The organism is Cohnella faecalis (assembly GCF_003570905.1).
Lineage (GTDB): Bacteria > Bacillota > Bacilli > Paenibacillales > Paenibacillaceae > Cohnella > Cohnella faecalis.
Genome location: NZ_QXJM01000039.1, coordinates 1 through 57,671, shown reverse-complemented (window position 1 = coordinate 57,671; position 57,671 = coordinate 1). Strand labels below are relative to the sequence as shown.

Sequence of the window (57,671 nt, the reverse complement as noted above, 5' to 3'; positions counted from 1 at the left end):
TACTCTGCCTGCAAATTCATGCCCCATACTGACAGGCGGCTTTAATACAGGATGGTTCCCTCCATAGATATGAAGATCGGAGCCGCATATTCCGCATACCTCGTTCTCCACCAATACTTCATTTGCTTTAATTGCAGGTCTCGCCGCCTCTTGTACTTCCATAAGTTTCTCGCCGATTAGCACTGCTCTCTTCATAGGGCACCCCTTCTAGGATTCAGTCTGATCATTCTTTATACTTTCATCAGTGGATTTAAGGTAGGGTCTCCACCCAATATACCGCCATCGACAGCAATAATTTGCCCGGTAACAAAGCTCGCTTCATGAGAGAGTAGAAATGCAATCATATTCGCAACGTCCTCTGCTGTGCCTAGACGTCCCAACGGTGTGCGGTTGATAAGTCTATCTCTGTAATTCAGATTTTCAGGCAGCGACAAATCTACGAACGGTGTTGCGATATACCCGGGACTTACTTGGTTCACGCGGATTCCATAATCTGCAAACTCAACGGCGTGGGTTCTCGTAATTTGTGAAACTCCGCCTTTGGCAGCGCCATAGATAGAAACATTGTGTACCCCATAATGAGAGAGCATAGAACCAATATTAACGATTCGACCGCCGTTATGTCGTTTCATCACTTTCGCAGCAGCCGTAGAGGCGAAGAAGGTTCCTGCCAGGTTCGTATCGATAATCCGCTTCCAATCTGCGAACGTGTAATCCACTGCCGCTTTGCGGAAATTGATCCCCGCGGAATTCACAAGCATATCCATACGACCGAACTCTTGACCAATCTTCTCTATGACCCGCTCGAGTTCCTCAACTTCGGCTACGTCCGCTCTAAAAAAATGTAATTTCCCTTCATATTCGGGCAATTGTTTAATGAATTCATTGGCACGATCCGCACTGCGTCCAAGCACCACGCATGTTGCTCCATTCGCCAATAACTTCTTCGCAGCCGCTCCGCCTATTCCCGAATAACCGCCCGTAATTACAGCTATCTCATTGTTAAAATTCATAAGCCGATACCTCATCTCTATGCTGTCATGTTCTTCTGTTTCCATTATGATTTCACGGAACCGGCAGTTAATCCGGAAATCAGCATCCTGCCCAGGAAGGTAAAGACGATAATCGATGGGATAATGGCCGCAGAAGCTGCCGCTGTTAACGGTCCCCATTCTTGACCGAAGAATCCTAAATACTGATAGATAGCCAGTTGAACCGGTCTTAGATTGGGGCTGTTGATCATGATGGATGAAAGTATAAATTCGTTCCATGCACCCAAAAATATGAATAATGCGGCGGCGGCCAAAGCGGGTCTGCACAGCACTGACATCATTCCGAATATAATGTAAGATCTGGATGCCCCATCAATGGTCGCCGCCTCGTCTACCTCGACAGGAATGGTCTCAACACCCGATTTAATAATCCAAATCGCCATGGGGAGATTATAAGCCGTATATAAAATCGGCAAAGTGTACCACTCGTTCAAAAAGCCCAATTCACTCATATACAAATAATTAGGAATAATTAGGGCCGAGCTTCCAATAGACAAGGGTATACAAAATACAACCAGGTAAAACATCGGCTTCTTGAGCCTGAAGGAAAATCTGTCAAATCCATATGCAGCTAAAAGTCCGAGAAATAATCCAAAAATGATGGAGGCCACGCAGTAAAAAATACTATTTAGAAAGGTTTGAAAATACCCTCCGTTAAAGATTCGGATATAGTGCTCAAACGAGGCCTCGAAATTAAATAGTTTAGGCGGATATGAGAATATATCGGAAGGAGACATAATAGAGGTCTTCAGTCCCCATAAAATCGGAACGATATTGACAATAACGATTAGTCCAAAGGCTATGAAAAGCATTAGCGATTTTAATGAGCCTGAGAAGGTAAAATTCAGTCCTTTAGATCTCATATTTCACCATCCTGATGTAGAGAGATATCAATAATATGTTGACCATAAGCACTACAAAGGATAAGGCGCTTGCTACCCCGAAGTTATAGTACACAAACCCCTGGTCATACAATTCCATTGTAATCACATTCGTCGCATCGCCCGGTCCGCCGCCGGTGAGCACCATAGGAACATCCACATTGTTGAAATTACTAAGCATTAGAATAATGGATGTAACCATAATCGGTGTTTTTAACAGCGGGAGCTTAATAAGCCAGAAGGTATGCCATCTGCTCGCGCCGTCTACTTCTCCGGCCTCTTCCAGCTCCTTCGGAATACTCTTCAGCCCTGCAAGAATCAATACCATTGCAAAGCCGACTGTTCGCCAAGCAATTACAAAAATGAGCGCTATAGGTGCGGCTTTGGGGTTCCCTAATACATCGACACTCTGAAAACCAAGCGAATTCAACACATAATTTAATAATCCCAAATTATTGAAGATCCATTTCCACAAGAGGGCTCCAACAACCATCGAGATTACCCAAGGAATGAGCACAATGATTTGGATAATATAAGCGGTGAAGCCCTTCTTGGAATTAATCCATAATGCGAGTAAAGTGCCCGTTACAATAGATATGAATAATCCCACAAAGGTCACAATAAATGTGATCAGCATTGAAGACATGATATCGTCGCTCGTAAATACTTTTATATAATTTTTGAGCCCCACAAAATCGCCCATCTGCAAATATCTCATATCGTATAAGCTGATGTAGATCGTATAAAATAAGGGAATGATTAAAATCACGGATAAAAAAAGGATGCTTGGCGATACCAGAATAGCCCCTAATTTATTTACCTTCACGATTGCCCCTCCAATGTTGCAAGAATAGCTATCCCCTTTACCACTGCGGGTTATTTTCCCTAACCCACAGTGGTGAATAAGGATCTATGATGTTAAATCGTAAGGATCGGTTAAGATCCCGCTCTTTCATTAAACTCTTTCTCTGCTGCTTGCAATGCCGCCTTTACATCCTTGCCTTTCACCAATATATCCTGCGCAATCTTGTTGAGGTCGGCTCTCCAACCGCTAACCGGGAATTCCCACGGTTGCGCGTATCCATACTTGGCGAATCCTTCCGCCATGACCGACAAATAAGTTTTATCAGGCTTGCTCAAGAAATCGGCGTTTTTTTGCACGGTTGACTTACGAACAGGAACTTGACCGCCTACCGTCATCCAAATTTCGTCGGACTCCGCATTGATCATATGCTCAACGAACTTTCCTGCCGCTTCTTTATTTTTGCTGCCCGACCATACACCTACATTCCAGCCGTTAATAACACTCGGAGAGAACGTTGAGCCATCTTCGCTCGGGAAGTAGGTCATTTGAATTTTGCTTCCATCAAATGTAGATTCCTTCTGCAGAGTCGGAATCCTCACTCCTGCGCCAATCATCATGGCATATCTTCCGGCTTTGAATTCGTTATATACATCTTCTACAGAGGACGATATCGCGGAATCCGGAGTAACCTTATACTTCGTAACCATGTCCAATTGACGATTCATTGCCGTAACACCCGCATCCGTACTCCAGTTGGCCTTTCCGCCTTCTGTAAACATATCTCCTTGCGATTGAATTAGAGACGGCGGGAATACTTGCGGATCTGGCGATTCCGGACTAAACGCTTGGCCGAAACCATATCTCTGAATGCCTGTAGCCGCATCTTTCTCTGTTAGCTTCACAGCTGCATCGATGAGCTCATCCCATGTCTTGAATGGAACCTTAATGCCCTTCTCCGCTAGTAGATCCTCTCTGTACAGGATGCCTATATAGTTTCTTGATAAGGTAACCTGATAATGTTTCCCATCCTTATTGCCGAAAGCCCAATAAGCATCGTCAATATCTTTAATATCCTCTGGCGTCCAGCTATTCAAGAAAAGGCTTTCAAAATCAACCAGAGCATTTTGTTTTAAAGCGGTTCCAAAGTCATCCATCGATGTCCAGATAACGTCCGGCGCATTGCCCGTTTGATTCGCGGCAAGGAACTTCGTTCCTAACGTATCCCATACTTGCGGTTCAACCGCTACTTTGACATTCGGATTATCCCGTTCAAAATTAGTTATGATCTGCTTTAAGGCTACTTCTCTGGCGCTTGTTCCGTTCGGATCTAAGAATGTCCACATTTTGATCGTTGTTTTCTCGGAAGGTTGTTTGCCGGATGTCCCCGAAGCTTCATTATTCGTATTCTCTTTCGACTGACAAGCCGCTAGTGAAACGCATAAACAACATACCAAGACTAACAACAGAACCTTTAGCCATTTACGATTATTCATTCGAGCATTTCCCCCTAAGAATAGTGTCGTTAATCCTTGTCGAAAATTTACTAAATGCTGTGTTTCCGCTCCCTCCAGTAGCCGCTGCGAGTAATTGCCCATTTAAAATATCACACTGAAAATAGGCATGCCATGAACTAATCACCTTGATATGCATTATTATATTGTGATAACATCAACACCATAAAAACAGTAATGTATGCGCTTACGAATAATAATCCATTCTGAAGGTGATTCTATGAACGATGCTTTAGGTGACTTACACAACATGGTTCCTCACTTCACTCAAGTCATCCATAGAGTCGTAAATGGTTCATGGGTAAATCATAGAAAGGTATGGGATACCCACTCCTTCATCCTTGTGTACGATGGAGAAGCCGTTATCGGATGTAATGAAGAGCAGCGCGTGGGCAAAGGGGATTTGATCTACTTTAAGCCCGGCGATGTCAGATGGGGATATACGTTCGAGGATAATCCAATGAAGTGCTACGGTATGGATTTCAAGTATTCCTGCCTACTATTCGATAACGATGATTGGATCAAGAAAGACATTCCGCTGCCCATTCAATCGTTCCTTCACTTAAATGATTCCCATCTATTCTCCAGGGTGCTTCATTTGTTTCAGAATTTAACCAAGGAATGGATCTCGCCCACTACCTTCAATAAAGTATCCAGAGAAAGAGCTTATTTCATGGAGATCCTTAACCTTCTCTTCCTGTGGAACTCATCTAAACAGTCCCTCAATTACGATAAAATACGGAAAGTAGAAAAGGTATCACAGTATATACTCGATAATTATTCGCGTAAGGTGAAGCTTCAGGATTTGGCAGACTATATTCAGCTGAGCCAATCTTACCTGCAGGTGATTTTCAAAGATATAACCGGAAGCTCCCCGATCGAATATTTAATCAATGTTCGCATTAACAAGTCCAAGGAGCTTATGAAGGAAGGCTATCAGAATATCGGGGAAATCTCCGAGCTTGTCGGGTTCAACGATGCATTCTACTTCAGCAGATGCTTCAAAAGGATTGAAGGCATTACCCCTACTGAATACCGAAGTACGATTTCATCGCAGCGCCAATTTGTCTAACATATCCGGCTCGGGGCTATGCCCTGGCTTGGACATACAAACAAGGCTGTCCCATCCCGGGGCAGCCTTGTTTGGCTTATTGCTGCATATGGATTAACTTAACGAACCCGGATCTCGACGATCTCGGCATAAGCCGTCCCATTCGTTTGTTCCACTACCAACCTTAGCTGTTCGGTTCGCACATCGTTCTCCAGGGTGTGCTTTCTTTTTCGTTGCCTGTTGCCTTTTACTTCAAACAGAATGCGCCAGTTCCCCTTCTCGAATACCTCTAGACGATAATCTCTGACCAATTCCGGAATGACATCAAATTCAGTTCGATGATGATGGAGATTAATAAGATCTTCATTCACATCATCGTTAAAGGTAATGTGAATTTCATTAAACTCCACTTCCTTGTCCCATTTCAATGCAACCCACGCATCATCCTTGGAAGGCTCTGAAAGCCACATATGCGCTCCGCCGTAAGGACGCTGGTAGCCATCCATAATTTTTGCAGGCTCATAGGCCTTTGTCTCAGTTGCTAGACGGAAGCAGAACGGTTTGCGCACTACACGTTTCATGTTCCATTTCACAACTAACTGATCATGGTTTAGCGATTCCATACCACGAGCGACGTTCAGCGCTTTTTCTCTAACGAATGAGAGCACTCCGCTCATTGGCTGGTGAGAGAGATATACGGATACACTCGGGTTTTCCTTAATGACCACAAAGGCATTTTGCGTACTTTCCGGACTCCAAGGGAGATTGAATTCTATCCATTGTTTGTTGCCCTTCTTAATGGTTTGGACATCTCGCACTTGAAGCTGATAAGGGATGTAATTTTCTTGTCTTCCGGTATCCCAGACCTCGACCTCCACTGATGTGTCGTCAGCAGCGTCTAATAGAATTTGTATTTTCTCGATGTTAGGATCTACGGGCATCAAGAAGGCAACATCCGTTGCAAGCTCGAATGCTTCATCCGCCGACTCCACGGCAAGGCGGCTTAAATAGCTTGAGGCAGTAACCTCCGCCTGAAGCGCAAGATCTGCGGGATCTTCGTTCTTAATCCCTATAACGGATGCATCTTCCCATAAGAGGGTTTGTTGCAGTTGTTTCAGATGCTTCTCATAAATCTCCCGCGGGTAGCCTTGTTCTCCACACAAAGCGCAGCAGCGGTACCGGCCGCTTGACCTACAGAGGCGCACGTCCCCATCACACGCGACGATCCAAAGGCAATATGCGTCGCGCTAATGTTTCTACCTGCAAATAATAGGTTGTTTACATTGAATGAGTAAAGGGAACGATATGGAATTTGATAGATTCCGTCCGAATGATAATGCCGAGACGTGTAATCGGCGGCATACATCCCTTCAGGCGGATGCAGGTCAATCGACCAGCCCCCGTAGGTTACATTATCTTCAAATTGCGTTTGGCGTTCCAGGTCGTTCTGGTTTAAGACATAATCCCCTTTGAATCTGCGGTATTCCCGTTTCCCCGGCATGCTGCCCACCCATTCCAAGGTCATGGTTTCCGCTTCAAATTTGCCGGAGTTTTTAATATAATCCCATATTCCATATATGACAGACCATAATTCATCACGTATCCGCTCATTATCATGAAGGGTATCTATATCCTCTGCTCCCCCCCACTCGATCCACCAATAATGACATCCGGAATCTCCGCTGTTCAATACCCTTTTGATAGGAATTGGCGTTTGAGTAATGTCTTTCGTAAAACTTGGCGGAACAAACTTCACAGGCCGCCCGGCGTCTTTGGTATAGAACAACAGCGTGCTTCCTAACGTAATATTGTCTGATACATCAGGCGCCCACGCTTCGTTAAATTCGTGTTTGGCTTCGCGTCCGATTTGATACTTCGCCCCAGCTAGAAAACCGATCAAACCGTCGCCAGTACAATCTAGAAAAACGGGGCTTTCAAAGCGAATTTTACGTTCAGAGCCCATCATCCAGCCTGTCACCGATTTAATATGACGGTTTAACTCATCGCCTTCAGCTTCAACCTCATGGACGTCCGTATTCAAGAACAATTGGATATTAGGCTCGTGACGTACCTTCTCCAGAACAATGAGATCCCAATAATACGGATTGCCCTCGGGGTTCGTATATTGATTTTCCACAAACATTTCACCTAGAACGCCAGTCTCTCTAGCATAACGATTGACGCCATGACCTGTTGCTCCAACGACCCAAACCCGCATCTCGCTGCTTGAATTGCCGCCCAGAACGGGACGATTCTGAATAAGGGCTACTTTCTTCCCCAAGCGGGCGGCGGCAACGGCCGCACTTACTCCGGAAAGTCCGCCGCCAACAACAGTAACATCTGACTGAACGTTTTCGAATCTCATTGTTTTCACTCCGTTATCTTCGCTAAATTTGAATTTGTGTTTTGAGAAGATCTCTATCTTTCGGCTTTTCAAAAAAGTCGAGGGTCTCCTCCAATGAAAGGGTCTGCGAAACCAGATGATCGACTTGGATACGTCCTTCGTTGATCCATCTCATCGCGGGAATGGTTGTATAATGAACAGCCATAGAGCCTAGAATTGTCCAATCATTATTGAAAAGCTTAAAAGGATTCAACGATACCGTGACATCGCTATCGGCTACGCCGAACTGCAAGTATTTTGCGGCAGGCCCCATGTACGAGAAGGCTCTTTGTATTACTGAAGGGATGCCGGTTGCCTCCACAACAATATCGAAGGTCTGCCCGCACAGACGAGCATCGAGCTCATCGCTCAATACAGTCAGGGTTGCTCCGTACTGCTCGGCAATTCGAAGCTTGGAGGGAGAGATATCGACCACAACCAGTTCCGATGCCCCCGATCTTGAGATTGCCTGTACTAGTTGTTGTCCCATTGCACCTGCGCCGAAAAGAATAACTCTGTTGCCTGCCTGAACCTGCAGTCGATTCATCGCGTAAACGACACACGCCATCGGCTCAATGAAGGCCCCTTGCTGAAATGTCATCGGATCGGGCATTCGAATAAGCGTATTAGCCGGAACTCGGACATATTCCGCCATACTTCCATTCCTGGTAACACCCGTTGCCGCAAAATTCAAGCATTGATTCGACCTGTGAGTTTGACAATATTCGCAATGACCGCAAAATATATTGGGATCCGCACTCACTCTGTCACCGACCGAATATCCCGTTACATTCGCGCCAATCTCATGAATGACGCCGGAAAATTCATGCCCTGGAATAAGGGGATAGGATGACATATAAGTCCCTTCATAAATATGAATATCCGTTCCGCATATCCCCGTTCGTTCCACTTTGATCGTCACTTCATTCATTCCCGGTATCGGATATTCCACTTCCTGAATGCTGGCTTGAAACGGTTTTTCGATCACAAGCGCCTTCACTTTTCTCCACCTCTCAATCGCTAGTCCGAGATATAAAGCTTTCTATTTCCTCTAAGTCAGGAAGGCTGCTCATGCCCCCCATTTTCGTCGTAACGATGGCTCCAACAGCATTGGCGAAGTCGCAGAAATGGGCTACATCATTAGCGCTTAATTGATTAATTTCCACGCCCTTATCCAGCCATTTGAGTAACACAGCCCCTAAGAACGCATCTCCCGCACCTGTCGTATCGATGGACTGGACAGAATACCCTCTGCTTATTCCCGTTTCCGTGCGTATTCTATAGAAACAACCTCGTTCACCCAAGGTAACGAAAATTAAGGGTACTCCGTATGTCTCATAAATGAAGCGTGTTCCTTCTTCGTAATCCTGAATCCCCGTAATGAATTCCAGCTCTTCCTCGGATACCTTCACTATACTTGCAAGCTGTAATCCAACAATCATCATATCTCTGGCCTTAACAGGGCTTGACCACAAAGGGAGTCGTAAGTTGGGATCAAAAGAAAGGGGGATGCCTTTCTTGCGAGCATGTTCAGCCGCCATGAGCGTTGCCATGCGTGAAGGATTATCAGTCATCGAAAGCGATCCAAAATGAAATACTCTTGATCGTTCGATCCTGCTCAGATCGATATCTTGAATAGTTAGAAGGGTATCCGCACCAGGCCTTCGATAAAAACTGAAAGACCGCTCTCCTTGTTCGCTAAGGTGAATAAAGGCTAATGTCGTATTCCCGTTAGGATCGAATATGAGTCCTGTAGTATCAACACCATAACCCTTCAGCACACCGTCCAAGTATTTACCGAATGAATCATCGCCTACTTTGCCAATGAAGGAAGCTTTCTTTCCTAGACGAGCCAGACAAGCCGCTACATTGGCGGGAGCTCCGCCAGGATTTTGCTCGAAATAAGGACGTCCAGCAGCAGTCATGCCTAATGGGGTGAAATCTATTAATAATTCGCCAAGTGCAATGATGTCATACACGAAATCAACCCTCCTTTGTTATGCATGCTGTCTTGTGATAAAAAATAACATATCGATTGTTGAACGGACATGGACTAATCTGGCTCAAATGCACTATTTCATTCTGAATTCTATCTTTGTCGCTGATTTTAACCGCTCCGCCGGACCAAAAGAAAAAAGAGGCTAACCAGATTAAGCTGGTCAACCTCTAATTTCTCAGTGCAAAGTTTAATAATCCAATAGACGGCCATTATCATTCCATTGTCCGTACATCTTATTAGTACGGGTATGTTCAATAAACTTTGTCAACCGATTATGATACAACGTTGCATCGTTACGCACGGACTGGATATTGTCGATCCGGACTCTTACGTAATTCTAGTCACCCCTGAATTCTCGTATTCATCATCTCCAATCACAATTATAAGCAACCATTACTGCCACCTGTATGTCAGCGTTCGAAAAAAACAGGTCAATGCCCCTTCTAATACTGAATCTCATCCGATCGAACGATCGAAGCGAAATGTTTCAGTGTGTTATTGTGATGAAGCACTATCTGTTCGGCAGTCCATTCTTCGGAATCGTAAGTACTATGACAATCACTTGCCAATTCTACTTTATAGCCGTGCGAGTATGCACTTTTCACAGTTGTATCCACGCAATATTCGGTTTGAATGCCGCACACGACCAAACCCTCAATCGCATGATTTCTTAATAACGCGTTAAGATTGGTTTCATGAAAGGAGTCTGCATGATACTTGATAACAAGAGAATCATGTGGCTCAGGAGCGATTGGGTCGATAATTTGCCACAACGGTTGATCGACCGATCGCGGCCCTGTCGTCTCCGTGTACATAATATAGAATATCGGGGATGCATTTTTTCTTGCTTTTTCAATCAGCAGCCTTGTATTTGCAATTAGCCTTGCTTCTTGATAGAGAGACTTTCCCCCATAGCTTTTCCATACAAAAGGCATGGCTTGCATATCAATGATCAGCAATGCTTTTTTCACTTTTGACGATTCTCCTTTGTTCAATCTTCTCGTGCTTGAATAATCCATGTTGAGTGCAATTCACATAGAGCGACCCACCGTACATCTTAGGGAATCGCAGTTCCGCATTTTGTTCCGGGTACATCTTGATTAACATGAACCTATCGTATGAAACGTACGCCGCAAAAGAAATGTAATGTTCTCTGCTCATCTCGTGTTCCAAAGTAACGAAATAATCGTCCTCTGTCTCGTGAACAGCTATGTCATGATCTCCGCTGTCCTTTTTTATTTGGAGCGTTTCTAGAATTCTACCGCAACAGGAAATATTGATTGCCCCTGTACTTGTCATAACATTGCCGCAGCTCTTGCATGAATAAAATTTGACGCGCTTCATACTCCCGCTGTCCCGGTCATTCGATTGCAGTTCCCCCGATAAAATCTTTTCAATGTTGACACCTAATATTGTTGATAACTCGTTTAACAGCGAAATATCCGGACATCCTAATCCACGTTCCCATTTTGAAATCGTTTTATCACTAATATTCATGAGAAGGGCCAGATCGTTTTGGGTCATATTCTTTTCTTTACGAAGGCTTTGAATCAAGCCCCCCACCTTTACACTATTCATTCCATTCACCTCGCTACTAGCGTATTGTTTTCGGATGAATTTCACAATAAACGTTCCGTAGAGTACAGATGGATGTTCCAGAAACACAAAGAAGCTTTCCATTGGAATTCTGCTCGGAAAGCTTGCCGATACAAGATCTTTTTACTACTGCGAAGAACACGAAATTGTCCTTATTTGTGGTACGGTTCTCCCGTATGGGGAGCATATCAGTCGGATGCCCTTTTTTTATCATAATGGAAAGTACGCTTGACATTGATCAGATTGCACGATATGCTTTCCCCATGGAAAGTTAGCTTTCCATGAGGAGGATGAACGCATTGAACAACCGTTTAGAAGAAATCCGCAAGCAACGTGGAATTAAGCAAGAAGAATTGGCAGCGGCTCTTGAAGTGTCAAGGCAAACGATCGGTTCGCTGGAAAACGGACGATATAACCCATCGATCCTTTTAGCGTTCAAGATTGCTCGTTTTTTCGGTATGAGTATCGAAGAAATCTTTATTTTTGAGGAGGATGAGAATGTATGAACAAAACGATTTTGTCTTATTTGATTACCGTTGTAGGCGTAGCCATACTAGCAGTCGGTGTGTACTTCATCAAAACAATTGAAGATCCGCAAGGTTTGCTGCGAGCGTTGCCTTATATCTGCGTTGGACTTGGCTCTGGTATGTTCGGTCACGGTATGGGAGAAATAATGGTCCGATACGCGATGAAGCATAATCCCGCCGCAGCAAAGCAGCTAGAGATCGAGAAGAAAGATGAGCGAAATCTGGCAATCGCTAATCGGGCAAAAGCGAAAGCATATGACATGATGGTTTTTGTGCTTGGAGCCTTAATTACGGCATTGGCCTTGATGGATATCGATTTAACAATGGTATTGCTATTGGTTTGTGCCTATCTGTTTATCATTGGATATGGCGTTTATTACCGATTCAAGTACTTTAAAGAGATGTAATAAAATCGCTGTTTATTGGAAAATCGCATTCGACACATATTAAATACATGGCATTGAACTGGAATTCGACGAGACGCTACGACAGTGTCTGGTCGTCGCAGCCCCCTCCACCGGCAAGACAAGGTGGAAGGGGCTTTTTCTTTGTCCAGACACAAGTACCCTTCACCCTTCACGATCGTGATCTAGGGCATCTCCCTTTCTGCCAAGCGAAAGTACCGTCAGAAGCAACAAGCTGCTAGCATCGACACTTCTGACACTTTTCTTTCCGGCCTCAGGGGCCTTCTCCGGTCCACGATGCCCACTTCCCGTGTTTCCTAAGCTCGTAGCCTACATACAGTTATTCAAATCCATGCCCCGCAAGGAATGCCGCAAAAAAACTTGCCGTTACTTATGGTACGGTTCACCGTACCGCAAATAAGGTGAAGCATTTGACATCAAAAGCCCAATAAAGTATCTTGATTATAAAGAATCTTGACAATCAAGATTTATGCGAATTCAGGGAGGACTATCGTTTGCCAAGCAATCGACCCGAGCAACCTACGGAGCAACAGGAAAAGCTTACGATGAGCATGCGCGGATTGGGAACTAGAACGGTACTTTACCAGCAAAGCGTAGCCGCTTCCTTAGGGCTTCATAATAATGACTTTTTATCTATCGACATTCTGCATGAGAAAGGCCCCGTCACCGCCGGCGAGCTGTCGAGACTGACCGGGCTCACGACAGGCAGCGTTACTTCCTTAATCGACCGACTGGAGAAAAACGGCTTCGTGCGCAGGCAACAGGATCCCCATGATCGTCGAAAGGTCATTATCGTTCCCCTATATGAGGATAAAGAAGACGTCAGCGCTACGTACCTCCAGCTCCACTCAGAGATGGTCAAGCTGGCTTCCTCTTATTCGGATGAAGAGCTTGAGCTGATTACGCAGTTTCTAAATAAAGCGGGCAGCGTACTGGAGGAGCAAATTCATCATCTTAATTCAAAAGCTAAACGATAAGGAATGAGTCAAATGGCCGTATTAGCTATCTATGCTACGAAAACAGGGGCAACCGAGCAATGCATTAAAGTTCTGGCAGAAGAAATTTCGAATTGTACGATTTGCGATATTCAAACGGAGAAGCCCGCCATCGAACACTTTGACAGCCTTATTCTGGGTGCTGGAGTTCGAGACGGAAAAATATATAAGCCGATTCGCGATTTCATCAAAAAAAACCATCAACAATTATTGGAAAAGAAAATGGGATACTTTATTTGCAATGAGAAGCCAAAGGAAACAGAAGAAATATTCGAGCGGAATATCCCCGCCGATCTAAGAGAAACCGCTGTCTGCATGGAATCGTTCGGCGGCTATAAGGCTTACGCTGCACCCAAAGAAGGAACCGATCAACTGAAGGGAATTTTTGTGGACAAAATAAAAGCCTTTTCCGAGAAATTCAATTCCTAGCGAATGAACAGAAGAGCTTCTGCGAGCGACTTCTATTCTTTCGCCTGACCTTCCTGCTGTGGCCCCGGCATATCCTTGCTGCCGCAGGATGTCGGATTCCTCAGCAAACACTATAGATTTCCTTGAAATCAGGTGCCGCAGAAGGTTCGGTAAGGAATTGTCGATCGATCAGCCGGAGCGGAATACTCGTCCTGTTCGGGAGAGTGTGCATAGGGATTCGACAGAACCGCAAGAAGGCGCTCCATCACGCTATAGTCTTGATGTGCTACTGCCGCTTCCAATGCGGCTTCAACCCGGTGATTGCGCGGAATTACCGCAGGGTTGCTGCTTCTCATCAATTGAAGCGAGGAGTCCCTCTGTTCCCGCTGCCTGCCTAGTCTCGCCTGCCAGCTCTCGTGCCACAGGGCGAATTCCGGGATGGCATACAGCGCCGTATCGTCCGGCCTGCCGAAAGTTAAAGCGCGGAAGGTGTTCGTATAGTCCGCACGAGCCTTCTTCATCATTCCCAGGAGGTCTTCTATAAGGGTTTCATCCTGCTGCTCCTCGTTAAATATCCCGAGCTTCCCTCTCATTCCCCCAAGCCAATTATGCTTATAAAGCTGTGGGAAACCCTCCAGCTCATCCTGAGCCAGCTTGACCGCCTCTTCCTGATTATCGTGGAGCAGAGGCAATAAAGTCTCAGCAAATCTGACCAGATTCCACGCGGCAATATTCGGCTGATTGCCATAGGCATAACGGCCGTGAATGTCGATCGAGCTGAATACCGTTGCCGGGTCATACGCATCCATGAAGGCGCAAGGCCCATAATCGATGGTTTCTCCGCTAATGGCCATATTGTCGGTGTTCATTACTCCGTGAATGAAGCCCACTAGCTGCCACTTTGCAATCAACGAGGCTTGCCTCTTCATCACTTCCTGAAGCAGACGAAGATAGCGATCCTGGGCATCGTCGTCAACGTCCGGAAAATGTCTGCGCAACGTGTAATCGGCAAGATCCCGGAGGTCTTGGACAGTCCCCCAATTGGCAGCGTACTGAAAGGTGCCTACGCGCAGATGACTGGCCGCCACGCGGGTCAGAACGGCGCCCGGCAGCTCCGTCTCGCGGAAGATGGTCTCGCCTGTCGTCACGACCGCAAGACTGCGGGTAGTTGGAATCCCGAGCGCGTGCATGGCTTCGCTGATGATATATTCGCGGAGCATCGGCCCGAGCGCCGCCCGCCCATCGCCACGGCGGGAATACGGCGTCTCGCCCGGACCTTTGAGCTGGATATCCAGCCTTTGGCCCGAAGGCGTAATCTGTTCGCCGAGCAGCAGCGCCCGACCGTCCCCCAGCATGTTGAAATGGCCGAACTGATGTCCCGCATAAGCTTGGGCAAGCGGAGACGCCCCCTCGGGGATCCGGTTCCCTGCACATACGGCTATGCCCTCTTCGCTTCGCAGCCATTGGGCGTTCAACCCCATCGATGCAGCCAGCGGCCCATTGAGAACGATCAACTCCGGAGCGCTCACGGGAGTCGGGTTAAGACGGGTGTAGAAGATTTCAGGCAAACGAGCGTAACTTGTGTCGAAGCTCCATCCCGCTTCTGCGGGTGTTTTTCCTATTGTCATCGGTATCTGTTCGACCTCCTTATTTGCTGACCGCTTCTTGCGGGTTAGTATACCCATTCCGCACATCCGCTTTTTTTCGGGTAAGTTCCGTACGAATACCCCCTAAAGAAAATTATACCAGAACAATGAAGTCGTCGTTGAATGGCACCCTCTATGGCATATCGCTTTGAACCCCGAACCGGTCGACGACCGGGCCCGCCAGCGCGAGCCCGATCGGAGAGCCAGACTGGAAGCCGCAATGACTCTGTCGGCAACCATCATCGTGAGCTTGCGATTCCATCGATCAATAGTTCCCCTTAATCGACGGCTGCTACAGTCAATCCTTATTCAAAAGTGCAGTTATGATCTAAAAAGCCGGCCTCCGCCTGTCGATATAGGACTAAGTATCTATTTTCGAAAAAGACGCGATGTCAACCCTCATCATGTTCCCGAGAGGAATTAATGCCTATGACCAAGGTGTCCAAAGTCGTCGGACTTCTTTTTTCGCTCTTCCTGCTTTTAGCTGCCCAGCCCGCGTACGCGGAGGAACACTCGTTTGAAATTAGCGAGGTTGACATTGATGCCCGCATCGACGGCGATGGCAACATGCACGTCGCCGAAGTGGACAAGTACCGGTTTGACGGGGCCTTTAACGGAATTATTGTCGACCTCAATACTTCCGGTTCGGACGGGATCGATCATTTTCAAGCTTTCGAGGTTACGGAGGAGCAAAATATTCCGCTTCGTTTCGAAGAAGCATCGGTTGACGATAACAAGGTTCAGTATAAAATCTATGCTCAGTCCGCAGACGAAACGAAGCTGTTCCGATTCACCTATTCCATAAAAAACGTCGTGCAGGTTTATGCGGATACCGCCGAGCTGTACTGGAAGTTTTTCGATCAAACGAACCCAAGCAAGCTAGGGTCGGTCAACATTGATGTCGAGCTGCCGGACGGGGCCGATCCGGAAGAGATCACGGCATTCGGGCATGGACCGTTGCACGGAGCCGTTAAGATCGACAATAACGGCGTTGTTCGGTATCAGGTAAGTCCGCTGCCAGCCGAAAAGATGCTGGAGGTACGGATTTTGTTTCCCGGCTCCTATGTTCCCGGCAGCGCAAAGATAGACGCGGCTTCTAAGCTTGACCAAATTCTCGAAGAAGAACGGAACTGGTCGGCCGATACGGACAGCGCGGACGGTGCGGACGATGCCAGTGTATATGGCGCCCTGGCTCTGCTGATTGCCAACCTGGCTGCCGGAACGATTCTTTATATCAAATTCGGCAAACCGTTAAGGCCTGACTGGAAAGGAAAGTATTATCGAGAGCTTCCGGCCGATGTGACGCCTGCCGTCGTGAGCTATTTGATGAAATACCGCATTAAGCCCAGAGACCTAATGGCCACAATGGCCGATCTAGTGAGAAAAAAGCACGTTGACATGAAAATGATCAAGGGGGGCGGCGGATGGCGCGATAAGACCGATTACACATTCCGGCTAATTAACAAGCGGACGGACGAGCTGCAGCCGCACGAAACGATGCTGATCGACTGGTTTTTCGGAGAGTTGGGGAGCTCGGGGCAGGTTTCGCTTTCCAGTATTCGTCGGCAGGCCAAAACGGGTGCCGCCGCTTTCTTGAAGCGGTGGTCGCAGTGGCAAGCCGAAGTCGTTAAAGCCGTAGACCAGCTGGATTACATCAGCTTTCGGAAATGGATACCCCGATTTGTCATACTCGCCGTTGTCGTTCAATTTTTTGGATTTTGGTTTTTGGCGCCGGAGGATTGGAGATGGCTGATGTTTTGCTCGATCCCCTTGCTCTTCTTCAAGCCAAAAAGAAAGCGGAGAACAAAATTAGGACAGACCGAATTTACGAAATGGAAGGCGTTTAAGCGTTTCTTGCACGATTATAGCCAGATCGCATCGCGCGAACCGATGGCCGTCCACTTGTGGGAGCATTACTTCGTCTACGCCATCCCGCTTGGCGAGGCGAAGAAAATGATCGCTATTACCCGTTTGAATGTGCCTAACGCGGATCATGATCATACGTATTTTGATAACTCCATCTTCTATCATTACGACCATTGGGCCGGCTCGTTCGATCGGACAATGGCGACGGCACACAAATCGGCCAACTCGGGCGATTCTGACGGTTCGTTCTCTTCCGGCGGCGGTGGCGGCGGTGGCGGTGGCGGCCGCGGGGCTTTCTAAGCTAACTATATCGGGAGGTAACCTTATGGGCATCTATATTGGCGCAGCTGTAGCAGCTATCCTACTTCTTTGGATCGTGTTCACTTATAACCGGCTTATTATGCTCAGAAACCGGGTTCGCAACAATTGGTCTCAAGTGGAGATAGTCCTGAAGAATCGATTCGATCTCATCCCCAATTTGGTCGACACCGTATCGGGATATACGACATACGAGAGAGAGACTCTGACCCGAATGACCGAAATGAGAACGAAATACTCGTCCGCACAGTCCATCAACGAGAAAGCGCAAGCTAACGGCGAAGTGTCCGGCCTGCTCAACCGGTTGATGGTAGTGGCGGAAAATTATCCGGACTTAAAGGCGAGCGAGAACTTCCTCTACCTCAAGGAGCAGCTCACCGAGATCGAGGATAAAATCCGCTTTGCGAGACAGTTCTACAACGACACGGTGGAAGCCTTCAACACGGCGATCATGAGCTTCCCCTCCAATCTCCTCGCCGGTATGTTCGGATTTCGCGAGCAAACCTTCTTCCACATCGACGAAGCGGAGAAGGCCATCCCTCGGATTAAATTTTAAGATTGCCCGTACGGCGACGGGATTTGCCCCTTCCATAAAGCAAAACGGCCTTCGTCCCTTGGAATTCGGGACGAAGGCCGTTTAACCTCTAGTTGCGCTGCTGCATGACAGCTTGCCGCTGCTAGGATTTAAGCTGGTCGAGCAAAGCTTTTATCTCCGGATTCAAATTCAGCACGCGAAGAATGATGCTCAATGCTTCCGCTCTAGTCGAGGACTCGTTCGGAGCGAAGGTTCCCCTGAACGGCCTTCAATAATGCCGGCAGATGCCGCCGTCTGTATCTCATCCGCATTCCAAGACCCGGCCACGTCGTTGAAGGATGCCGTTTGGTTCTTTTCGACAGCCTTGAAATCTACGACGCGACTGATGATGGCAATGATTTCAGCACGGGAAATGGCGTGACTCGGTCTGAACGTATCGTCCCCGTAGCCCGCAATAATTCCGTTGGACGCTAAAGCTGCAATTGCATTGCCCGCCCAATGATCCTTCACGTCTTTCAGCACCCGGGAGCCGCCCGCAGGCTCGATATGGAATACTCTAGCTATTATTGAAGCAAACTCGGCACGTGTAATAGAAGCATCCGGGCGGAATGTCCCGTCGTTATATCCGGCTATAAAACCCAATGTGACGAAAAGATCGATATTCGGTTTGCTCCAATGCTCGTTAACATCAGGGAATCCGCCGCTCACCGGACCCGTTTGTGCGTTCTCCACTTTATCCTTCAAATAGGCTTCGATTTTAGCTTGATCTACTGCCGACTTGAAAATAGAAGCCGCTGGCGGCGAAGTAGGCTCCGGCTCGGTTGGCGCAGGTGTGGATGGGGACGGATCATACCCTCCGGAAGGAGTTTTTGCCGCTGCCGTAACCGTCACTGCGTAATCTTGCTTGGTGCCGTCGGCAGCGTACACCGAATACGTTACCGGATTCGTAAAATCTTGCGTCGTAACGCCGCTAACCTGACTCTGAAGACCAACCTTCACATCTTCGCCCGTACTCGTAAAGGCAGGAGCCAATTGGGTCACGATAGTACCGTAAGGTACCGTTATCGATACCGTGTGAGCATTCTGATTCACGACTCCGATGCTTTCCGGACTCGTTATTTTGAAAGAGGTCAACTCCTTCGCCGGATTCAAGGCTCTGTTAACGATCAGAGTATACGGGACAACCGAATTCTCGGAATCCACCGCATGGATAGTCGGTGACAGACTTAAATCCGATACCGTAACACCCGATTGTTGAACAATCCCATTGATTTCAATATGATCTCCCGTCGTAACGAATACAGCCTTGGCTGCGCTTAAATCCGTTCCATACGGAACATCAAGTGTGATTGTATGCTGGACCGAATCGATCGCTCCGGTCGCATGGACGGGAGAGATAAGATCGTAAGAAGTCAGTCGATTGGCCAAGATTACTGTGACCACATAATTTTGCGTCAACCCGTCCTCTGCAAATACCGTGTACGTCTGCGGACTTGTAAAATCGTTAGCCGTTTGCCCGGAATTTTGGACGCCGTTTCCTATTTTCACGGATTGACCATTTGTCGTGAACGTTGCAATTTGATTGAGCCGTGAAACTCCGGCAGGCAACACGACGGAAATCGTATGCGCAGCTTCATCCACGATACCCTCTGCACCCGCAACGCCAAAAGTCAGCATGGCTTTGGTTGAGCTTGCATCTGCATCCGCAGCATGTACAGTCACGGTATAGGCCTGAGAGCCGCCGGCTTCATCATGAACGACATACACAACAGGCGAGCTAAAATCAATAACGGCTTCCCGCTAATTTGCTGATCTCCATTCGCATAGACCCCGGTACCCGTGGACGTAAAAGCCGGCACCAAGGATGCCAAGTTTGTACCGAAGGGAACCGTGAGAGCTATCGTATGGTTTATTTCATCGATTGTCCCGACGGAAGAAAGCGAAGCCAACCCGAAATAAGTGATTTCTTTGGCCGTACTAAGCTCTCTTTGCATACTAACGGTAACCGTATAGTTTCGGGTGCTTCCATCCAACGCTTCAACCGTGTAAGTCAAGGGCTGCGTAAAATCCTGGGCACTGTCGCCGCTTACTTGAACAACATCGTTTACCTTAACTTTGGCCGTTCTTTCATCCGTAGTAAACGCAGGCTTCAACGCAGTCACATCCGTGCCTTGCGGAACGGTGAGAAAGATCGCAAAGGCCTCGTCGTCGATAAAGCCCGTCGCTGCAGGATCGGACAAGTTAAAGGATAGAATGGATTTCAAGCTGCTCGGCCGATCGTTACCGTAACCGTATAGACTTGCGTACTGTTATTCTCGGCCACGACCGTTAATGCTACGGGACTCGAATAATTAGTGCGCGTAACATCACTAGTATGATTAAGAACGGACGCACCTTCGGAAACCGTAAAGGTTTCAAGCATATTATTGACGGCGGAGCGAAAAGGAACGACGACGCTGATCGTATGGAGCTCGTTATCGATGATGCCGGGATTCCCTTCTACGGAAAAAGAAAGAAACTCCTTCGATGAACTTTCGACATTTGCAAAAATAACTTGCGGAAACACGCTTAAAAATAAACATAAAACGAGTGCTGCGGATGCGGCTTTCTTGAATGTTCTAAGCAATGGTGTAAGCCTCCTCATTCATTATGCAGATCATAGTTGTCGTATCTTTCATGACTCTACTAACTATAATTTCTACAAATTTCGACAAAAACCTCTATGTGTGAAGCGATTCGATAGATAACCTATCAAGAGACTCCTCCGTGAAAAGGATACCGGGACACGGCTGCGCGACCTTACTGCCGCCACACCCTGCGGCTATTGTCGTCATCCGCTTGAGCAACCGTATCCGCGCCTTCTCTGCTCACCGCCAGCTCGCATTACGCTAGGCTTTCACCCACATCCGTTTCGAAGCGGCGACGGCGCCGAACAGCAATGCGGCTATAATCGCGACAGCCGCGCCGACGACCAGCCACAAATCCTGGCTTCCGCCCGGACCTTCCAGCAAGATGCGGCTTGCTTCGCCGGTCAATCGGCTGGGGCTCCAGCTCATCGCATCTCCGAACAGCTGCGTAAGCAAGGAAATAACCGCGGCCGCGCCCAACGATAGAAAGGCAATTCCGCTTTGGGATTTCAGAAGACAGCTCAGTAGCAGCGTTACCGTATTGACGAAGAGCAGCCACAAAGCGTATACCAAACAGCTGGACCACACAGCTTGGAACGATACGTCTTCGAACAGTACATTCGTATAATACCAAGCGCCGAGCTGACCCAGCCCGACGGCCGCAAGCGTAAGAACCGTCATTCCGAACCACTTGGCCAAAATATAGCTCGCATGCGATACCGGCTTGACCAGCACCATAATAGCTGAACCGGATTGCCGCTCCCCGGCGACCGTTCCCATGAACGAGAGCGCGAGGACGAGAAGGCCCAACGTTCCGTATTGGGACAGAGACTTCGCCATAATTTCTGCCGATGCAGGGACAGGAATAAGCTTGGCGGCCTCTTCCGCTACCCCTCCGGCCTTCAAAATCTGCGGCATATAATAAGTAGAAATCGGGTTCGATATGCCGAGCAGCACAAAAACGAGCGGAATCCATACCCATTTGTAGTTCCGGGCATTCTCCAGCATTTCCTTGCGAAATAGCAGCAGCCATGCGCTCATGATTTCACCGCCTTCATGAACACGTCTTCGAGCGACGTCCGTCCCACCTCAAAGCTCTCGACCTCGATGCCCAGCTCGGCGATCTCCTGCAATAGCGAACGCCTCGCCACGGAAAGCTCGGTTACTTGCAAGGTGATCCGCTCGTCGAGCGAAGCTTCGAACGCTTGAACGTACGGCCGACTGTGCAAGCCGCGCGCCCATTCGCGAGAGGCGCGGCCGACCCTGAGCGTAATTTGGGGATTTTGACGGTCACGCATAATCTGCTGGAGGTCGCCCTCCACGATGATGCGGCCCCGCTCCATAATGATGACGTCGTCGCTGATTTCCTCCACATCATGCAGAACGTGAGTGGAAAAGAGAATCGTCGTCTCCTTCTTGATCTCGGCCAAGAGATCCAGCACTTCCCGGCGTCCCTGCGGATCGAGCGCGGATACCGGTTCGTCGAGAATGAGCAGCCTCGGGCGGTGAATGACCGCCTGCGCCAATCCGAGCCGCTGCTTCATGCCCCGGAATAACCTCCGATTTTCCGTTTTGCCGCATCCTTCAGACCTACGCGGACTAGCAGCTCCTCCGTTCGGCTAGCGGCCTCTTTGCCGGATATTCGGGCCAGCTGCGCCGTGAACGAGAGGAACTCCCTGCCGCTCATCCAGTTATAGAACGCGGGATATTGCGGCAAGTAGCCGATCGATTCCCGAATATCCGCCCGCTCTCCATCGATGAAACGAATCGAACCGGAGGAGGGCTCCAGCAAGCCCGACAACATCTTCAACGTGGTCGTCTTGCCCGCGCCGTTCGGACCGAGCAGCGCCAAGCACCGGCCCTTCGCAATGCGAAACGAAAGGCCGTCCACGGCGGCGCTCGTCCCGAACCGTTTCGTCAACCCGCTAACCTCGAGCAGACTCACGATTCGCTTCTCCTTCCGATCGTGAAGTAGGCAACCGATCCGAGAATACTGCCCAGAAGGATGATGAATACCCACAGCAGCTTCGGCCCTCTCGTCAACGTCGACTCTCTCCTCCACAAATCCACCAGTCCGATTATCATTAATACGAGCTGAATGACCAGCACCGGCAATACGACCTGAAAATTCACATCCTGCAATGACATCGTCGTTTCCTCCGCATCCGTTGGATTAAATAATAATCATGCCTGCAATGAGCGCCGTTATACCTGTTGCGGCAACGAACAAGCTCGATGCCGCAACCGAGCGAACGGCCAGTCTGACCGCGACTGCGTTCAGCGAGCTATGAAGCGGAATGAGCAGCGCGACCGTCCATGCATAGCGCGCCACGATGAGCGTGCATCCAATATGGAAGGCGGATGCCCAGACCCGCTCCAGCAGCCCCCACACAGGACTCGATTGAATGTTCCCTTGCGCAGCTAGAAGCTGTTTCGCTTGCTCCGCCTTCTCGTCCGTTCGTTTCGACAAGGAAGCGATCGCGACGATGTTGACCATGACGAACGCCACCTCGACGGCCGCCCAGCCCTGACCGATCGAAATCGCCCAGGAAGCCGCGACCGACGTCAACGCAAGCAGGATGACCCGCACGCTTTCTTCCAATACGCCGGAGCTTGCGACGATGATGTTCTTCGCCTTTTCTTGCGGCATGGACTTGACCAATAAGCTCAGCGGACCTCGCAGCATCAGCGCAATGAACCAGCCGAGCGCCCCGAGCCCAAAGGCTTTCCATTCGATGCCATAGCCCGCGATCCAGAAGCCTAACCCGAACAGGACCGGCACTAGAACATAGATCGGTAGGCTGATCATCGACCTTCTCGCAGCCTGAGTAAATTTTTCATCGATTGACTGCACATGTTCAACTGTCGCTTTCATCGCCCGTCTCCCTTTTATCCGCCGATTGTTGTCCCTTGCGAGTCTCCGGAATGACGATCGTCGAGATCGTCCGCAGCCTTCGACCGTCCGCAGGCTTGTTTCCCGCATGCTCCTTCATCTGCTCCCGCATCCCGTTCAGCAACCCCAAGTATTCCTCTTCATTCAAATAAAGCTGATGCTGCCGAAAGGATATGCCGTCTTGCCTCATATGATAGCGATCCTGTCCGACATAAGCGCCGAAATCCCCGATCAACGAGGCAACGAATTTCAGGAAAAGCTCCATATGCTGCTCGGAGGACGTCTCCGTCAAGTCGTCGGGCGTCAGATCGGCGCCATTCATCGCAAGCCCATAGACTTTCTCCACCGTACCGCGATTTTTCCTCTCTTCCACAACTTCCAGTAACCCGGCCTTCAATAACGTGTTCAAATGGCGATACAGCGTCGCTTGCGGGATCGAAGCGTTCCGTTCCGCGAGCTGCTGAGTCGTTTGGCGTTGACCGGAGACGAGCGACTGGATAATCCGCATCCGGATAGGATGCAGGATTAGATCGGCTTTCGATTTGTCCACGTTTCGTCTTCCTTTCTTTATGTCTATCCGTTCACGCGAGCTTTCATTATTATTATCAATAATGATAATAATATGATTCATCTTCGTCAACTTATTTTTTGGACACACGGGCTGTCAAAATATATAAAAAGCCGCCAACATATGATGGCGGCTTCGGCAGAGAGACCTTTTAAGCTCTTTGGCCTTTTCCTGCACCTGCTTTCGAACCGTCTTTTGTTCCGAATAAGCGGTCCGAATTATTTTGCAAACCGCAGCCACTCCTCTACGCGCCGCAGTTCGGATTCCTTCATATGTCTTACATGAGACTCTGCGGGAAACTCACGATTGCGCACCTCTTCGGAGTATGAACGAATCGCCTCCAGCGCTTGTCCGCTAAAGTCCATATAGAGTTTGGCATGACGCAGTTTTTGGGGATTGACTCCCAGCATGTCGTTGACACTTAATACTTGCCCGTCCGTGTATCTGCCTGCCGCGATCCCGATGGTTGGAATCGATAGCCGATTCGTAATTACGTCTGCCAATTCCTCGGGAACAAGCTCAAGAACCAGCATGGAAGCTCCGGCACGTTGCAGCTCCAGCGCTCCCTCAATCAGCGCGGCCGCCTGCTCGAATGTTTTGCCTTGTACGGCAACATCGCGGTGGAGCTGAGGATTATACCCGATATGCCCCCACGCCTCGATGCCATGTCCGCGCAAAAATTCGATAATGGAAGGCTCAATTCCTTCTAGCTTGACCCCGTCCGCTCCTTGCGCCAGCAACGCCCGGGCAGTCTCTAGGGCAATCTGAGGCTCTTCGTAAGTCCGATAAGGCATATCGACGAGCAGATAAGCTTCGTTTACCCCGCGTTTGACCATTTTCAGATGATAAAGCATCTCGTCCAGAGAAACTTCCGTTTCGCTGCCATAGCCTAACACATTGGTGCCGACGCTGTCTCCGACAAAGATGACATCGACTCCCGCCTTCTCCTGCAGCACAGCCGTCCGATAATCGTAGCAAGTCAGCATTACAATCTTCTGTCCGCTTCTCTTCTTGTCGTGCAGGTGTGCCATTGTTTTCTTCATACCGCGCCTCCCAAGTCTCTGTCCTGATCGGGATCAGAGCTTCGTTTAAACCATACTCCTGCTTTTTTTCCGGTAAGGTTCCTCTCGGATACCTTCCTTGGGGAAATTATAGCAGAATTTCGCGATCTCATCTGTATGCCGATGAAGGCCGCTGAGTTATGTCTTCCGGGCTCCGTTCGAGGTCGCCGCTCTACTAATGAGGTCTTTGTACCCCGCAATTTTGTCTTTCAGCATCTTCTCTGTAGTTGCCAAGTTACTGATTTGATTCTGAAGAGAGCTTCTATGATCTTCCAGAAGGTTCAAACGAGCTTGGGCTGTATGCTCCCCTTCCAAATATAACTGTGCATATTTTCTTATTTGCGATATCGGCATTTGGGTTTGTTTCAACCTCATAACAAATTGCAGCCAAGCAAGATGGGTTTCATCATACATTCTTTCTCCATTCGCATTGCGCTTCGGAGCAATGATCTCTTCCTTCTCATAATATCGCAGCGTATGTGTTGTTACTCCCAATGACTTGGCTACTTCACTGATCGTGTACATGCCAACCTCCAAAATTTTGTAGTAGTCCCATGATTATAAAAAAGGATTGACTTAGAGTAAACTCTAACCTCTATAATCAAATCGTAGTTGGTTCATCATCCATTCTCATTGATAGGATCGGGAGGAAATGACATGAAATATACGGTTATTACCGGCGCAAGTTCAGGTATTGGTTATGAAACGGCTCTAGCTTTTGCAGCTCGCGGAAAAAACGTCGTCCTTGCAGCCCGCAGAAATGAGCAACTGGAGGAACTGAAGGCTGAAATTACACGTATCAATCCCGATGTAGATGTCATCATTCGGACGACTGACTTATCCATAGCTGACAATGCTTATAAGCTTTACGAAAGCCTGCAAGAGCTCCAAATCGAAACTTGGATCAACAATGCGGGATTCGGTAATTTTGCTTCCGTTGCTAATCAAGATTTAAACAAGATAGAGCCCCTGCTGCGTTTAAACATTGAGGCGTTAACCATACTGTCCTCCCTTTTCGTTCGTGACTACTCCAATTCCGAAGGAGCCCAATTGATCAACGTTTCATCCGGCGGCGGCTATACGATCGTGGGGAATGCCGTTACGTACTGCGCGTCCAAATTTTATGTAAGTGCCTTTACCGAAGGACTGTCACATGAACTTAGAAATCAAGGTGCGCGTATGCAGGCAAAAGTATTGGCGCCTGCCGCAACTGAAACCGAATTCGCAAAGCGAGCTTTGAATGTCAAAGATTTTGAATATCACGGTACTGTGCCAAAATTCCATACCGCAAAGGAAATGGCGGGATTCATGCTTGATTTGTATGACAGCGATAAGGTTGTGGGATTGTGGATGGATTGACGTACGAGTTTGAGTTGAGAGATGCTATTTTTAATTACGTGGAGAGAACGAGATAGAACAATGGGAAGAGGCTGTCTCACCGGCAGAATACTGCTAATGGGACAGCCTCTTAAGTTTATGGCAGGTACACGCGGTTCGTTGGTACAATCTGCTTCGACTGGCTGCTGCTTGACCACGACAATTGAGCTACCGCATCGAAGATGTTGTCATAGTACTCCATTTTAATATGGTATTTCTGTCCGGCAGTCAATGTAATTGTTCCGCTGTTCTCGGTAAGTCCATGATCCGTCCAGTTGTCGATGACCAGCACGTTATTCACATACAGCCGCACTCCATCATCCGAATTGGTATAGAAGGTGTAGGTTTCCGAATATTGAGGCTTAATATATCCAGTCCAGCGCACGCTGAATGTATCGGGATCAACACCCGGTGCAGGGCTGCCCGTGCCCCAGTTGAAGTTGATGTTGGCATCGGTGCGCAATGCCATCGGACTCGTGAAATCCTTGTTATTGAAATATTCGGCTCGCAGCCCGTTCACTTCAATCGTCGCGCTGGCCTGAGCGGAATTCGCGCTTTCTGTCGAACCGTTAACAGCGCTGACAACATAATAATAGGTCGTATTGTACGATAGGCCGATATCATAATAGCTTGTTGACGTAACATTCGAAGCGATTGTCGTATAAGGACCGCCGCTTGCCGTTGCGCGTTTGACATTATAGCTCGTTGCGCCAAAGGAAGCGTTCCAGTTCAGTGACGCATAGCCCGGACCAGCAGTTGCTGCAAGTCCGGTAGGCGCTGCCAGAGAAGGCACAGCCGGATAGAGCAATCGCTTAGGAATAAATTCTTGATTTTGATGGAGGCTATACCATAGTAAGTCAGCACCTGCGCTATCGACGTTCTCATAGAATTCCATCACAATGTCATATTTCTGCCCGCCTGTGAGCGAGATGGTTCCGCTGTTGGGAGTGAACACCGACCGATTGTTCCAATCGTCAATTATCAATTGACCGTCGACCCACAGACGAACACCGTCATTCGTAATCGTCGTAAATTCATACGTTTCGGAGTAAAGCGGAAGCACTTGACCCGACCATCTTACACTAAAAGTATCCGGGTCTATGCCAGCCGCCGGACTCCCCGTCCCCCAATAGAAAGAAACCTGGCTATCGATTCTGGTCATTGCGAGATCGGTGAGATTCGCATTGTTAAAATATTCAGCATATAGCCCCGTGCCTGAAGGATTTCTGAAAGGCGCTTGAACCATTCCATAGCCAAAGGAGCTGTCGCGCCCCGGATCGCCCAGATCATCGGCCGTTTCAATAAGCTTGTTCCTAATTTGCACATTCGTATAGGTAGGGTTCTGCTCCATATACAAGGCAGCGACTGCGGCTGCATACGGCGATGCCATCGATGTACCGGACCTGCTTGTATAGGCGTTGCCGATATGTGTGCTGTATACGGCTGTGCCCGGCGCAGTCAGCTCCAGATGGGGACCCTTATTGGAATTGCTGTTCCGTCCGTCCGTGCTATTTCCGTTAGCGACCGCGATTACGGAGTCGTAACCGGCCGGATAACGCGTCGGATCATCTCCGCTTGAGTTCGTGCTTTCGTTGCCTGCCGCCGCAAACAGCAGAATGCCATTATCAAAGGCGGTATCGCACGCTTCCTCCAATGCGAGTGAATTGCCCGTTCCGGTCAAGCTCATATTGATAATATCGATATCGTTGTCGATGGCCCAATCAATACCGTCAATGACATACGAATAAAGGCCGGTTCCGTCATCTTCAAGAACTTTGACCGAATACAGGTCGACATCCGGCGCGGCGCCTACCGTTCCGATCGTATTATCAAGCGCTGCAATAATTCCGGCCACATGCGTCCCATGCCCATTAAGATCGCTGGCCGTGCTGCTGGCCGTGTAATTAACTTTGCCCAGAATAGTCAGATCCTCATGATCCGCTACCCCGGTATCGAATACAGCGATCTTTACTCCATCGCCTGTAATGCCGTTCGCCCAGCTATGATCCGCTTGTACGCGTTCGATACCCCAGTCCGCTACTTGAGCCTCCACTTGAACGATGCCATCCTCTTCTATTGAAAGAATGGATTTATCCGCGATTAATTCCTCCAGCTCCTGCGAAGTTACGGTCATCGCTTCCGCGTTGAGATGCTTGAAATTCTTATGTGCTTTATACTTCTTCTTGCTCGCTTTTCGCTCGGCTGCCGCTTCGGGCTTGTACCTCACAATGATCCGTTTTTCTTCCGACGGATTTCTCAACAACTGCTTGTCCACAATCTTCTCCGGCTCTTTAACGCTTGCCGATGCCGGGCTTACTGCTGCGATGGACAGAGACAACATCGATGCGATAACTGTCCATTTCAAATACTTGCTTAACATAATATTCCTCCTTTTCTAAATTGGTAGCTACATTATCATATGTATCTACTAACTGTCAACCTCGACAAAAGGAGCTAATGTTTGGCATTTTTCGATCAACTCTGCGGTCGCTTGCCCTCTAGGCCCGAATCCGATAGCGACACTGTTATGCTCGTTAATATCAGTCGACTGCCTATACCCTGGCCGTGGTATTTCCGATTCAACTATAAGCTAAGGCACCCCATCGGGTGCCTTAGGCAATTAAAAGTATTTCATCAGGTCGATTCAATTAGCCCGACTGTCTTTAGATCTTCGATTTCCAAATACATTGTACTTTTATACTTCTTAACATGTATATCGCTTAAAACAAAATCGCCATCTTTTGCTTTCTTGTATTCGTCCGTCCATTATTTTCTTGAACGACGCACCTGAAATTTCGTCAAGCAACAACGACTTCGGCGTCCTCTGGACGGAGAATGGCGTTTTTGTCGTAGACAGGCTGCCCTTATGGTCGTGTAACAATAGGACAATGGGACGACTTCCCACTCTTTCGGCGAGTTTGTTGTTTTGACGCTCAACAATGGGACGCCTTCCCACTCTTTTGGCGAGTTTGTTGTTTTGACGCTCAACAATGGGACGCCTTCCCACTCTTTTGGCGTATTTGTTGTTTTGACGCTCAACAATGGGACGCCTTCCCACTCTTTCGGCGAGTTTGTTGTTTTGACGCTCAACAATGGGACGACTTCCCACTCTTTCGGCGAGTTTGTTGTTTTGACGCTCAACAATGGGACGCCTTCCCACTCTTTCGGCGAGTTTGTTGTTTTGACGCTCAACAATGGGACGCCTTCCCACTCTTTCGGCGAGTTTGTTGTTTTGACGCTCAACAATGGGACGCCTTCCCACTCTTTCGGCCAATTTGTTGTTTTGACGCTGAAATAGGGTAGTGATTTTATACTTTCTTATATGACAAAAAAGAGGACAGCCCGCTTGCTTGGGCCATCCCCTTCTATGCTTACCCTTTCAACCGCACACGGATCTTGTCCGCTCCCGCTTGCGGAACCAAACGAATGCCCGCATCCGTAACGGTCCATTCCGCCCCGGTGACCTCCTCAGCCTCGCGGATGCCGCGGAGGATTAATTCCCACGGCTTGCCTGCGCCATTCGCGGTAATGTCGATGCATGAACCGCTGCGCGATGCGCGGACTTCCAGCTCTTGCTCGGCCTTCACGCTGTATACGACAGCTTTTGCTTCGCCCCCGTCTTCCAGCTCGAAGGCATGGATCACGACGCCGTCGGCATAGTCGTAGTCCGGACGCAGCTCGTTGCTGCCGACCGCAATGAGGCTGTTCGGTCTCGCCATCAGCGGCAGGCTGAAATAATCGTGCCGCTCGAATACCCAGCGTCCGCCTTCAACGACGCTGCCATTCAGGAAGTTCGTCCAACGCCCTTCCGGCAAGTAATACTTGGCAGCTCCTTGATCGTTGAAGATCGGCGCTACCAACAGCGATTCGCCCAGCATATATTGACGATCCAGCTGTTCGCACGAGGCATCGCCTTCGAACTCCAGCACCATCGCCCGCATCATAGGCAGACCCGTCTGCGTAGTGTCGATCGAAGAGCTGAACATATAAGGCATCAGCGTCGATTTCAATTTCGTGAAATAGCGAAGCACGTCGCTCGCTTCGTCGTCGAACAGCCAAGGTACACGGTACGACTGGCTGCCATGCAGGCGGCTGTGCGAGGACAATAGTCCGAAGGCTGTCCAGCGCTTGTACAGATCCGGCGTAGCCGTGTTCTCGAAGCCGCTAATATCGTGGCTCCAGAAGCCGAAGCCGGATAGGCCGAGCGACAAGCCGCCGCGCAGCGTTTCCGCCATGGAGTTGTAGCTGGCCGTGCAATCGCCGCCCCAGTGAACCGGATATTGCTGGCCGCCTGCGGTGGCCGAACGGGCGAACACCATCGCTTCATGCTTCCCTTTCGTTTCTTCCAGAACTTCAAAGACCGCTTTATTGTATAAGTGCGTGTAGTAGTTGTGCATTTTCACCGGATCGGATCCGTCGAAGTAGACGACATCGGTCGGTATGCGCTCGCCGAAATCGGTTTTGAAGCTGTCGACGCCCATGTCGATCAGAACTTTGAGCTTGTCCTTATACCAACGAACCGCGGCAGGATTCGTGAAATCGACGAGCCCCATGCCGCCCTGCCAACGGTCCCATTGCCATACGTCGCCGTCTCTCGTTTTGACCAGGTAGCCGTTCGCTTTGCCCTCTTCGAACAAGTAGGATTGCTGCGCGATGTAGGAATTGATCCATACGCAGATGCTCAAGCCCTTGCTCTTCAACCGATTCAGCATGCCTTGCGGATCAGGGAAGACATCCCGGTCCCATTCGAAGTCGCACCACTGGAACTCCTTCATCCAGAAGCAGTCGAAATGGAACACGTGCAGAGGAATTTCCCGCTCTATCATGCCGTCGATAAAGCTGTTTACCGTCGCTTCGTCGTAGCTTGTCGTGAACGACGTCGTCAGCCACAGCCCATAGGACCAAGCCGGAGGAAGCGCCGGTTTGCCCGTCAGCTGCGTATAATTGTGCAGAACTTCCTTCAGAGAAGCTCCGCCGATGATGTAATATTTCAACGATTCGCCGGGAACGCTGAATTGCACCTTCGATACTTGCTCCGAAGCAACCTCGTAGGATACGCGCTCCGGATGGTCGACGAATACGCCATATCCGAAGCTAGACAGATAGAAAGGAACGTTCTTGTAAGCTTGCTCGCTGCATGTGCCGCCATCCTCGTTCCAGAGGTCGACGACTTGGCCGTTTTTCACGAACGGGGTAAACCGTTCGCCGAGGCCGTAGATGTATTCGCCGACGCCGAGGTCCAGCTGCTCTCTCATATACGTGCTCTGATCCTGTGTCTTAATATGACCCGGGCTCTTGTAGCCGCTGCCCGTCAGACGCTTGCCGTCATAGTTAAAGTGCGTGCTCCAGCCCTCGTTCTTATGAATTCGCACGCTCAGCTTGCCGCTCGTGAAGCTGGCTTCGTCTTCGCCGTTCTCGACCTGAACCGGCACGTCTTCGCGAATGTTTTTTGCGAATTCCGGCCCCTTTGGCAGCTTGCCGTCGTGGTGAACCAACTCGACGCAGATGACATCCGGCATCGGGGAAGTATAATGAACGGTCAGAATCGCCGTGTTCAGCGTGTCGCCGCGCGTTACGATTTTTTTGCAGGAAGCGAGCACGGTCAGCTTATCCGGAGTCGTCCGGACATTGCGGATTTCAATCGGGTAATTAAAAGTAACCCCTTGCCTCATATGCCAGTAACCATCAGTAAATTTCATCCTAGTTCCACCTATCGTTTGTAGTTATCTATCTATTTATTTGCTGCTGTTTACGATTGCAATTCCGGTATGATCTGAATCGGCTCTTCGCCCTTGAGCGCATGAACCAGATTGCGAGCCGCTGCGAAAGCCATGTTCAATCGGGTAGCCGCCGTCGCCGAACCGAGATGGGGCAGAGTGACGACGTTATCCATCCCGAGCAGCGGATGATTCGCGTCCACGGGCTCCCGCTCGTACACATCGAGTCCCGCACCGTGGATTTGCTTGCTCTGCAGCGCTCGGACAAGCGCCGTTCCATTGACCGTTTCGCCGCGCGATACGTTGATGAATATAGCGCTCTTCTTCATCATGCTGAACTGGGCTTCGTCCATGATGTGCTTCGTCTGCGGCGTCAATGGTGTCATTAACAGGATGAAATCGGACGTCCGCAGCAGCTCCTCAAGAGTGCTGTAAGAGATGCCCAGCCTTGCCTCTACGTCGGGCCGCGGGTTGCGGTTGTAATAGACGACATCCATCAGAAACCCGAGCTTCGCCCGGCGAGCGATCGCTTCTCCGATCCGTCCCATTCCGACGATGCCGAGTCTCGCGTGATGAACGTCCACCCCGAACAGCTCCGCGTCCTGGCCTTTTTGCCATTTTCCCGCCTTCACGAACCGGTCCAGCTCCGCTACTCTTCGAGCCGTGCCGAGAATGAGCGCGAAAGCGAGATCGGCTACCGTTTCGTCGAGTACGTAAGGCGTATGAGTGCCTACGACTTTGCCGGCTTTCAGAGCGGCCAGATCGACATTGTTATAGCCGACGGACAAATTGCTGACGACCCTGAGCTTCGGAGCCGCACGGAGCACTTCCTCACCAACCGGCGTTCCGGTGACCAGCAGCCCTTCCGCATCGCCGACCTCTTGCTTCAGCTGCTCCGGCTTTATCGGTTCTGCGCCCTGCCACATCCGAACGTCGCAATGCTCCTCCAAATACGCTCTCACTTCTTCAGGCAAGTCTCTCGCAATATATACGCGCGGTTTCATCGGACTTCGCTCCCCCGTCGTTTAGTCTTTCATGGAACCGGCCGTAATGCCGCCGACAACGTATTTCTGCATCGAGACGAAGATGATAATAATCGGCAAAGCCGCGAGCGTAGCTACCGCCATCAGGTTGTTCCACTCCGTGCCGTACTGTCCGATGAACCGGTACAGGCCCAGCGTCAGCGGACGCACCGCATCGCCCGAAGTGAGCGTCAGCGCGAAGATGAAGTCGCCCCATCCGAACAGGAAGCAGAATACGGACACCGTCAGCAATCCCGGAGTGACGAGCGGCAGAATGATTTTCGTAAAAGAAGTGAATTTGTTGCAGCCGTCGATCATCGCCGCTTCCTCCAGCCCGCCCGGCAAGCTTAGAAAAAACGGACGCAGCGTAATAACGGCAAACGGCAAAGCGTGAATCAGATTGGCAAAGATCAAGCCGATGAAATTGTCGATCAAGCCGACCTTGGAGAACATGATATACAAAGGCATGGCCATCATAATGCCCGGCAGCATCTGGATCGACAGCAGCAGGATCATGATGATGGATTTCCCTTTGATCTTGAGACGGGAAAGCGCATAAGCCGCGGGCACGGCCAGCACTATCGTCAGCAGCATCGTGCCAACCGAGATGATGACGCTGTTGCCGATGTAGCCGAGCATATCCTGATTGCGAACGAAGTTGTTGATATACGACTCGAACGTCGCCTTAACGGGAAACAAGTGCGGCGGATTATGGTACAGCTCCGTAATCGGCGTAATGGAAGTCTTCACCATCCAATACACCGGGAACAAAAAGACGATCATGAGCAAAGTCGCGAAGCTCGTCGCGCCTGCAGCTTTCCATTTTGAGGTCATCAGTGGACTTCCTCCTTGTTCGACATTCTCAAGTACACGATAGCAACCAGAATCAGGAGCACGAACATAATCATCGATACGGCTGCCCCTTGGCTGAACTCAAACATCGTGAAGGAGAGCTGATACGCGTAGATCGGCAGCACCGTGGAAGACGTGACCGGACCGCCTGCCGTCATAATGTAGATCAGATCGAACACCTTGAACGTATTGATGATCCCGAGCATGAGAAGGACCAGAATCGTCGGTCTCATGAGAGGCAGCGTCACGTGCCTGAATTGAAGCCAACGGTTCGCGCCGTCCAGTCTGGCCGCTTCGTATAGCTGCAGCGGCAGCGATTGAAGTCCGGAGAGCAGAATGATCATGTTGAACGGAATCCCGATCCAGACGTTGGCGAAGATCGTTCCGAGCAAGGCCGTATTGCCCTCGCTGAGCCAGTTCACCGGCTTATCGATAAGGCCTAACGATTGCAGAAAATAGTTAATGACGCCGTAATCGCCGGACATCATCCATTGAAACACCGTCCCGGTAATGACAACGGGAAGCATCCAGGCGAGAAGCATCAAGGAACGGAACAGACTGCGTCCCGGAAATTTCATATTGAAAAAGAGCGCTAGCGCAAAGCCGATTGTAAACTGAAAGAAAATGCTGATAATCGTAAAAATGACGGAGTTCTGGGTGGCAATATAAAAGACTTCATCCTTGAAGGTTTTGACGTAGTTGCTGAATCCGACAAAGTGCTGCTCGCCGTTCAAATTGTACACATTGACATCCTTGAAGCTAAGCACCGCATTGTAAAGGATAGGATATAAGATGAATACAGCCATAAACGCCAGTGCAGGCAATAGAAATAAGTAGCTGTTCCATTCGGAAAACCTCTTGCCGCCCCGATTGGCTTTATAATTGCCTTCTATATTCTGGGCCTTCATTTCTCCACCTCTATCTCCCAAATTAGGAGAGATGCGGCGCGAACCGCATCCCTCTTAGCATTGTCTATTGTTGAAGGTTCGGTTTGATCTTCGCGTCCGCCGCTTTTACGGCATCTTCCGGAGACTTGGCTCCCGTAATGACTTCCTGCAGCATAATTTGAATGGCATCCGAAATTTTCGGATAGTTCGGGCCGTAAGCGCGCGCTTTCGCCACTTTCATGGAGTCGGCGAATACTTTCAGCTGCTTGTCATCCTGCCAGAACGGATCGCTCAGGTAATCCTCGCGGCTCGGCAGACGGCCTGCGGCTTGCAGGAAGCTCTTCAGATTGTCCGGTTCGTTCGCGAATTTGATGATGTCGAAAGCGACATCCTTATGCTTCGACGCTTTCGTAATGGCCCAGTTCTCGCCGCCAAGGATCGTGCCGCCTTGTTTGTTGATCGGCAGCTCGACGACGTCCCAGTTCACTTTGCCTTCTTTTCTCAGCAGAGGAATTTGCCATGTTCCGTTCATCATCATCGCCACTTTGCCGGTTGAGAACTGCACGACCGTGTCCGACTGCTTCTGGTTGATGACTTCCTTGGACATGTAACCGTTCGAAGCCATGTTCTGGAGCAGCTTCGCGGCTTCCACCGTTCCTTCGCTGTTGAAGTTTGTTATATCGGAACCGGCTTGATACATGAGCGGCAGGAATTGGAACGTGCCCTCCTCCGTTTTGACCGCTGTCATCGAGAAACCGTATACATCTTTCGTCGTCAGCTTTTTCGCCGCTTCGAGCAGCTCGGCCCACGTTTTAGGCGGGGTGACGTTAGCGGCTTTCAGCATATCGACGTTGTAGTACAAAGCGAGGTTATTGCTGCCTATCGGCACGCCGTAGTTTTTGCCTTGGTACACCGTCGAAGACCACGGACCATCGAAATACTTGTCCGCTTGTCCCCACGCTTTGACCTCTTCCGTAATGTCCGCCAGAATGCCCGCCGCCGCAAATGCCTGGTGATCTGGATTGTCGAGCCAGACGATATCCGGCATTTGATTACCGGCGGAGCTTAGCAGCAGCTTGTTCTTGATATCGGCGAAGGAAATGAACGTGCGTTCGATTTTGACGTTCGGATGAGCGGTCTCATAGTCCGCGATGATTTTCGACAAAGCGCCTTGCGTCGCTTCGCTGGTCATGGAATCCCACCATTGAATCGTTACCTTATCGCCGCTGGCGGCACCGCCGTTCTTATTCGCATCGGACGCATTGTCGTTCGATGTTCCGCAAGCGGTAAGAATAAGCGACATGGCAGCGGTTGCAATTGCGAGTTTCTTCATTCCTTTGTGCATTTGTTTGGTCCCCCTCAAGATGTCAAAAATAGTATGCACTGCCGCTGCCGATTTCATCAAAATGCAAACCGGCGCGGCATTGTCACCTCAGTAATTGCACCATTTAATGATGTACGTACATCATTTTGATGTGCAGTAACCCCCGGAAGTTCTTGTCGCCATCGAAATCGCGACGTACCGAAGATTACATCAAACATAATAGCGGGCATTTTCCTTCGTCACTAGCTCTAGCTTCGTAATATTTTCCTTCTCGTTGGCTTTCTCGCCGGAAACCAAATAATCGAACATCGATTTCACGGTAAGATAGCCTTGATTAACGGGATCCTGGCAGATGGTTGCCGTTACTACGCCTTTCCTTAGATGCCCGTATATTTCTTCCGTCATGTCGTGACCGATCAACGCGATCGGCTTCGACAAATTCGCATCGGCCAAATGCTTGGCGACTCTATCGAGCTTGGCGCTGGAAACATAGATGCCGTCGACCTGGCGAAAATAATCGATGAACGTATCGAGCGAGTCGTAATCCTCCTGCTGCAGTTTCAACGGGCCGATCAGCTCGATATGGTCGTATTCGCCCACCACCTCGCGGAATCCCGTCACCTTCTGCTGCATTTGGAAGTTCGTGTAGGACATAATAAGCCCCACCCGCGTCTTCGAGCCAATCAGCTTGCATAGCACATCCGCCGCCAGCCGTCCGGCTACGCGATAGTCGCATCCGACGTAGAACAACCGCTTGCTCAGCGGAGAATCGCTGTTAAAGGTGCAAATGGCTACTCCGCGATCCACGCCGTGGTCGATGATGTCCGCAAATTCCTGCGGATCGTTCGGCGAGATGGCGATCGCATCGTACTTGCCGGATTCAATCAGCTCCATGAAGATGGCCTTCTGACGATCGAGATCGTACTTCTCGGAACGGATAATATGCACATGCAGGCCGTAATCTCGAAACTCGTCGATCGCAGTCTGCACGCCTCGTTCCACTTGATTCCAGAAATATTCCGGCAGCTCGGGGAACACGATGGCCATGACATACTCATTCTTGCGCGACAAAAAGCTGGCCGACTTGTTGGGTGTGTAGTTCATCTCTTTGATCTTTTCCATCACCATACGGTAGGTGTCGGGTTTGACATTGCCCCTGTTGTTCAACACACGATCCAACGTGGCTACCGAAACGCCGATTTGCCTTGCCAATTCCTTGACGGTTAACCGCTTGCTTTGATCCATATCGCACCTGCAGCCTAATCTCGAGATTTTTGAACCACGCCTTCATGATAACAACGCATTTTTCTAATGTCAACGTTTTCATGATTGTTTTCATTAATTTTTGAGTTACGTACATCATTTTGGTTATAATCCCTAGAGACGGTTTTCACTACCCTTGAATATTACTTTATTATCCGGTAATATTACCGCAAAGGTTAATCTGGCAATGATGGACCAATAGTACTTGATTGTCTTTCTGCACAGCGATCCGGGGATGGTGAAAGCCCGGAAGAAGCATCAAGGAAAAGGCAGTCCGGAGTCGGAGCGTCGGAAAAAGAGGGCGACTGTACGGGTCGTCAACTAGGGTGGAACCGCGGGGGCACAGAGCTCTCGTCCCTAGGCATCGAAGTTTGATGCCTAGGTGACGGGGGCTTTTTCGTTGTTTCTCGGCATCAACGGCAAATCGTTGGACAAAGGAGAGGTTAACCATGAGCGGTCTCAAAACGAAAGCAATGGAACAAATCGTCGCGCTGGCCAAGCATCGCGGGTTTATTTTTCCGGGATCGGAAATTTACGGCGGTCTGGCGAACACTTGGGACTACGGACCGTTGGGCGTAGAATTGAAGAACAACATCAAACGCGCTTGGTGGAAGAAGTTCATTCAAGAATCCCCCTTCAACGTCGGCCTCGACGCGGCGATTTTGATGAACCCGCGAACTTGGATGGCTTCAGGCCACATTGGCAACTTCAACGATCCGATGATCGACTGCAAGCATTGCAAAGCCCGTCATCGCGCAGATAAAATCATTGAGAACGCTCTTGACGCCAAAGGGATTGAGCAGATCGTCGACGGCTTGTCATTCGATCAGATGAAGGCTTTGATCACCGAACACCAAATCGCATGTCCGGATTGCGGAAGCCGCGACTTCACGGATATCCGTCAGTTCAACCTCATGTTCAAAACATTTCAAGGCGTCACGGAGTCCAGTACCAACGAGATTTATATGCGTCCGGAAACGGCACAGGGCATTTTCGTCAACTTTAAGAATGTACAACGCACCATGCGGAAGAAATTGCCGTTTGGCATAGGACAAATCGGCAAAAGCTTCCGAAATGAGATAACACCCGGCAACTTTACATTTCGGACGCGTGAATTCGAGCAAATGGAGCTTGAGTTTTTTTGCAAGCCAGGCGAGGATCGTAAGTGGTTCGAGTACTGGCGCGGCTTCTGCCGCGAATGGCTCGTAAAGCTCGGCATGAAAGAGAATCATATTCGCCTGCGAGATCATTCGGAGGATGAGTTGTCCCACTACAGCAATGCAACGACCGATATCGAATATCGCTTCCCGTTCGGCTGGGGAGAGCTGTGGGGTATCGCCGATCGTACCGATTATGACCTGAAGCAGCATATGGATCATTCAGGCGAAGATTTCAGCTTCAACGACCAGGAATCGAACGAACGCTATATTCCGTACTGCATTGAGCCTTCTCTCGGCGCAGACCGCGTCACTTTGGCTTTTCTGATCGATGCCTATGAGGAGCAGCAGCTGGATGATGACGACAGCCGAACGGTTCTCCGTCTTCACCCCGCACTCGCACCGATTAAAGCAGCCATTTTCCCTCTCTCGAAAAAGTTGGCGGAAGGCGCCCAGCATGTGTATGCGGAGTTAATCTCCGACTTCATGGTCGATTACGACGATACGGGTTCCATCGGCAAGCGGTACCGCCGCCACGACGAGATCGGTACACCGTACTGTATCACCTACGACTTCGAATCGGAGAGCGACGGCCAAGTCACTGTACGCGATCGCGACTCCATGACGCAGGTTCGTATGCCCATAGCCGACTTGAAAACATTTCTCCTGGAACGCATCCGCTTCTAATCCCCCCGGCTCGAGGTAGGAACATAGGGCCATGAAGTCCCTTGTTCCTACTTCTTTAACCGATGAATGGCAGCGGTCAAGCCTTCCACATAACTGGTCGCGGGATTCCGGCCAATGATTCGCTCGTATTTTTCTCCGCTAAGACGGAGCGGCTCCGTCGTCAGATACAACATCTCCACCACTTCCTTCATCACCGGAACGAACAGACCCATTAAGAATGTAACAGTAGGGCGAGAGTGCAACAGTGGGACGAGATCCCATTCATTTGGCGGAAAGTGTGGGCGCGCTCGCATCAGTAGGATGAGATCCCATTCATTCGACGGAAAGTGTGGGCGCGCTCGTAACAGTAGGACGAGGTACCATACAATCGGCGAGAAGTGTGATCGAGAGCGCATCAGTAGGATGAGATCCCTTTCATTTGGTGAAAAGTACGGGCGAGCGCGCATCAGTGGGACGAAATCCCATTCATTCGGCGGAAAGTGCGGGCCAGCGCGCCAACAGTGGGACGCGCTCCCACACAATCGGCGGAAAGAGTGGTCGAATGCACCAACAGTAGGACGAGGTACCCTACATTCGGCGGAAATCTCCCCCGTTGGATTCAGAACTGAAGACTAAGCGAGCTTAGCGAGCCATATTCCAGGGAGTCGTACAATTCGAGGACTTCACGACCTGGTGTGCCGCTTCCAAGCGCAATGAGCAGAGGCACGAAATGCTCCGGACGAGGGACTGCCTTGGCCGAATATGGAGCTAACGATTCGTAACGGCTTAAAGCATCGATATCTCTGGCGAGTGCCTTTTCCCGAATCCAATCTATGAATTGTACGGCCCACTCGCGAGGCGGGGCATGCCGATCCCGATCGAATTCGTTAAAATTGTGCGTTAACATGCCGCTGCCGATGACGAGAATGCCTTCCTGTTCAAGCCCTTGCAGCGCTTCGCCGATGGCGATTTGCTGTTTGGCCGGCAAGAATGGATTGACCGAGATGGGGACGACGGGGATATCGGCTTCCGGATAAGCGTGCAGCAAAACCGGGAATACGCCGTGATCCAAGCCGCGATATTTCTGCTGAACCGGAATGCCGCGCCGGCGAAAGCGCTCTTCCACGATGGAAGCGACGATCGTCGAGCCTCTCGCGGGGTATTGAACTTTGTAAAATTCGGGAGGAAACCCGTAATAATCGTAAACCATTTCATGCACGTCGTCCGTTGCGGAAATCGTCGTAGTCTCGCTTTCGAAGTGCGCCGAGAAAATGACGATCGCTTTAGGGCGGTTTTCCTTGCCAAAGCGGTTCAAAAACGCCGTAAATTCGGATTTTTCGAAAATCGTATAGGGCGAGCCATGCGGCAAAAAAACGGGAGAAAGCATCCTGTAACCTCCTAGCTTCGTTTTTTACAATTCATGACCGTTACCTTACCAACGGCCGACGGCTACGAATATAGCTAACGCCAAGAATAGGATGTTCATCCCGATGGCTTGATTTTCTTTTCGCTTAGCGTGAAACCCGGCAGCTAGTATCATGACGATGCCCAGCGCAATAGCTGCAATCGGAGTAAGCGAAGGCGCGACTCCTGTTGCATAAGGCAAAATGACGCCAAGCCCTCCCAGAAGCTCCGACAACCCGATAAAAATAACCAAGCCTTTTGAATATTCTTTTACCCAGGGCATACCTTCTTTAGCTTTTTCGTACTGAAAGGCTTTCATCATGCCAGCCATAATAAAAATCAATCCTAAAATACCTTGTGCGATCCATAATGCGATATTCATAAATGGTTTGCTCCCCCTTGAAGGAATGAAATTTATAGGTCTATAATAGCTTCAAGGGTAGATCATGAGAAGTAGGCACTCAAAATAAACATAGTATATAAATGATACCTTGAATAATGACTTGAGGAGGAACCGCAATGCCTGATGGATGCAAGGTCGAAACCGCGTTGGAAATCCTTGTCGGCAAGTGGAAGCCAATCATTTTATTTCATCTGTTTGGGAATGGCACGATGAGATTTAGCGAACTCCAAAAAGCCATGCCCGACATAACGAAAAAAATGCTGACATCGCAATTAAGGGAATTAGAGTATCACGACATCGTTCATCGGAAGATCTACCTTCAAATCCCTCCCAAAGTCGAATATTCCATTACGGAATACGGCAAACGGATGACTCCTCTATTGCAGTCGATGAATGACTGGGGAATCGCTCATGTCGAGCATTTGAACGAGCTATATGGCGAGGATCGATCGGTTGAACCGTTCACGGATAAAGCAGAGGAAATTGTTGCGAAGTAAATTTCTTCAGCCGATCAGTCCCGCCCCGCCTCGTACAGCTTCTGCGCCACCATGGCAGGCCTTGTAAGGGAATCGGTCATATGGTCCCCGTCGCCGACGATCAGGCGGAACAGGCCGAGCCGCGAGGACATGTGCGGATACCAGCCGAAGCCCTCTCCTTGTGCAAAAACGTTGTCTTGGTAGAAAAATACATAACTTTTGGGCGTAGGAAGCGCATAGAACGCTTTAAGATCCAGCTTCTCGAAGAGCGGCTTTGCTGGTTCCGGAGTGACGCGCGCGTACATCTGCCTGGCTACCTCTAAGGTGGCTGTATTAACGAATAAGTCCCGAAACAGCGGAAACGGGAGCATAATCGTATCGTCATTCGATGCGGCTCTGAGCTGCTCGAAGCCTTGCCTCGTCTGGGGCGGCAGCTCGTCGGCAACAGACTCGCCGTCTTTCAATACGAACGCGTCCCAAAAAACGAGGCGCTTGATGCGGTCCGGTATTTGTTCCGCGACCTTCTGGATAACAGAACCGCCGAAGCTATGCCCGACGAGAATGATGTCACGCAGGTTTAGCCTTGTTATAAAGTCGACGACGGACTTCGTGATCATCGCATGTGTGACCGCTTTGTTCTGATCGTTGCCGTGACCTGCATATTCCGGCGCATAGACTATATGCCCTTCCCTGCTCAGCTCCGCCGCTATGCCGTCCCAGAAATGAGCGTCGGCCCAGGAGCCATGCACAAGCACAAAGCTAAGTCGTTGCTGCGGAGACGGCCGGCAGCTTTCGTCTGATTCCTGGACGTCATGTGGCCAGAGCCATCCGCCATCGGTATAAGGGGAGTAATAGAAACCGCGAGGCATAAATCGGTTATCGGAATAGGGGAATTGATGGATTTGGGGGTAATAAGGAAACATACAAAAACATCCTTTCAAGTCGACATCATTCAGCTTATGCCTAATGTTTTTGTGAGGTTCCCCATACTCCATCCACCTGCAATACAAACGTGCTCGTTGCCCTAAGCTTTCATCCACAGTCGACTCCACATTCGTATGAAAACACCCCCTACTTGCGCAAGCACATCCCTTTCAAGTACGCCGTCAGATTTTCGATATTCATTCGGACATGCCGATTGTCGCCCTCCAGCTTGCTGAGCATGATGCCGCCTTCCATGACGGATAGCGTGAAGGTCGCTAATGCATCGATATTAAGGTCCGCTTTGAACTCGCCGGATTGAACGCCTTCCGAGATAATTTCTTTCATGGCGTCCAATGTTCTTGCCAGCCCTTGGCGGGCTTGCTCGCGCAGAACCGGATGGCCGTCGTCGCTCTCGGTAGCCAGGTTAAGCAGAGGACACCCGCCTACAAAAGGAGGGGCTTCGACTACGTTCTCATAAACACGCAAATAGACGAGCAGCTTGCCCATCGCAGTCGGTTCCCGATCGAGCGCCTCGTTGATTTTGCTGCCCACGATGCTGCCTGCATATTGATAAGCCTCAACGGCGATTTCGTCCTTGCTCGCAAAGTAGCGGTATATGCCGCCTTTCTTAATGCCCGTTAGCTCCGTAATGTCCGACAAGGACGAGCCTGCATAGCCTCTTTGGTTAAACAGCTCGGCAGACTTCGCGATAATATGTTTGCGGGTGTTTTCTCCCTTGAGCATGTCAATTCCCCCTTGCGCACACGCGGAATGATTCTTTTCATTATACCAAATGAAAATTTGCTTTCGATAAGGGATTGCTTATGTTATATTAAAGATACCGATCGGTATCTTTTTTTGGAATTTACCTTACAGGAGGAGAATGACTATGCTATTGCATGAGATGCTGGAGGAAGCCAAAAAGCAATTCGTGGCCAAAGTGCCTGCGGACGTTCACACCGAAATATTCCGATTGATTCGCGAGCAGCAGCAAGCGGGAATCGTGTACGGCCTGCAAGAGGGGCAACAAGCGAAAGACTTTACGTTGAATAATTCGGCAGGCGTCCCTGTGAATCTGTTCGAACGGCTTTCCAGCGGGCCGGTCGTGTTAACCTTTTATCGAGGAAGCTGGTGCCCCTTCTGCAACATTCAGCTACGGGCTTACCAAGCCATTCTGCCGGAGATCGAAGCGCTGGGCGGCCAATTGATCGCCTTAAGCCCGCAAAGTCCGGACAATACACTCTCCCAGCAAGAAAAAGAAGCCCTTCGCTTCCAGGTTCTCAGCGATACGAACGGGCTGGCGGCCGGCCTCTATCACGTGCTATTCGATGTTCCGTCCTACATACAGGAGGTCATGACGAATAAATTGAAACGGAATCTGGCTGATTACAATGCAACCGACCGCTGGATCCTCCCCATTCCTTCGACCTTCATCATCGACAAGTCCGGCATAATCCGCTCGGCTTACGTGAACCCGGATTTTATGCAGCGGCTGGAGCCGCAGGACATTCTCGACCAGCTCAAAAAGCTGTAGGCTTGGAACCGTCAGTACGTTTACATCTGTACGGCTTGACTCCTTTTGTCTTGGGCTGCATGCAGCTTTACCATCGCCAATCGTGCAATGGGTTGAATCACCAAACTCTCTGCGATCAGTGCAATTAAGAAATTTCTTGGCCAATTCCCCAAGAAGCGGCTAAAGATCTCAGAGCTAAAACCGTTTCCTACCATATCGCCGATAAGGGTCATAGAAACTGACATTCCTAGTACAGTGAATAAAATGCGGAATAGAATTTTGGCATTAAAGCTGTCCGTTGGTTCTGTGAATTTTCCAACCAATTTCTCTGCAATACGGCCAATAAGAACCGGCTCAATAATCATGACAATAACCCATATGATTGGCAAAGACTTAAGGATCGTCAGGGCAACGGCCGCATTCAATTCCCCGGCAGCCAGAATGATATTTAATGACGTCATTAACAGAACTGTCAGCGTACAAATGATGGCGCCGTACAATGCACCCTCTTTCCCGTTTCGTGGCAATCTTGCTTCCTGATTCATTTTTTTCTTCCTTTCAATAAATGATTTCAGATCTTTCTTCTTTAGAAACCCTTCACTACGTTCGGTAATAGGCTGGCTATCTTCTTTAAGGGATCTATTGATTTTTGCGTCAAACAAAGCATCATTGCACCTTCAATCGAAGCGGTCATTAGCAATGCAAGAGCAGAAGCCGATTCATTCGAAAAGCCATCGGTTACAAGCTTCGCATAGTAAATGCTTTGAATGTTTTCGTAAAGCGCACTACATGCATGGCGGACGGGCTCACTCACCGTGGCCATTTCGCTGACAATGCTGCTAAATGTAAATCCGGAAAGGGTACCCTCTGTTTCCAAGCTGTAAATTAACTTATCAATCATTGCTTGCGCAGCTTCAATAGTCGATAAATGCCTACTGAAAATGTCCTCGATATCTGCCATAATTCCTTCGTTTAAGGCCTGTAAGCATGCAATTAAAAGCTCATCTTTACCATTTGGAAAATGATGATAGAGCGCCCCTTTTGAAACATTGCATGCTTTTAAGATTTCATTGAGTCCTACGCTTTTGTAGCCTTTTTTCTGAAAAAGGCTTGTAGCGGCATCAATCATTAGCGATTTGGTAGTCACATTCATCTACCCCCTCTACATACCAACCGGTCTGTTTGGTATTATATCAAACTATTTATTATTGATGTAAGTGTTTTTACAAAAATAAAAATCGCCGTCCGATCCCGACAGGGAGCGTGAACGGCGATAACTTTTTAAGCTGTCACTATACCAAGCTAGAAGGCCAATTCCGCCAGCAGCTCGCCGAGCCGGTCGAAGTTCTGTTCATTGCCTTCAACGCAGTACGTCTTGGCTTGCTCGAACTCCTCCGTGTTTTTGAAAAGCTGACGGAAGGCGACCTTGGTACGACCGCCTTCCAAGCCCTCGAAGGTGGCCGTGACTCGAAATTCGTGGCCGGATAGATGATCGAGCACGATCCGCTCTAGCGGCACGATCTCTACAAAGACGCTATGGTTCGGGTAATCCACGCCGTTCGGTCCGTGCATGATGAACCGCCACGCGCCGCCCGGCCTTATATCGCACTCGTGAAACGTATTCGTGAAGCCTTGCGGCCCCCACCATCGAGCTAACAAGTCGGGGGTTGTCCAAGCTCGAAAGACCAGCTCCCGAGGGGCATCGAACTCGCGCGTGGAAATAATCTCATTCTCACCTACGGTCATGCTTATACCTCCCCTTCTACTGCCTTGCCCAGTGCGTCCAACATGAGGTTTGTACCGTGCTCCCGTATTTCCGGCGTATCGTGTCCGTCCAAGAACGCACCTTGCTCCGTGAAAATCAGCTTCGTTCCGCCCTCCACCTCGATAAGCTCAACCGTTGTAATCGAGACGGAGATGCGCGTTCCGCCCGAATCCAGCGTGTACGTATAGACAATGCGCTGCTCCGGAACAAGCTCCTGGTAGCTGGCGTCGAAGGTAAAGATCGGTCCTTCCGGCGGCCCGCCGCTGCTGTACTCGCGTCCGCCGACTCGAAAGTCGAAGACATCCGCCTTCGAGAACCACTTGGCTTTGGCGACCGGGTCGGCCCAAGCGTGATATACCCGCTCCGGCGAAGCGGCATAAGTCCGCTCTACAACAAAGGTCGAATGCTTAACGAATCGTTCGTTCATTGATTTTCCTCCTTATTAGGCTTAGGTGTTCCGCTCTCTACGGCAAGAAAGTCTCCTAGCAGGTCCAAATGTCGCTCCCAGCTCGTTTGCCGCTCAACGACGGGCTTCTCGAATCGCATTTTCATCGCTTGCAGGAGGCTGGTGAAATCTTCAATGGTTAATTGCGCCTTTCCCTGCAAAAGCTTAGATACATGTCCTAGCTGCTCCAATAGTTTCTGCTGCAGCTTGATCTGCTCTTTGATTCGTCCGATCTGCAGGTTGACGATTTCAAGCGGGCTGATTTGCCCGCCAGTTAAAGCTGCCTTAACCTCCTCAAGAGATAAGCCCAGCTCCTTAAGCGATAAAATCTGGTGCAAGCGCGACAAGTCCAATTCACTGTACAGCCTGTGGCCGGATTCCGTCTGACCGGACGGAGAGAACAACCCGATTTGATCGTAGTAACGCAAGGTTCGCACGGTAAGCCCCGTCAGCTTGGCGAGATCCCCGATCTTCCAATGTCTCTTCATTCACCATCTCCGCTCTTTGGCGCTAGCTATGTACCGGTAGCTCTAGTATAAAACCTTACGTTACGTAAGGTGCAAGCGAAATCGTGACGCTCTACGATTATACGAAAAGACCGCGATCTACGGACGGCGGTCTTTTCGAGTATAAGGCAGCAGCTATATTTTTTTGACAAACTCCGATTTTAATTTCATCGCTCCAAACTCATCGATTTTGCAATCAATATCATGATCGCCGTCAATCAGACGGATATTTTTTACTTTTGTGCCTATTTTTACGACCAATGACGTTCCTTTTACTTTCAGATCCTTAATAACGCTCACGGAGTCGCCGTCATGCAAGACATTCCCATTGGCATCTTTAACTATTTTTTCATCCACACTATTATCGGAACTCGATTCCAAGCTCCATTCGTGAGCGCATTCCGGGCACACCAGAAGACTCCCATCCTCGTAAGTGTATTCTGAATTGCAGCTTGGGCAATTGGGCAAGTTAGATGACATTTCGCATACTCCATTCCTTATCGTTATCCTTAACATCCTGCCATAGTCCGCTTCAGTCGGTCAAGCCAATCCTAATCAACCCAATCCGATTTGTCTCGATTTTCTTTCCCAATGATTGATTCAAAACTCAATTTTTATATAATTGGGAAAACAAACGTTGCAGAAATAGAATGGGGGGCGCTGAATTTGACAACCGTCTTGGTCGTGGACGATGAGGAGCATATACGAGAATTGGTTCGTTTGTACTTGGAGGATGAAGGCATGGAAATCGTAGAAAAGCCCAACGGAGAAGAGGCATGGGACTACTACACCAATCACGCTGTAGATTTGATCGTGCTGGATGTCATGATGCCTCGAATGGACGGATGGGAATTGTGTCGTCGCCTACGGGAAGCAGGAGATAAGCCTGTGCTTATGATTACCGCCAAGGGAGAGCCGATGGATCGGATCAAAGGGTTCCAGGTCGGAACCGACGATTATTTGGTCAAGCCTTTCGAGCCGATGGAGCTTGTTCTGCGAGTTAGAGCGCTGCTCAAGCGATACCGGATTTCCATATCCCAGACCATCAAGCTGGGGAATGTAACCTTGGACAAAACGAGCTGCCAGATTCGCTACAAGGAGACCGGTAAGGAGGAGTCCATTCCTCTTAAGGAATTCGAGCTGCTCTTTATGCTGGCCACCCAACCGGGCAAACTATTTACGAGAGATACCTTGATCCAGAATATATGGGGCTATGAATATGAGGGCAACGAGCGAACCGTCGATACTCATGTGAAACGACTGAGGGATCGGTTTAACGCTTACGAACAAGATTTCAGAATCGTGACCTTCCGGGGGGTGGGATACCGTCTGGAGGTATATCGTGATTAAATCCCTTTATATACGTATGATTATTATTTTCTTGGGTTCCGTTTTAATCAGCTTGATACTGGGGTTTATCACAAACGGCCGCCTTTTTAACGACCAGCTTCGAGTATTCGTGCACGACAATCTGGTCTCCAAAGGGAAAACGATTATTCAAGCTTATGAACAATCTAATCCCGACAATCAAGACACCCTAATGAAAGGATTGACGGCTCTCGAGAATTATTCTATTCGTATGTTTGACATGGAGGGTAATCCTCTGCATGAAACAGATCCGCCTCCGAACCCATCCCTTGAAGTGAGCTCGGAGCAGCTTCGCGATGTACTGAACGGCGGCGTATACTGGAGCAATTCGGCACGTGGCCCGAGCAAATGGTACTCGGACTTCCCTTTAAAATTAACGGGAAGCCCTTTGCTCTGTTCATAACTCCGGAATTCGGCGAGCTGGGCAGCTTTATTGGCAGCTGGCTTCGAAACCAACTGCTTATCGTGTTGCTCTTCGGCAGTCTCTTTATTGTCGTCTCGGCCCGTTACATCGTCCGTCCATTGCAGCATTTGACTGCTGCAACCCGCAAAATGGCAAAGGGCGATTTCAGCTTTCGCTTGACTACCAAACGTAAAGACGAAATCGGACAACTGACGACAAGCTTTAACCGGATGGCTCACGAGCTAGGCATGCTGGAGAACTCCAGGCGACAATTCGTCTCTGACGTATCCCATGAAATCCAATCTCCGTTAACGTCCATTAAGGGGTTTACGCATGCGCTCATCCACAAGAAGATGGACGAAGCCAGCAGAGTGCGCTTGCTTGGCATTATTGAGGATGAGACTAATCGGTTGTCCCGGTTGAGCGAAGATCTCCTTCAACTGTCTTCTTTGGAATACGAGCATCTGCAACTAAATGTAAGCAATTATCGCTTGGACGAACAAATCCGCAACGTTATTATTGCTTCCGAACCGCAATGGTCATTCAAGAACCTGGCGATTGAGCTCGAGTCGGCGGAAGTTCTCATCATGGCGGACCAAGGCAAGCTTAATCAGCTTTGGACCAATCTGATTGGGAACGCCATCAAATTCACGGAAGAGCGCGGGAGCGTTCGGGTAACGATAAGAGAAGACAATCACGGCATTAAGGTTTTGATTACGGATAGCGGCCAGGGCATTCCTGAAGAGGAGATCGGCAACATTTTCAAACCGTTCTACAAGGTGGACAAATCCAGAGACCGTGCGATTAGCGGTAACGGTATTGGTTTGTCGATTGTGAAAAGAATCGTCGATCTCCACCAAGGCGACATTCAGGTGACAAGCAGAGTCGGCGAAGGCACGACGATTTCGGTTCACTTGCCTCCTCTTTCTACCGCAGCAATTGTATAACTCGAGTACACAGTGAGTACAAATTCGGGTTGTATAATGCAAACAGGTAGTCGAGAGGAGAGAGAGAACGTGAACTGGTTAACAAGAATCAGCTTGAAAAATAGTGTCGCCGTCGTCATTCTTTGTATTCTCATATTAGGGTATGGTCTTTATTCGGCAACGCAGATCAAGCAACAGACACTCCCGGATTTGGAGTTCCCGGCCGTGTTCGTTCAGGTCGTACAGCCTGGCGCATCAACGGAAGAGATGGAGACGGAAGTTACAAAACCATTGGAAGAGAGCCTGAAGAGTATTCAGGGGTACGAATCGCTTACGAGCACTTCGTCGGAGAACTTCGCCAATATCGCGATTCAATTTCCGTTTGGTTCGGATATGGACAAGCTTTTCAACGATATTGAATCCGCATTAGACAAGGTGAGCTTGCCCGATAAGGCGGAGGCAACCGTCAAGCGGTTGTCTGCCAACACCCAGCCGATCTATCAGGCGGCGATTTTCTCCGAAGGCGACAATTCCCAAGCGCTGGAGGAGAAGCTTCAGGAGGATGTCGTTCCCAAATTGCAAAAACTGAACGGCGTAAGCTCCGTAAGCTTGAAAGGGACGACATCCGAGCTTCTGAACATAGTCGTCGATAAAGAGAAAGCCGCACAGAAAGGGATTACCTTAAGCGCTATCCAAAGCGCGCTGCAATCACTTGACTATGCCCTTCCGCTCGGTACGGTTACCCAGGAAGAGACGACGATTCCGATTCGTCTGACGGGTTCAGTTGATTCCTTGAAGCAAATCGAAGACTTGAAATTAGGGGCCGCCGCGGCACAACCGGGAACAGCGTCTTCCCCGCAGCAACAGGCGTCAGGAGTTGCATTGCTGTCGGACATTGCCGAAATCAAGACGGTATCGACGCAAGACGAGATTACTCGTTACAACGGGGAACCGAGCTTTGTCGTACAAGTTGTCAAAAATCAGGATGCGAACACGGCGGAAGTCTCGGATGAAATTAAGGAGCTGTTGACTTCTTACCAAGATAAAGGCGAGCTGAACGTTCATGTCATCAGAGATCAAGGGGAGGAGATCAAAGAGTCCGTATCCGGTCTTATTCGCGAAGGCTTGTATGGCACATTGTTCTGCGTTCTGATCATCTTCCTGTTCTTGCGCAATGTGAGAGCGACCCTCATCTCGATCATTTCGCTGCCTATTTCCATTTTCGCTACGATTGCCGTTATGAATCAGATGGGCTATACGCTCAATATTATGACGCTTGGCGGTATCGCCGTATCGATCGGGCGAATCGTGGACGACAGTATCGTCGTTATCGAGAACATTTACAGATGGAAACAAGAAAAGGGTGAACAGCTCAAAGGCAAGGAGCTTGCTTTCCAGGCGACCCGGGAAGTCATCGGAGCGGTCGCATCGTCAACCGTCGCAATGATTGTCGTATTCGCGCCGCTCGCTTTCGTCAGCGGGATTATAGGGGAGTTTTTCCGGCCTTTCTCGCTAGCGGTGGTCATCTCGATCCTTACTTCGTTGCTGGTGGCTGTTATGCTTATTCCGGTATTGGGAAGCAAGTTTTTCAAACGCGTCAAGCCGCATAAGCAAGGTGGGAGGCTGACGGACGGATTTGAAAAGGTAATCCGCGGCGCATTAAAGCGCAAGGGCATTGTACTCGGCGCATCCGTGCTGCTGCTAATCGGTTCCCTAAGCCTCATTCCTCTGCTCGGTGTGGCGTTCCTTCCGGCCGGCTCGGTCCCGACAGCGTCAATTGGGATCACTCTGCCCTCTAAGAGCGGCTTGGAGCAAACCGACAAAGTCAGCGCCAAAGTGGAGAGCTATTTGAAAGAATTGAACGAAACAGAAAGCTATAGCGTATCCATTGGCAGCTCAGGCGGTAACCCGTTGGCATCATCCGGAGGCAAGAACAAAGCAACGGTAACTGCGCAGTTCGTTGACGGGACAGATATCGATCAGCTTGTCGATCGCATGAATACGGAGCTGCCGGCTATTGTGACGGCCGAGGAAGAAGGAACGGCGATCAATGTCAAGGCGGGCGAGCAGGAAGGCCTGGTAACTGGCAACAATATCGACGTAAGCGTGTTTGCAAATAATGCGGACAATTTGGCGAAAGCAGCCCAGCAAATTGAAAGCTTGATGAAACAAAGCAGCGACCTCAAGGATATTACGAACAATATGAACGAAGTCTCCCCAAAATGGGTTCTGACGCTAAATCAGCAAGGAATCGATGCGAATGTGAGTCCCTTATTGATCATGCAGCTCGTAGGAGAACAGTTGCGTCCGGTAGATGCCGGAACGTATACGATTGATAATAAAGATCGGGATATCACCTTGTCCTACGATCGGCAGATCACATCCAGGGAGGAGCTTGAGAATGTCCAAGTCCCGACTGTCGGCGGCTTGAAGAAGCTAAAAGACGTTGCCGACATTACGCAGCAGAATGCTTGGATTCAGGTCAATCATGACGATGGCAAGATGTATGCTCAAATCAGCGGAACAGTCAAAAAATCCGATGAGGTTTCAGCGGTCACGAAAAAAATCGAAGATAACATCAATAGCTTGTCGCTGCCAAGCGGCGTTGAAGTGACTATCGGCGGCGGTCAACAGATGATTGCGGAGGGCTTTGTTAATCTCGGAATCGCCATGGTCGTGGCCATCGGTCTTGTCTTCCTCGTGATGAGCATGACATTCGGCGGGCTGCTTACGCCGCTGATCATTCTGTCCTCGCTATTGTTCATTCCGGTTGGCGCTCTCGGCGCTCTGTTCGTTACCGGACAGTCCTTATCGATGAGCGGAATGATCGGGATGCTTATGCTCATAGGGATTGTCGTTACCAATGCAGTAGTGCTGCTCGATCGGGTCGAGAAGAACCGCAAATCCGCCGGCATGCCGATAACGGAAGCGATCGTGGAAGCATCCAAGACCCGCCTTCGTCCGATTCTGATGACTGCATTTGCAACCATGTTAGCGCTCGTACCGCTCGCATTATCAGGCTCTTCAACCAGCCTAATTTCCGGCGGACTCGCCATTACGGTCATCGGCGGATTATTCACCTCAACGCTGTTAACGTTGATTGTTGTTCCGGTGGTCTATGAATTGGCATGGAGGAAGCGGAAAACCAAAGAGGCAGAGACGTTCTGAGCGGGGGTACGACCATGAGAAGCGGATTCCATTAAATTGTCCAGGATGAGTGGAGAGGCGCACGGTTACGGTGACGTAATCGTGCGCCTTTCATTTCCTTCCAGAAAACAATCCTTCGATTTGTTTTTTAGAAATGCTAGCTTTGTTGTTGTACACTCCATGTGGGAGGTCGTTTCAGAAACCGATCCGGATCCTTAATAAATCCATATTTCTCATACAGCCCGTGAGCATCCAGTGTCCCCAATAGGCCCATCATTCCTTCAAACTCATCTGAGTCTACAATAATTTCAACTAATTTCTTCCCTATCCCCTTGCCTCTGTACTCCTCCAAAACAAATACATCACATATATAAAAGAATGTCGCACCGTCACTAATAACTCTCGCAAAACCGACTTGTTTTTCGTCTTTGTACACACCTAAGCAATAAGAATTTTCTATAGCCTTAATGGTACGATCGATAGGTCTTTTATTAGCCCAATAGCTTCGCGACAAAAAATCTATCACGATATCCTTATCAATTCTTGTCTTATCATTGCTGATACAAAATTCATTAAACATAACTTCCATGAGATCGCCTCCACGATGTATTTAAGATATTACATAACCATTCCCCGAGCTTTCCCAATGAATAAGAATCATCGTATCACTCTATCGTCGAAAATATTCTCGACATCTTATTTTGAGTTGGAATATTCTATGATTTTTAAGTCGAAAGAAGGAGATTGTTGCCAGTTGTTGAACTTATTTATATAAATATCTGTTTTCATCTAGTGATAAAGTCCTGAACGGCTGAGGTGTTATTATGGCTGCAATTGATGTTCGTATAGATAAGTGGAAGAAGCGTCTTCTTGATTTGGGCAAAAAAAACAGACTCATCAACTATCGAGAAACAAAACGTTCCAACATAAAAATAGTAGCCCCTGATCTCGTGGAGTTGTATAGACTACTCATACTTAATGAAAGTGCCTTAGAATTTCCATTCCCATTTGAAGATGATGACAATGACTATGACGACGAAACTGAATCATATATTTCACTTGGCGACTTACAGACCAATCAAACCATTAAGGAGCAACAGAAGACATTAAGAAATCTTAGAAATAAAGCAAAAACAGCCCTAGAAGAGCAAGGCGTAAACATCCTTTATCTTTCATTTGGTTTTCTAAAGTGGAGGGAGAGCCCCGACTCTGATCGAATTATCTCTTCTCCCATCGTGCTTGCTCCGGTTTCGCTCATGCTGGAGTCATTAACGTCACCATTCGTTCTACGTATGCATGAAGATGAAATTGTAATTAACCCAACATTAAAATATAAGATGGAACATGAATTTGGGGTAATTTTACCTGAGTTTGATGCACACGAAGATAGTATTACCACTTATCTCGACAACCTCAACAAATCTGTTATTAAAAATAAATGGGAAGTTACATTTGAGACCGGCCTAAGCTTGCTCTCCTTCTTGAAAATAAATATGTACGAAGACTTGGATAAGAATCAGGATAAGATTAAAACTCATCCTGTCCTTCTCGGGCTATCCGGAGACCGAAGTCAAATAAAGACTTTGCCTGAGGAATTCAATCATTTTGATCATGACCGGAAGACGCGGGCTATTGATACATTTCAAATCGTTGATGCAGATTCCAGCCAGCAGGACGCCATTCTTTACGCAAAGAAAGGTGTCAGCTTTGTGCTGCAAGGGCCTCCTGGTACTGGAAAAAGCCAAACGATTACAAACATTATCGCCGAGAGTCTTGCTGAGGGAAAGCGAGTGCTATTTGTTTCGGAGAAAATGGCAGCACTTGAGGTTGTACACAAACGATTGACACAAGCAGGCTTATCAGATTTTTGTCTAACCCTACATAGCCATAGAGCTAATAAGAAGGAAGTCCTAAACGATCTTGGTAATACATTGGCTCTTAATAGATTTAAAGTTCATGATGAGGCAATATCCCAACTAGAACTACTTGAAAAGCAAAGGGATAAACTAAATCAATATATTACTGAACTTCACACGACCATTCAGCCTCTCAATCAAACACTATACAGAATAAATGGGAAATTAGCTAAGTTATACGAAACCCCGGATGTTATTTTCTCCATTGACAATATCGGCGAAACGACTCCAGAGAAGTTGAATAGATATATTTACCTTTTGAATGAATTCTCCAAAACCATTGGAAAAATGACTGAGGATTACGCGCTCAACCCTTGGAGGAACTGCACAGTTCCCAATGTTTCGCATGAACTACGGCACGATATTGAAACAAACTTAAGAAAGCTGACCCCCGCTTTCCATATACTTGTTGAGAACTATAATAAAATCTATTCGAACCTTGAACTGAACAGAGATTTAACGCTAGCTACTGCAGAGGAATTCATTGAGATTCTCGACATATCGGAAAAGTCGCCGGGAATTCCGATTCATTGGATAACTACTGAAAATATTACTCCACTGATTCAGCAAGCTGAGAAATTTCTTGCAATGAAAAAGGAATATGAAGTTTACCAGTCAGAGTTAGTCAATATTTATGACAAAGAATACTTTATTCTGCCAGCAGAAAATACGAAATCACTACTCTCATCAAGTGTTACTTCGATTAAGCCTTCATTAAATGCGGATAGTTTTTCAAGTGAAAATGATATTTTGAAGTTCGCAAAATCAATCATTAATGAACTGACTTCTTTTTGTGGAAAAATAGAAGATACTTCAACTGCAGCAGAGAGTATTTTTGAAATATTAAAAATCCCTTATAAGAGATCCATTTCAGGTTTAGAAACTCTTCATACATTATTGGGCCTCATACTTCTAAATCCAAGACCTACTGAGGCATGGTTTGATCCCAGTAAGTATAATGCAATTAAGAAATTGTCAGAAGAAGCAAAGAATAAGTACAACGAGATCAACGATCTCACGACTTTCATTAGCAGCCGTTTCGATAATGAGATTTTTGACATTGATTACTCGTCTATGCTCAAACGTTTTAAAGTTGAATACACATCTTGGTTCAAGACCATTAAGAAGAGCTATAGAACAGATAAAAAACAAATTCGTGCTTTGATGAGAGACAGTTCTTTAAAGCTCGATGACCAAACCATCATTGCAGTATTAAACGAATTAAAAGAACTCGGGGAAAAGCATTCGTGGTTAATTGAAAATGAACAAATACTCGCCCAATTACTCGGGAGCCATTACTTGGGAAAAATGACGGACTGGGGGCTCTTCGAGCAATCGCTCGAACAATTTTCAAACATTATCAACTGTTTCTCAGGCGAAAATATTCCTGTTAGCGTTAAAGACTTTCTCGTTCAAGGAGGAACGAATTATCAGGACATTAAAACACGACATCAGAAGCTTGGTATCATAAAAGACTCCGATCTGATTCTTACTCTTCAAAAGATTTTCCATCAACATCCGATTATAGAGTTTTGGATCTACAAGTACTTCTTGAAATGGTTGCCGGGTAATGAAATCACTTCAGGTATTGAACGGATTATTTACAGAGATAACAAAGCATAGTCAAAAAGAACTTTCATATGACGAGGTTATGAATGATCTCTCCAAGTTAGAGATTATTCAGATTATTGATCGCACAATCAATATGGAGAGCGACAACCTGAAAGAGAACTATCATAACTTCTTCAACGGTAGTATCCAAACCGATTGGAACTCCATCTTAGGATCTTTATCTTGGGCTGGAGATTTTAAAAAATTATATGAAAAGTATTCATTGCCGCAGAGTTTTATTGCTCGTATTTGTTCCGATTTCTCATACGTCACAGAGGTCTCTTCTTACAATAAAATTCTTAAGGACAACTTGAATCAAATACAGAAGGAATGGCGATGGTTTGCAAGCCTCTTTAACAATAAAGAGGAGTTACATCGAACAGACGTAAGAGTTGTTTCTTTAAAAATTAGCAATTGTCTGAATAACATATTTTCTCTGGAAGAATGGATTGATTTTCGTAGCAGCAGGGATGAGTGCAATAAAGATGGACTATCGGAATATGTTCAGAAGGTTGAGGAACTCAAAATCGACAAAGATCAGATAGTCGGTTCGTTCCTTAAGCGTTTTTATCGACTGTGGGTAGACTCTGTGATCTTAAAGTTTCCATCAGTTAATTCATTCCGTAGTCGCAGTCACGATGAGATCATTCAAGAATTTAATCGTCTCGATTTAACTCAACTTTCATTGGCACGAACAAGGACTAAAGAACGGCTTGTCTCAAGGTTGCCGGATTTAAACATAGCTACAATGGCTGTGGATGAGGTTGGAATATTAAAACGCGAGCTAGGCAAACAACGCAAAATACTTCCTCTACGGAAACTATTCAAGGCAATACCTAATTTATTACTTACTCTAAAACCGTGTTTGATGATGTCTCCCCTCTCCGTAAGCTTATTTCTTGATGCAGAGAACTACAATTTTGATGTGATTATCTTCGACGAGGCATCACAGGTTTGTACTGAAGATGCTATAGGAGCAATTATGAGAGGAAGGCAAGTCATTATTGCTGGTGATAAATAAACAATTGCCACCTACCAATTTCTTTGCAGCGAGTACTTCAGATGGAGACTTGACGTAGATGGGGAAGATGACGAAGATTTCGATGATGCCGATGCGTTTGAGTCTATTCTTGATGAATCGCTTACTGTTCTGACGGAGCGAACACTACGATGGCATTATCGGAGTCGTCATGAACATCTGATTGCTTTCTCAAATGCAAAAATTTACAATCATACTTTAATCACGTTTCCTTCTCACATTGATAAGGTGCCTAACCACGGAGTCGAGTATATTTATATTGAGAATGGAATTTATGATCGTGGCGGTAAGAAATGCAACGTACAAGAGGCCTCTCGTGTGGCTGAGCTAGTTTACGAGCATTTCCGCAACTATCCTGAAAGATCCTTAGGGGTTGTAACTTTTAGCGAAGCCCAACAACAGGCTGTGGAAAC

55 protein-coding genes and 5 pseudogenes (1 of these 60 running past the window's edge) are annotated in these 57,671 nt (G+C 48.5%); 18 read left to right on the top strand and 42 right to left on the bottom strand.

Features of this window, described 5'->3' with window-relative positions:
• From D3H35_RS13170 to D3H35_RS13150, 5 genes are all read right to left on the bottom strand, one after another.
• Positions 1 to 195 carry the 5' portion of a zinc-dependent alcohol dehydrogenase gene (locus D3H35_RS13170; protein ID WP_119149806.1) on the bottom strand. It extends 840 nt beyond the left edge of the window, so only the first 195 of its 1,035 coding nucleotides appear in the window; the start codon lies at positions 193 to 195; the stop codon falls past the left edge of the window.
• Positions 196 to 230: 35 nt separating this feature from the next.
• The gene (locus tag D3H35_RS13165; RefSeq protein ID WP_158594096.1) at positions 231 to 1,013 is read right to left on the bottom strand and encodes an SDR family NAD(P)-dependent oxidoreductase; all 783 of its coding nucleotides are present in this window, start codon (positions 1,011 to 1,013) and stop codon (positions 231 to 233) included.
• Positions 1,014 to 1,057: 44 nt separating this feature from the next.
• Complete coding sequence (locus D3H35_RS13160) at positions 1,058 to 1,915, bottom strand: carbohydrate ABC transporter permease (RefSeq protein ID WP_119149804.1); 858 nt, start codon at positions 1,913 to 1,915, stop codon at positions 1,058 to 1,060.
• Positions 1,905 to 2,759: a carbohydrate ABC transporter permease gene (locus tag D3H35_RS13155; protein ID WP_119149803.1), complete on the bottom strand. Its 855-nt coding sequence runs from the start codon at positions 2,757 to 2,759 to the stop codon at positions 1,905 to 1,907. The genes D3H35_RS13160 and D3H35_RS13155 overlap by 11 nt, the downstream gene beginning before the upstream one ends.
• A 110-nt stretch (positions 2,760 to 2,869) precedes the next feature.
• The gene (locus D3H35_RS13150; RefSeq protein WP_158593868.1) at positions 2,870 to 4,231 is read right to left on the bottom strand and encodes an ABC transporter substrate-binding protein; all 1,362 of its coding nucleotides are present in this window, start codon (positions 4,229 to 4,231) and stop codon (positions 2,870 to 2,872) included.
• 238 nt (positions 4,232 to 4,469) lie between these two features.
• Between D3H35_RS13150 and D3H35_RS13145 the strand changes: the two genes are divergently transcribed.
• Entirely contained in the window at positions 4,470 to 5,321 is an 852-nt protein-coding gene (locus D3H35_RS13145; RefSeq protein WP_158593869.1) for an AraC family transcriptional regulator, read from the top strand.
• Positions 5,322 to 5,419: 98 nt separating this feature from the next.
• On the opposite strand, the pseudogene D3H35_RS13140 reads toward D3H35_RS13145, so the two are convergent.
• From D3H35_RS13140 to D3H35_RS13115, 6 genes and pseudogenes are all read right to left on the bottom strand, one after another.
• A pseudogene (locus tag D3H35_RS13140) lies at positions 5,420 to 7,665 on the bottom strand (FAD-dependent oxidoreductase).
• Between the two features lie 22 nt (positions 7,666 to 7,687).
• Positions 7,688 to 8,683: a zinc-dependent alcohol dehydrogenase family protein gene (locus D3H35_RS13135; RefSeq protein WP_119149802.1), complete on the bottom strand. Its 996-nt coding sequence runs from the start codon at positions 8,681 to 8,683 to the stop codon at positions 7,688 to 7,690.
• A gap of 13 nt (positions 8,684 to 8,696) precedes the next feature.
• Positions 8,697 to 9,662 (bottom strand): carbohydrate kinase family protein, encoded by a 966-nt coding sequence (locus tag D3H35_RS13130; RefSeq protein WP_119149801.1) that lies wholly within the window; start codon positions 9,660 to 9,662, stop codon positions 8,697 to 8,699.
• Positions 9,663 to 9,869: 207 nt separating this feature from the next.
• Positions 9,870 to 10,016, bottom strand: a pseudogene (locus D3H35_RS32395) (YdeI/OmpD-associated family protein); the annotation flags it as partial.
• A gap of 109 nt (positions 10,017 to 10,125) precedes the next feature.
• On the bottom strand, positions 10,126 to 10,653 hold the full coding sequence (locus D3H35_RS13120) for an isochorismatase family protein (protein ID WP_119149800.1): 528 nt from the start codon (positions 10,651 to 10,653) through the stop codon (positions 10,126 to 10,128).
• Positions 10,628 to 11,260 (bottom strand): helix-turn-helix domain-containing protein, encoded by a 633-nt coding sequence (locus D3H35_RS13115; RefSeq protein ID WP_119151145.1) that lies wholly within the window; start codon positions 11,258 to 11,260, stop codon positions 10,628 to 10,630. Before D3H35_RS13115 ends, D3H35_RS13120 begins: the two co-directional genes overlap by 26 nt.
• Positions 11,261 to 11,577: 317 nt before the next feature.
• Here D3H35_RS13115 and D3H35_RS13110 point away from each other — a divergent pair, with 317 nt between their 5' ends.
• The 4 genes from D3H35_RS13110 (at position 11,578) to D3H35_RS13095 (ending at position 13,654) form a co-directional block, all read left to right on the top strand.
• Positions 11,578 to 11,784 carry a helix-turn-helix transcriptional regulator gene (locus D3H35_RS13110; protein WP_119149799.1) on the top strand — a complete coding sequence of 69 codons (207 nt, stop codon included), beginning with the start codon at positions 11,578 to 11,580 and terminating at the stop codon, positions 11,782 to 11,784.
• Positions 11,781 to 12,212, top strand: coding sequence for a hypothetical protein (locus tag D3H35_RS13105; RefSeq protein ID WP_119149798.1), 432 nt, complete (start codon positions 11,781 to 11,783; stop codon positions 12,210 to 12,212). Before D3H35_RS13110 ends, D3H35_RS13105 begins: the two co-directional genes overlap by 4 nt.
• Positions 12,213 to 12,724: 512 nt before the next feature.
• Positions 12,725 to 13,207, top strand: coding sequence for a MarR family winged helix-turn-helix transcriptional regulator (locus D3H35_RS13100; protein WP_119149797.1), 483 nt, complete (start codon positions 12,725 to 12,727; stop codon positions 13,205 to 13,207).
• A gap of 3 nt (positions 13,208 to 13,210) precedes the next feature.
• The gene (locus D3H35_RS13095; protein ID WP_233567916.1) at positions 13,211 to 13,654 is read left to right on the top strand and encodes a flavodoxin domain-containing protein; all 444 of its coding nucleotides are present in this window, start codon (positions 13,211 to 13,213) and stop codon (positions 13,652 to 13,654) included.
• A gap of 128 nt (positions 13,655 to 13,782) precedes the next feature.
• Here D3H35_RS13095 and D3H35_RS13090 read toward each other — a convergent pair whose 3' ends face one another.
• Positions 13,783 to 15,261: a protein adenylyltransferase SelO gene (locus D3H35_RS13090; RefSeq protein ID WP_119149795.1), complete on the bottom strand. Its 1,479-nt coding sequence runs from the start codon at positions 15,259 to 15,261 to the stop codon at positions 13,783 to 13,785.
• Between the two features lie 441 nt (positions 15,262 to 15,702).
• On the opposite strand from D3H35_RS13090, the gene D3H35_RS13085 reads away from it, so the two are divergent.
• Together D3H35_RS13085 and D3H35_RS13080 are read left to right on the top strand one after the other, a co-directional pair.
• A complete protein-coding gene (locus D3H35_RS13085) occupies positions 15,703 to 17,445 on the top strand; it encodes a DUF2207 domain-containing protein (protein ID WP_119149794.1) in 1,743 nt (580 codons plus the stop codon).
• A gap of 25 nt (positions 17,446 to 17,470) precedes the next feature.
• The gene (locus D3H35_RS13080) at positions 17,471 to 18,019 is read left to right on the top strand and encodes a LemA family protein (protein WP_119149793.1); all 549 of its coding nucleotides are present in this window, start codon (positions 17,471 to 17,473) and stop codon (positions 18,017 to 18,019) included.
• Positions 18,020 to 18,208: 189 nt separating this feature from the next.
• Here the strand turns inward: D3H35_RS13080 and D3H35_RS13075 are convergent, their stop codons facing one another.
• From D3H35_RS13075 to D3H35_RS13030, 11 genes and pseudogenes are all read right to left on the bottom strand, one after another.
• A complete protein-coding gene (locus D3H35_RS13075) occupies positions 18,209 to 19,720 on the bottom strand; it encodes an S-layer homology domain-containing protein (protein ID WP_147355833.1) in 1,512 nt (503 codons plus the stop codon).
• Positions 19,717 to 20,262, bottom strand: coding sequence for a DUF5018 domain-containing protein (locus D3H35_RS13070; RefSeq protein ID WP_119149791.1), 546 nt, complete (start codon positions 20,260 to 20,262; stop codon positions 19,717 to 19,719). Before D3H35_RS13070 ends, D3H35_RS13075 begins: the two co-directional genes overlap by 4 nt.
• Positions 20,259 to 20,624, bottom strand: a complete 366-nt coding sequence (locus D3H35_RS13065; RefSeq protein WP_119149790.1) for a DUF5018 domain-containing protein — start codon at positions 20,622 to 20,624, stop codon at positions 20,259 to 20,261. The genes D3H35_RS13070 and D3H35_RS13065 overlap by 4 nt, the downstream gene beginning before the upstream one ends.
• 262 nt (positions 20,625 to 20,886) lie before the next feature.
• The gene (locus D3H35_RS13060) at positions 20,887 to 21,666 is read right to left on the bottom strand and encodes an ABC transporter permease (protein WP_119149789.1); all 780 of its coding nucleotides are present in this window, start codon (positions 21,664 to 21,666) and stop codon (positions 20,887 to 20,889) included.
• Positions 21,663 to 21,923: an ATP-binding protein DrrA1-3 family domain-containing protein gene (locus D3H35_RS34145; protein ID WP_325050120.1), complete on the bottom strand. Its 261-nt coding sequence runs from the start codon at positions 21,921 to 21,923 to the stop codon at positions 21,663 to 21,665. The genes D3H35_RS13060 and D3H35_RS34145 overlap by 4 nt, the downstream gene beginning before the upstream one ends.
• Positions 21,924 to 22,157: 234 nt before the next feature.
• Positions 22,158 to 22,516, bottom strand: a pseudogene (locus tag D3H35_RS34140) (ATP-binding cassette domain-containing protein); the annotation flags it as partial.
• A 50-nt stretch (positions 22,517 to 22,566) separates the two neighbouring features.
• Complete coding sequence (locus tag D3H35_RS13050; RefSeq protein WP_119149788.1) at positions 22,567 to 22,773, bottom strand: PLD nuclease N-terminal domain-containing protein; 207 nt, start codon at positions 22,771 to 22,773, stop codon at positions 22,567 to 22,569.
• Positions 22,774 to 22,798: 25 nt separating this feature from the next.
• Positions 22,799 to 23,500 carry a YhfC family glutamic-type intramembrane protease gene (locus D3H35_RS13045; RefSeq protein WP_119149787.1) on the bottom strand — a complete coding sequence of 234 codons (702 nt, stop codon included), beginning with the start codon at positions 23,498 to 23,500 and terminating at the stop codon, positions 22,799 to 22,801.
• Complete coding sequence (locus D3H35_RS13040; protein WP_119149786.1) at positions 23,484 to 24,068, bottom strand: helix-turn-helix domain-containing protein; 585 nt, start codon at positions 24,066 to 24,068, stop codon at positions 23,484 to 23,486. The genes D3H35_RS13045 and D3H35_RS13040 overlap by 17 nt, the downstream gene beginning before the upstream one ends.
• 236 nt (positions 24,069 to 24,304) lie before the next feature.
• Positions 24,305 to 25,129, bottom strand: a complete 825-nt coding sequence (gene panB / locus D3H35_RS13035) for a 3-methyl-2-oxobutanoate hydroxymethyltransferase (RefSeq protein WP_119149785.1) — start codon at positions 25,127 to 25,129, stop codon at positions 24,305 to 24,307.
• A gap of 156 nt (positions 25,130 to 25,285) precedes the next feature.
• Positions 25,286 to 25,672 (bottom strand): MerR family transcriptional regulator, encoded by a 387-nt coding sequence (locus tag D3H35_RS13030; protein WP_119149784.1) that lies wholly within the window; start codon positions 25,670 to 25,672, stop codon positions 25,286 to 25,288.
• Between the two features lie 132 nt (positions 25,673 to 25,804).
• On the opposite strand from D3H35_RS13030, the pseudogene D3H35_RS13025 reads away from it, so the two are divergent.
• A pseudogene (locus D3H35_RS13025) lies at positions 25,805 to 26,562 on the top strand (SDR family NAD(P)-dependent oxidoreductase).
• Between the two features lie 59 nt (positions 26,563 to 26,621).
• Here the strand turns inward: D3H35_RS13025 and D3H35_RS13020 are convergent.
• The gene (locus D3H35_RS13020) at positions 26,622 to 28,904 is read right to left on the bottom strand and encodes a PA14 domain-containing protein (RefSeq protein ID WP_119149783.1); all 2,283 of its coding nucleotides are present in this window, start codon (positions 28,902 to 28,904) and stop codon (positions 26,622 to 26,624) included.
• Between the two features lie 546 nt (positions 28,905 to 29,450).
• On the opposite strand from D3H35_RS13020, the gene D3H35_RS13015 reads away from it, so the two are divergent.
• Complete coding sequence (locus tag D3H35_RS13015; protein WP_119149782.1) at positions 29,451 to 29,822, top strand: hypothetical protein; 372 nt, start codon at positions 29,451 to 29,453, stop codon at positions 29,820 to 29,822.
• Positions 29,823 to 29,895: 73 nt separating this feature from the next.
• On the opposite strand, the gene yicI is transcribed toward D3H35_RS13015, so the two are convergent.
• The 6 genes from yicI to D3H35_RS12985 form a co-directional block, all read right to left on the bottom strand.
• On the bottom strand, positions 29,896 to 32,223 hold the full coding sequence (gene yicI, locus D3H35_RS13010; RefSeq protein WP_119149781.1) for an alpha-xylosidase: 2,328 nt from the start codon (positions 32,221 to 32,223) through the stop codon (positions 29,896 to 29,898).
• A gap of 50 nt (positions 32,224 to 32,273) precedes the next feature.
• A complete protein-coding gene (locus D3H35_RS13005) occupies positions 32,274 to 33,245 on the bottom strand; it encodes a 2-hydroxyacid dehydrogenase (protein WP_119149780.1) in 972 nt (323 codons plus the stop codon).
• 21 nt (positions 33,246 to 33,266) lie between these two features.
• A complete protein-coding gene (locus D3H35_RS13000; protein ID WP_119149779.1) occupies positions 33,267 to 34,097 on the bottom strand; it encodes a carbohydrate ABC transporter permease in 831 nt (276 codons plus the stop codon).
• On the bottom strand, positions 34,097 to 35,023 hold the full coding sequence (locus tag D3H35_RS12995; RefSeq protein ID WP_119149778.1) for a carbohydrate ABC transporter permease: 927 nt from the start codon (positions 35,021 to 35,023) through the stop codon (positions 34,097 to 34,099). The genes D3H35_RS13000 and D3H35_RS12995 overlap by 1 nt, the downstream gene beginning before the upstream one ends.
• A 64-nt stretch (positions 35,024 to 35,087) precedes the next feature.
• A complete protein-coding gene (locus tag D3H35_RS12990; RefSeq protein ID WP_158594095.1) occupies positions 35,088 to 36,347 on the bottom strand; it encodes a sugar ABC transporter substrate-binding protein in 1,260 nt (419 codons plus the stop codon).
• Positions 36,348 to 36,536: 189 nt separating this feature from the next.
• Positions 36,537 to 37,571, bottom strand: a complete 1,035-nt coding sequence (locus D3H35_RS12985; RefSeq protein WP_119149776.1) for a LacI family DNA-binding transcriptional regulator — start codon at positions 37,569 to 37,571, stop codon at positions 36,537 to 36,539.
• Between the two features lie 467 nt (positions 37,572 to 38,038).
• Here D3H35_RS12985 and D3H35_RS12980 point away from each other — a divergent pair, with 467 nt between their 5' ends.
• The gene (locus D3H35_RS12980; RefSeq protein ID WP_199728517.1) at positions 38,039 to 39,433 is read left to right on the top strand and encodes a glycine--tRNA ligase; all 1,395 of its coding nucleotides are present in this window, start codon (positions 38,039 to 38,041) and stop codon (positions 39,431 to 39,433) included.
• A 47-nt stretch (positions 39,434 to 39,480) separates the two neighbouring features.
• On the opposite strand, the pseudogene D3H35_RS12975 reads toward D3H35_RS12980, so the two are convergent.
• From D3H35_RS12975 to D3H35_RS12965, 3 genes and pseudogenes are all read right to left on the bottom strand, one after another.
• A pseudogene (locus D3H35_RS12975) lies at positions 39,481 to 39,648 on the bottom strand (epimerase); the annotation flags it as partial.
• Positions 39,649 to 40,031: 383 nt separating this feature from the next.
• On the bottom strand, positions 40,032 to 40,799 hold the full coding sequence (locus tag D3H35_RS12970) for a DODA-type extradiol aromatic ring-opening family dioxygenase (RefSeq protein WP_119149775.1): 768 nt from the start codon (positions 40,797 to 40,799) through the stop codon (positions 40,032 to 40,034).
• Between the two features lie 45 nt (positions 40,800 to 40,844).
• The gene (locus tag D3H35_RS12965; RefSeq protein WP_119149774.1) at positions 40,845 to 41,198 is read right to left on the bottom strand and encodes a DoxX family protein; all 354 of its coding nucleotides are present in this window, start codon (positions 41,196 to 41,198) and stop codon (positions 40,845 to 40,847) included.
• Between the two features lie 137 nt (positions 41,199 to 41,335).
• Here D3H35_RS12965 and D3H35_RS12960 point away from each other — a divergent pair, with 137 nt between their 5' ends.
• Complete coding sequence (locus tag D3H35_RS12960) at positions 41,336 to 41,716, top strand: winged helix-turn-helix transcriptional regulator (protein ID WP_119149773.1); 381 nt, start codon at positions 41,336 to 41,338, stop codon at positions 41,714 to 41,716.
• 14 nt (positions 41,717 to 41,730) lie between these two features.
• Here the strand turns inward: D3H35_RS12960 and D3H35_RS12955 are convergent, their stop codons facing one another.
• Positions 41,731 to 42,618, bottom strand: coding sequence for an alpha/beta fold hydrolase (locus D3H35_RS12955; protein WP_119149772.1), 888 nt, complete (start codon positions 42,616 to 42,618; stop codon positions 41,731 to 41,733).
• Positions 42,619 to 42,766: 148 nt separating this feature from the next.
• Positions 42,767 to 43,363, bottom strand: coding sequence for a TetR/AcrR family transcriptional regulator (locus tag D3H35_RS12950; RefSeq protein ID WP_119149771.1), 597 nt, complete (start codon positions 43,361 to 43,363; stop codon positions 42,767 to 42,769).
• Between the two features lie 145 nt (positions 43,364 to 43,508).
• On the opposite strand from D3H35_RS12950, the gene D3H35_RS12945 reads away from it, so the two are divergent.
• Positions 43,509 to 44,153 (top strand): peroxiredoxin-like family protein, encoded by a 645-nt coding sequence (locus D3H35_RS12945; RefSeq protein WP_119149770.1) that lies wholly within the window; start codon positions 43,509 to 43,511, stop codon positions 44,151 to 44,153.
• A gap of 20 nt (positions 44,154 to 44,173) precedes the next feature.
• On the opposite strand, the gene D3H35_RS12940 is transcribed toward D3H35_RS12945, so the two are convergent.
• From D3H35_RS12940 to D3H35_RS12915, 6 genes are all read right to left on the bottom strand, one after another.
• Positions 44,174 to 44,794, bottom strand: a complete 621-nt coding sequence (locus D3H35_RS12940; protein WP_233567915.1) for a DUF2798 domain-containing protein — start codon at positions 44,792 to 44,794, stop codon at positions 44,174 to 44,176.
• Positions 44,719 to 45,285 (bottom strand): TetR/AcrR family transcriptional regulator, encoded by a 567-nt coding sequence (locus D3H35_RS12935; RefSeq protein ID WP_233567914.1) that lies wholly within the window; start codon positions 45,283 to 45,285, stop codon positions 44,719 to 44,721. Before D3H35_RS12935 ends, D3H35_RS12940 begins: the two co-directional genes overlap by 76 nt.
• Positions 45,286 to 45,434: 149 nt before the next feature.
• Positions 45,435 to 45,878 carry an SRPBCC family protein gene (locus D3H35_RS12930; RefSeq protein ID WP_119149768.1) on the bottom strand — a complete coding sequence of 148 codons (444 nt, stop codon included), beginning with the start codon at positions 45,876 to 45,878 and terminating at the stop codon, positions 45,435 to 45,437.
• A gap of 2 nt (positions 45,879 to 45,880) precedes the next feature.
• Positions 45,881 to 46,324, bottom strand: a complete 444-nt coding sequence (locus D3H35_RS12925; protein WP_119149767.1) for an SRPBCC family protein — start codon at positions 46,322 to 46,324, stop codon at positions 45,881 to 45,883.
• A complete protein-coding gene (locus D3H35_RS12920) occupies positions 46,321 to 46,830 on the bottom strand; it encodes a MerR family transcriptional regulator (RefSeq protein WP_119149766.1) in 510 nt (169 codons plus the stop codon). The genes D3H35_RS12925 and D3H35_RS12920 overlap by 4 nt, the downstream gene beginning before the upstream one ends.
• 153 nt (positions 46,831 to 46,983) lie before the next feature.
• On the bottom strand, positions 46,984 to 47,328 hold the full coding sequence (locus D3H35_RS12915; RefSeq protein WP_119151142.1) for a zinc ribbon domain-containing protein YjdM: 345 nt from the start codon (positions 47,326 to 47,328) through the stop codon (positions 46,984 to 46,986).
• Positions 47,329 to 47,514: 186 nt separating this feature from the next.
• Here D3H35_RS12915 and D3H35_RS12910 point away from each other — a divergent pair, with 186 nt between their 5' ends.
• The 4 genes from D3H35_RS12910 (at position 47,515) to D3H35_RS12895 (ending at position 52,713) form a co-directional block, all read left to right on the top strand.
• Positions 47,515 to 48,198, top strand: coding sequence for a response regulator transcription factor (locus D3H35_RS12910; protein WP_119149765.1), 684 nt, complete (start codon positions 47,515 to 47,517; stop codon positions 48,196 to 48,198).
• A complete protein-coding gene (locus D3H35_RS12905) occupies positions 48,191 to 48,619 on the top strand; it encodes a hypothetical protein (RefSeq protein WP_147355831.1) in 429 nt (142 codons plus the stop codon). Before D3H35_RS12910 ends, D3H35_RS12905 begins: the two co-directional genes overlap by 8 nt.
• Positions 48,565 to 49,566 (top strand): sensor histidine kinase, encoded by a 1,002-nt coding sequence (locus D3H35_RS12900; protein WP_119149763.1) that lies wholly within the window; start codon positions 48,565 to 48,567, stop codon positions 49,564 to 49,566. The genes D3H35_RS12905 and D3H35_RS12900 overlap by 55 nt, the downstream gene beginning before the upstream one ends.
• A gap of 69 nt (positions 49,567 to 49,635) precedes the next feature.
• Positions 49,636 to 52,713 (top strand): efflux RND transporter permease subunit, encoded by a 3,078-nt coding sequence (locus D3H35_RS12895; protein ID WP_158594094.1) that lies wholly within the window; start codon positions 49,636 to 49,638, stop codon positions 52,711 to 52,713.
• Positions 52,714 to 52,849: 136 nt separating this feature from the next.
• Here D3H35_RS12895 and D3H35_RS12890 read toward each other — a convergent pair whose 3' ends face one another.
• Complete coding sequence (locus D3H35_RS12890) at positions 52,850 to 53,281, bottom strand: GNAT family N-acetyltransferase (protein ID WP_119149761.1); 432 nt, start codon at positions 53,279 to 53,281, stop codon at positions 52,850 to 52,852.
• A 235-nt stretch (positions 53,282 to 53,516) separates the two neighbouring features.
• Here D3H35_RS12890 and D3H35_RS12885 point away from each other — a divergent pair, with 235 nt between their 5' ends.
• Together D3H35_RS12885 and D3H35_RS32390 are read left to right on the top strand one after the other, a co-directional pair.
• The gene (locus D3H35_RS12885) at positions 53,517 to 56,231 is read left to right on the top strand and encodes a DUF4011 domain-containing protein (RefSeq protein WP_233567913.1); all 2,715 of its coding nucleotides are present in this window, start codon (positions 53,517 to 53,519) and stop codon (positions 56,229 to 56,231) included.
• Complete coding sequence (locus D3H35_RS32390; protein WP_233568065.1) at positions 56,179 to 57,240, top strand: hypothetical protein; 1,062 nt, start codon at positions 56,179 to 56,181, stop codon at positions 57,238 to 57,240. Before D3H35_RS12885 ends, D3H35_RS32390 begins: the two co-directional genes overlap by 53 nt.
• Positions 57,241 to 57,671 lie beyond the last annotated feature (431 nt).

Excerpts from the sequence above, each read along its gene's own strand:
- D3H35_RS13165 (WP_158594096.1), bottom strand. The coding sequence starts at position 1,013 with ATGAATTTTAACAATGAGATAGCTGTAATTACGGGCGGTTATTCGGGA.
- D3H35_RS13160 (WP_119149804.1), bottom strand. The coding sequence starts at position 1,915 with ATGAGATCTAAAGGACTGAATTTTACCTTCTCAGGCTCATTAAAATCG.
- D3H35_RS13150 (WP_158593868.1), bottom strand. The coding sequence starts at position 4,231 with ATGAATAATCGTAAATGGCTAAAGGTTCTGTTGTTAGTCTTGGTATGT.
- D3H35_RS13145 (WP_158593869.1), top strand. The coding sequence starts at position 4,470 with ATGAACGATGCTTTAGGTGACTTACACAACATGGTTCCTCACTTCACT.
- D3H35_RS13115 (WP_119151145.1), bottom strand. The coding sequence starts at position 11,260 with ATGAATAGTGTAAAGGTGGGGGGCTTGATTCAAAGCCTTCGTAAAGAA.
- D3H35_RS13105 (WP_119149798.1), top strand. The coding sequence starts at position 11,781 with ATGAACAAAACGATTTTGTCTTATTTGATTACCGTTGTAGGCGTAGCC.
- D3H35_RS13095 (WP_233567916.1), top strand. The coding sequence starts at position 13,211 with ATGAGTCAAATGGCCGTATTAGCTATCTATGCTACGAAAACAGGGGCA.
- D3H35_RS13090 (WP_119149795.1), bottom strand. The coding sequence starts at position 15,261 with ATGACAATAGGAAAAACACCCGCAGAAGCGGGATGGAGCTTCGACACA.
- D3H35_RS13085 (WP_119149794.1), top strand. The coding sequence starts at position 15,703 with ATGCCTATGACCAAGGTGTCCAAAGTCGTCGGACTTCTTTTTTCGCTC.
- D3H35_RS13080 (WP_119149793.1), top strand. The coding sequence starts at position 17,471 with ATGGGCATCTATATTGGCGCAGCTGTAGCAGCTATCCTACTTCTTTGG.
- D3H35_RS13060 (WP_119149789.1), bottom strand. The coding sequence starts at position 21,666 with ATGAGCGCATGGCTGCTGCTATTTCGCAAGGAAATGCTGGAGAATGCC.
- D3H35_RS34145 (WP_325050120.1), bottom strand. The coding sequence starts at position 21,923 with ATGCGTGACCGTCAAAATCCCCAAATTACGCTCAGGGTCGGCCGCGCC.
- D3H35_RS13050 (WP_119149788.1), bottom strand. The coding sequence starts at position 22,773 with ATGTCATTGCAGGATGTGAATTTTCAGGTCGTATTGCCGGTGCTGGTC.
- D3H35_RS13045 (WP_119149787.1), bottom strand. The coding sequence starts at position 23,500 with ATGAAAGCGACAGTTGAACATGTGCAGTCAATCGATGAAAAATTTACT.
- panB (WP_119149785.1), bottom strand. The coding sequence starts at position 25,129 with ATGAAGAAAACAATGGCACACCTGCACGACAAGAAGAGAAGCGGACAG.
- D3H35_RS13030 (WP_119149784.1), bottom strand. The coding sequence starts at position 25,672 with ATGTACACGATCAGTGAAGTAGCCAAGTCATTGGGAGTAACAACACAT.
- D3H35_RS13020 (WP_119149783.1), bottom strand. The coding sequence starts at position 28,904 with ATGTTAAGCAAGTATTTGAAATGGACAGTTATCGCATCGATGTTGTCT.
- yicI (WP_119149781.1), bottom strand. The coding sequence starts at position 32,223 with ATGAAATTTACTGATGGTTACTGGCATATGAGGCAAGGGGTTACTTTT.
- D3H35_RS13005 (WP_119149780.1), bottom strand. The coding sequence starts at position 33,245 with ATGAAACCGCGCGTATATATTGCGAGAGACTTGCCTGAAGAAGTGAGA.
- D3H35_RS13000 (WP_119149779.1), bottom strand. The coding sequence starts at position 34,097 with ATGACCTCAAAATGGAAAGCTGCAGGCGCGACGAGCTTCGCGACTTTG.
- D3H35_RS12995 (WP_119149778.1), bottom strand. The coding sequence starts at position 35,023 with ATGAAGGCCCAGAATATAGAAGGCAATTATAAAGCCAATCGGGGCGGC.
- D3H35_RS12990 (WP_158594095.1), bottom strand. The coding sequence starts at position 36,347 with ATGCACAAAGGAATGAAGAAACTCGCAATTGCAACCGCTGCCATGTCG.
- D3H35_RS12985 (WP_119149776.1), bottom strand. The coding sequence starts at position 37,571 with ATGGATCAAAGCAAGCGGTTAACCGTCAAGGAATTGGCAAGGCAAATC.
- D3H35_RS12980 (WP_199728517.1), top strand. The coding sequence starts at position 38,039 with ATGAGCGGTCTCAAAACGAAAGCAATGGAACAAATCGTCGCGCTGGCC.
- D3H35_RS12970 (WP_119149775.1), bottom strand. The coding sequence starts at position 40,799 with ATGCTTTCTCCCGTTTTTTTGCCGCATGGCTCGCCCTATACGATTTTC.
- D3H35_RS12965 (WP_119149774.1), bottom strand. The coding sequence starts at position 41,198 with ATGAATATCGCATTATGGATCGCACAAGGTATTTTAGGATTGATTTTT.
- D3H35_RS12960 (WP_119149773.1), top strand. The coding sequence starts at position 41,336 with ATGCCTGATGGATGCAAGGTCGAAACCGCGTTGGAAATCCTTGTCGGC.
- D3H35_RS12955 (WP_119149772.1), bottom strand. The coding sequence starts at position 42,618 with ATGTTTCCTTATTACCCCCAAATCCATCAATTCCCCTATTCCGATAAC.
- D3H35_RS12950 (WP_119149771.1), bottom strand. The coding sequence starts at position 43,363 with ATGCTCAAGGGAGAAAACACCCGCAAACATATTATCGCGAAGTCTGCC.
- D3H35_RS12945 (WP_119149770.1), top strand. The coding sequence starts at position 43,509 with ATGCTATTGCATGAGATGCTGGAGGAAGCCAAAAAGCAATTCGTGGCC.
- D3H35_RS12935 (WP_233567914.1), bottom strand. The coding sequence starts at position 45,285 with ATGAATGTGACTACCAAATCGCTAATGATTGATGCCGCTACAAGCCTT.
- D3H35_RS12930 (WP_119149768.1), bottom strand. The coding sequence starts at position 45,878 with ATGACCGTAGGTGAGAATGAGATTATTTCCACGCGCGAGTTCGATGCC.
- D3H35_RS12925 (WP_119149767.1), bottom strand. The coding sequence starts at position 46,324 with ATGAACGAACGATTCGTTAAGCATTCGACCTTTGTTGTAGAGCGGACT.
- D3H35_RS12920 (WP_119149766.1), bottom strand. The coding sequence starts at position 46,830 with ATGAAGAGACATTGGAAGATCGGGGATCTCGCCAAGCTGACGGGGCTT.
- D3H35_RS12915 (WP_119151142.1), bottom strand. The coding sequence starts at position 47,328 with ATGTCATCTAACTTGCCCAATTGCCCAAGCTGCAATTCAGAATACACT.
- D3H35_RS12900 (WP_119149763.1), top strand. The coding sequence starts at position 48,565 with ATGGTACTCGGACTTCCCTTTAAAATTAACGGGAAGCCCTTTGCTCTG.
- D3H35_RS12890 (WP_119149761.1), bottom strand. The coding sequence starts at position 53,281 with ATGGAAGTTATGTTTAATGAATTTTGTATCAGCAATGATAAGACAAGA.
- D3H35_RS12885 (WP_233567913.1), top strand. The coding sequence starts at position 53,517 with ATGGCTGCAATTGATGTTCGTATAGATAAGTGGAAGAAGCGTCTTCTT.
- D3H35_RS32390 (WP_233568065.1), top strand. The coding sequence starts at position 56,179 with ATGAAATCACTTCAGGTATTGAACGGATTATTTACAGAGATAACAAAG.